Here is a 55729-nt window from a genome sequence, read left to right on the forward strand (position 1 = left end):
GTGGGCGTGCGACCACTGAGGTACGGGAACGTGAACGGCTCCGATCAGGGCTGATCAAGTGCGCCGGATCTGCAAGGATGAACGGCGTATCCAGAGTGTGAACAGCAGTGAGGAGATGGCCGTGTCGGGTATGTCGGCGGGCCGGTCAGCCATGCGGATGGGACCCGCTGAGCTGGTGCAGGCGGCGGCCATGGCCCGCCGCTTCTACCTCGAGGGCAAGTCCAAGATCCAGATCGCTGAGGAGTTCGGCGTCAGCCGCTTCAAAGTGGCCCGGGTACTGGAGACTGCCCTCGAAAGGGATCTCGTACGCATCGAGATCCGTGTGCCGGCCGAACTGGACGCCGAGCGCTCGGACGCGCTCCGCGCCCGCTACGGCCTGCGGCACGCCGTCGTGGTCGAGTCCCCGGCCGAGGCGGAGGAGACCCCGGACCCCGAGAACCTCGGCGAGGTCGCCGCGGACCTGCTCGGCGAGCTGGTCAACGAGGGGGATGTGCTCGGTCTGGCCTGGGGCCGGTCCACGATCCACATGGCGGCGGCGCTCGACCGGCTGCCGCCGTGCACGGTGGTGCAGCTGACGGGCGTGTACGACGCCGGGACCTCCGAGCGCGGGTCGGTCGAGGCCGTCCGGCGCGCCGCCCAGGTGTCGGGCGGGGACGCGCACCCCATCTACGCGCCGATGCTGCTGCCGGACGCGGCCACCGCGGCCGCGCTGCGCAGCCAGACCGGCATCGCCCGGGCCTTCGAGTACTTCGACAAGGTCACGGTCGCCTGTGTCTCCATCGGCTCCTGGGAGCCCGGCATCTCGACGGTGCACGACATGCTCAGCGACGAGGAGCGGGCGCACTACGCCACGCTCGGTGTCGCCGCCGAGATGGCCGCGCATCTCTTCGACGCCGAGGGCCGCCGGGTCGGGCGGGACCTGGGGGAACGTTGCATCACGGTCAAGGCCGACCAGTTGCGCCGGATCCCCGAGGTCGTCGCGATCGCGGGCGGGCAGCGCAAGGCGGCCGCGATCGACGCGGTGCTGCGGTCGGGGCTGGTCACCAGCCTCGTCACCGACACCTCGGCGGCCGACTATCTGATGACGGTGGGTTCGACGCCCAAGTCGACGCTGAACCGCTCCGACCCGGACGGTTCCTGACGCGGGACGGCGCGGCGCCGCGGCGGCACCGGTGACAACGCTGCCGCGGCGCCCGCCTCCGGACTCTCAGCGGGGGTCCGCCAGGGCCGCGTCGATCAGGGCGCCGGCCGCCTCCCGGGCGACCGCGCCCGCCGACGGGTCGCGGTCCATGCGGGCGGAGACGCCGCCCCCGTCGTACAGCAGGTGGAGCTGGCGGCCCAGGGTCTCGGGATCACGGGCGCCGGCCTCCCGGGCGAGGTCGGTGAGCAGGGCGCGGACCCAGGTGCGGTTGGCGTCGGAGGCCTCTTCGACGGCGCTGCCGGGCTTGGCCTCGGCGCTGGCCGCCACGAAGGCGCACCCGTGGTAGTTCTGCTGGGTGAACAGCTCGGCCTGCGCGTCGAAGACCGCGAGGAGTCGCTCCCGCGGGGTCCCGGCCGCGTCGACCCGGCGCAGCAGCCGCTCGGTCAGCCGGGCGTGCCGGGAGTCGAGGTAGGCGCGGATGAGCTGTTCCTTGCCGCCGAAGGTGTTGTACAGCGAGGCCTTGGCGACCCCGGCGTGCTCGATGATCCGGTCGATCCCGACCGTCTGCACGCCCTCCGCGTAGAACAGCTCGTTTGCCGCCGAGAGCAGCCGCTCCCGGGCCGTGGGGGCCTTGGCACTCACCGTCTTCGTCATGCCACTCACCTTCTCGACTTCCTCAGTCTACGGCTGACCAGACCGGTCTACTCAGTCAGCGGACCGCGTCCGCGTGCTCGGCCCGGCCGGCCGCGACGGGCTGCGAGCCGCCGGAGGCCACCAGCACCCCGGGCGCGCTCTGCGGCCGGCCGCGCACCAGCAGGGCGGCGAGGGCCAGCAGGGCCAGGGCGATGACCACCGCGCCGTACTCCTCGGAGGTCGGCAGCAGCCCGCCGCCGTGCACCACCAGCGCGCCGGCGGCCACGGAGGGGACGCCCATGCCGAGGTAGGCGACGACGAACAGCAGGGACAGCACACCGGAGCTCTCATGCGGCTCGGCCAGCGGCAGCACGGTACGGATGCCGCCCTGGAAGCCGCTGCCGAAGCCGAAGCCGGCGACGGCCGTGCCGACGAAGAACAGCGCCGGTGCGCTCTGCGCGACCGACACCAGGGTGAGGGCGACCCCGGCGACCAGCGCGCCGATGCCGGTGTACATCACGGTCGTCGCGGCGGCCCTGCGCAGGGCGAGCACGGAGCCGGCGGCGACGAACGCGAGGACGAAGAGGCCGAGGCCGCCGTAGACGGCGGAGGTGGAGCCGACCAGGGTGCGGACCAGGGCGGGGCCGAGGGAGCCGTAGAACCCGGCGAGCGCCCAGACGGCGAAGATGACGGGCGAGGCGGCGAGGACGGCACCACGGACCGAGCGCGGGAGCCTGATCTCGGGCACCAGGCTGGCCAGGGCTCCCGGCGCCTTGGTGACGGTCTCGTCGATCAGGACGAGGGCGATCGCCTGGGCCACGAACACGCCCAGCAGGGCGAGGTAGATCGTGTGGGTCGGAGCGGGCAGGTACTGCACGACGAAACCGCTGACCAGGGCGCCCGTCGCGGTGCCGAGACCGGGGGCGAAGGCGTTCGCCAGCGTGCCTCGGGAGCGGTTGACGTCCATCATCGCGGCGCCCACCGCGCCGAGGGCGGCACCCGTGGACAGGCCCTGCACCACGCGGGCGACGAGCAGTTCGCCGACGCCCCCGGCGGTGGCGAACACCAGCATCGCGGCGGCCTGTGCGGCGATCGCGGCGATCAGGACGGGTCGGCGGCCGACGTGGTCGGAGAGCTTGCCGAGGACCAGCAGGCCGGACAGGACGGCGATCGCGTAGACGCCGAAGACCAGGGTGGTGGTGATCGGGGTGAAGCCCCACTCGGCCTGGTAGGTCGCGTACAGCGGGGTGGGCGCGCTGGAGGCGGCGAGGAAGGAGACGACGACGGAGGCGAGCACATAGAACGCCGCGCGGGGCGGGATCGGCTTGTGCGACGCCTTGGTGCGCGCGGTTCGCTCGTGCGGTGCGAGGTGGTTCATCGGAGATCCTTCGCGGGGACGGGGCCGAAGAGCGTCGGTGCTGAGGCCCGTACCGGCCGGTCCTCAGTGAGTAGACCGGTCTGTCTGTCTGCTCGCCCTGGTCAACCCCATAGACAGGTCTGTCTATTCCGTCGGCGGGAAAAATTTCCGAGCACCCCGGCGCCGTCTCCCGTGTTGTGTTCGACTGGACGCCGTCGGCCCCGAGTATGGGTACGACGACAGGCCGAGCGCCGAACCGATCGGGAGGACGCGTTGACCACTGGATCCCAGCCCGGGCCCGGAGCGGAACCACAGTCCGTGCTCAGGCCGTTGACGACCGCCGCGATCTTCCTGGTGGTCGGCGTACGTCCCGGCGGCGAGGAGACCGCGCGGGAGGTGCTGGGCGATCTGAGCGCGCTGCAGCGCAGCTTCGGGTTCGGCGCGCCGGACGCCGCGCTGAGCTGTGTCGCGGGCATCGGCTCCGACGCCTGGGACCGGCTGTTCGACCATCCGCGCCCCGCGGGGCTGCACCCGTTCCGGCCCCTGGAGGGACCCCGGCACAGCGCGGTCGCCACCTCCGGCGACCTCCTCCTCCACATCCGGGCCACCCGGTTCGACCTGTGTTTCGGGCTCGCCACCGAGATCATGCACCGGCTGCGCGACGCGGTGACCGTCGAGGACGAGGTGCAGGGCTTCCGGTACCTCGACGCCCGCGACCTGCTGGGCTTCGTCGACGGCACCGAGAACCCGGTCGGCGCCGCCGCCCGCCGGGCCGTCCTGATCGGCCAGGAGGACCCCGCGCACGCCGGCGGCAGCTATGTGATCGTCCAGAAGTACCTGCACGACCTGGACGGCTGGAACGCGCTGCCGGTCGAGACGCAGGAGCGGATCATCGGCCGTACCAAGCTCACCAACATCGAACTGGAGGAGCCGGCCTCCCATGTGGACCTGAACACGATCACCGGACCGGACGGCGAGGAACAGCAGATCCTGCGCGACAACATGCCGTTCGGCAGCCCCGGCCACGGAGAGTTCGGCACCTACTTCATCGGGTACGCCCGTACGCCGGACGTCATCGAGCAGATGCTGCGCAACATGTTCCTCGGCACCCAGGACGCCACCCACGACCGGATCCTCGACTTCTCCACGGCGGTCACCGGCACGCTCTTCTACGTGCCGTCCGGGGACTTCCTCGACGACCTCCCCCCGGCGCCCAAGGCCGCCGAGGCCGCCGGGAACGGGTGACGGGGTGTCCGCGCGGGTGATCGCCGCGTTGTCACCCGGCCCGCCGGTGGGATCTACTACACCGGGTCCCACCGGTCCCACCGGTCCCACCGATCCCCCCCCAACTCCCCCCGGACGGTACTGAGATGACGTCGCATCCGAGTCCCCACCTGGTCACGCTCGATCTCGCCGGGGTCGCCGACAAGGCGGCCCTGATGGACCGGGCCGTCGCCGCGCTGAGCCTGCCCGACTGGTTCGGCCGCAACTGGGACGCCCTCGCCGACAGCCTCCGCGACCCCTCGGTCTGGCCGCCGCAGGCCGTGGACCACGGGCTGCTGGTCGTCGTCACCGGCTGGCAGGAGTACGCGCGGACCCGGCCCGACGAGTGGAAGGTCGCCCAGGACGTCTTCGGCCAGGCGGTCGCGGGGGAACCGGCCCTGACGGTCGCCCTGGCTCTCGGCTGACGTCTTGGACGTTCCTCCCAAGCGCCGCTGACCTGCCTGGACGTTCGTCCCGGGCATCACATACCGGCCCCCATGGGACAATGAAGTACGTGCTCTTCCCCTTGGCCGGCCGGTCCGGGGGTCACCTCTGATCGACTGGGATGTGCGGCACGTGCGTTTCCTCAATGACCTCCAGCCCCCGTACGACCTGACGTACGACGACGTCTTCATGGTGCCGAGCCGCTCCGCGGTCGGCTCGCGTCAGGGGGTGGACCTCAGCTCGCCGGACGGCACGGGCACCACCATCCCGCTGGTCGTCGCCAACATGACCGCGATCGCGGGCCGGCGGATGGCCGAGACGATGGCCCGGCGCGGCGGGCTCGTCGTGATCCCGCAGGACATCCCGATCGACGTGGTCACCGACGTCATCACCTGGGTGAAGAGCCGCCACCTGGTGCTGGACACCCCCATCGTGCTCGCCCCGCACCAGACCGTCGCCGACGCGCTGGCCCTGCTGCCCAAGCGCGCGCACAACGCCGGTGTCGTCGTCGACGAGGACGGCCGCCCGGTCGGTGTCGTCACCGACCGCGACCTCTCCGGTGTCGACCGCTTCACCCAGCTCGCCGAGGTCATGTCCCGTGACCTGCTGCTGATCGACGCGGACATCGACCCGCGCGAGGCGTTCAACAAGCTCGACGGGGCCAACCGCCGCTACGCCCCGGCCGTGGACCGCGACGGCAAGCTCGCCGGCATCCTCACCCGCAAGGGCGCCTTGCGCGCCACCCTGTACACCCCGGCGACCGACGCCGACGGCCGGCTGCGCATCGCCGCCGCCGTCGGCATCAACGGCGACTTCGTGGACAAGGCCAAGCAGCTCCTCGACGCGGGCGTCGACACGCTCGTCATCGACACCGCGCACGGCCACCAGGAATCGATGATCAACGCGATCAAGCTGGTCCGCGACCTCGACCCGCGAGTCCCGATCGTGGCCGGCAACATCGTCTCCGCCGAGGGCGTCAAGGACCTCGTCGACGCGGGCGCGGACATCATCAAGGTCGGCGTGGGCCCCGGCGCCATGTGCACCACCCGCATGATGACCGGCGTCGGCCGCCCGCAGTTCTCGGCGGTCCTGGAGTGCGCGGCCGAGGCGAGGAAGTACGGCAAGCACGTATGGGCCGACGGCGGTGTCCGCCACCCGCGCGACGTGGCGATGGCGCTCGCCGCCGGCGCGTCCAACGTGATGATCGGATCCTGGTTCGCGGGGACCTACGAATCGCCGGGCGACCTCCAGCAGGACGCCGACGGGCAGCTGTACAAGGAGTCCTTCGGCATGGCCTCCGCGCGTGCGGTGCGCAACCGCACGTCCGAGGAGTCGGCCTACGACCGGGCCCGCAAGGCGCTGTTCGAGGAGGGCATCTCGACCTCCCGGATGTACCTCGACCCGGCCCGGCCGGGGGTGGAGGACCTGATCGACTCGATCATCGCGGGCGTGCGGTCGTCGTGCACCTACGCGGGCGCCGGATCCCTGGAGGAGTTCGCCGACAAGGCGATCGTCGGCATCCAGAGCGCGGCCGGCTACGCCGAGGGCAAGCCGCTGCACGCCAGCTGGAGCTAAAGGCTCCGCCGGGGGCGCCGTGCAATGAAAGTTCGCGTCGCCGCCGTGGACGCAACGATCTTGCGTATATGGGCAAGGTTGCTGCATTACGTCCGTGAAGTGTCGGCTCATAGGGTCGTGCGCTGTACGTGGCGTGGCCGGGACCCCGCTCGGTGGGGCCCTGCGGGAGGGGCGCCGCCGGTTCCGGCCGCCCTCACCCGCAGCGACGAAGGAGCCGCGCGTGCTCGACCAAGGCCAAGGCGCACCCCCACGAACCGACGTCCCCCCGTCCCTCGGCGCCCGGCTCATGCGCCGGAAACCGGTGGAACGGCTGGTCGCGGAGGGCGGACAGGGCGAGGGCGGATCGCTTCGGCGTTCGCTCGGGCTCTGGCAGCTGACCATGATCAGCATCGGGGCCACCCTCGGCACCGGCATCTTCGTGGTGCTCGGCGAGGCCGTCCCCAAGGCCGGCCCGGCCGTCACGCTCTCCTTCGTGATCGCCGGGCTGACCGCGCTCTTCTCCGCGTTCTCCTACGCCGAGCTGGCCGGCACCATCCCGGTCGCCGGCTCCTCGTACTCGTACGCGTACGCGACCATGGGCGAGCTGGTCGCCTGGGTCTGCGGCTGGTGCCTGCTCCTGGAGTACGGCGTCTCGGTGGCCGCGGTCGCCGTCGGCTGGGGCGAGTACCTCAACGAGCTGCTCGACGGCACGATCGGCGTCACCATCCCGCAGGCCCTGTCGGCCCCGCCCGGCGACGGCGGCGTCTTCAACCTGCCCGCGCTGATCGTCGTCCTGCTCGCGATGGTGTTCCTGCTCGGCGGGGCCAAGGAGTCGGCGCGCGCCAACACGGTCATGGTGTGCGTGAAGATCGCCGCGCTGGTGCTGTTCTGCGCCATCGGCTTCATGGGCTTCAGGTCCGGCAACTACGCCCACTTCATGCCGCTGGGCATGGCCGGGGTCAGCGCGGCCGGGGCGACGCTCTTCTTCTCGTACATCGGCTTCGACGCCGCCTCCACGGCCGGCGAGGAGGCGAAGGACGCGCAGCGCGACCTGCCCCGGGCCATCATGCTGTCGCTGGTCATCGTGACCGCGCTGTACGTCCTCGTCGCGGCAGTCGCCGTCGGCGCGCGGCCGTGGCGCACGTTCGCCGGCTCCGAGGCCACCCTCGCCCAGATCATGCGGGACGTGACCGGCCAGAGCTTCTGGGGGACGCTGCTGGCCGCTTGCGCGGTCGTCGCCATCGCCAGCGTCGTACTGACCGTGCTCTACGGCCAGACCCGCATCCTCTTCGCGATGTCCCGGGACGGGCTCGTGCCGAAGGTGTTCGCCCGCATCCACCCGAAGACGGGCGCGCCGCGGGCCAACACCGTGATCGTCTCCGTGTTCTGCGGGGTGCTGGCCGCCGCGATCCCGCTGGGCCAGCTGGCGGACGCCACCAGCATCGGCACCCTGTTCGCCTTCGGCCTGGTGAACATCGCGGTGGTCGTGCTGCGCCGGACCCGCCCCGAGATGCCCCGCACCTTCCGCGTCCCGCTGTCCCCGCTGCTGCCCGCGCTGGGCCTCGGTTTCTGCGTCTGGATGATGGGCAGCCTCTCGGCCGTCACCTGGGTCGTCTTCGGTGTCTGGATGGCGGCCGGGCTCGTGTTCTACTTCGTATACGGCTATCGCCGGTCCCGTCTTGCAACACCTGAGAGCTGAACGACCCCTTGCTGAACGATCTCGACGAACGCATCGTGCACGCCCTCGCCGAGGACGCCCGCCGCTCCTACGCGGACATCGGGCAACTGGTCGGCCTGTCCGCGCCTGCCGTCAAACGGCGCGTGGACCGGCTCCGCGCCACCGGAGCGATCACGGGTTTCACCGTGCGGGTCGATCCGGCGGCCCTCGGCTGGGAGACGGAGGGGTTCGTCGAGATCTACTGCCGGCGCAACACCTCTCCGGAGACGATCCAGCGGGGGCTGGAGCGGTACCAGGAGGTGGTGGCCGCGTCGACGGTCACCGGCGAGGCCGACGCGGTCGTGCAGGTCTTCGCGTCCGACATGCGTCACTTCGAGCGGGTGCTGGAGCGGATCGCCGGCGAGCCGTTCGTGGAACGGACCAAGTCGGTACTGGTGCTGTCGCCGTTGCTGCGCCGGTTCTCTTCGGGGGCGCCGGGGTGAGAACGGGGTAGGGGGCGGGGGTGCCGGTCCGGTGCCGGGTGCGGGTGCGTGGGGGCTGGCCGCGCAGTTCCCCGCGCCCCTAAAAGCGGCTCAGCCGGTCCCGCTTGAGCCCACCCCCACCCCCTACTCCGCGGTCTTCCGCGACAGCGCGTTGCTGCCGATGGAGTTGTGCACGCTGAAGCTGACCGCGTCGGACCGGTACCGGTCGTCCGACCACTCCACCGGGCGGCCCTCGCGCGTCGTCGTCACCCGGCGCACCCGCAGCAGCGGACTCGTCCGGCGTACCCGCAGCAGCTCGGCGTCCTGCGCGCCCGCGGCCACCGCGTCGATGACGTGCTCGCCGTAGGCGAAGACCAACCCCTTGTCCTCGTAAAGGCGTTGGGTCACCGAGGGGCACTCGGGCTCTATCGACTCGACCGCCGGGGAGATCCAGTCCGCGTACACCGTGCGCTCCAGCAACACCGGCTCGCCGTCCAGGCCGCGGACCCGGAGGACATGCAGCACCGGCGTGCCGGCGACCAGTTGGAGGCGGACGGCGTCCTCCTGCGCGGCGGGCCGGTACTCCTGGGCCACCACGTGGCCCGTCGCCTCGCGGCCCATCGCCTTCGCCCACTGCGCGAAACTGCGCAGCTCCGCGAAGCTCTGGCTGCGGCGGCTGGCCAGCACCACCCGGCGGGCGCCCTGGCGGGAGCCGATCAACCCCTCGGCGGTGAGCGCGGCGACGGCCTGGCGGACCGTGCCGCGGGACACGCCGTACTGCGCGGCGAGCTCCGTCTCCGAGGGCAGTCGACTGCCGACGGTGTACTCCTCGCGGTCGATGGCCTGCCGCAGCTCGTCGGCGATCTCCTCGTGTCGCGCCGTCATACTTCCCCTCTGAGTCGGCGACTGTGCACAGCGTGACCAGCCTAATCGACGTTCCCAGGTGATTCGTGTCAGCCCATACCCGGCCTGGATTGTGCAGGGAATCAGGGGCTGGAGTTTCGTCGCCGTTCATGAAGGGGAAACCCACGGCGGGCGTACTAGGGCCAACTTGTTCAGACAAGTTCGCTCGGCGCCACCCCAAGCGCCACCCACCCTCGTGCGTACTCCCTGGAGAGACCGTGACCGTGTCCCTGCCGAGAACCGCCCTCCTCGGCGGTTCCCTCGCCACCGTTGCCGCGCTCGCCCTGAGCGCCTGCGGCGCCGCTCCCGACAACGCGTCGTCCACCACGTCCGGTGGCAAGAGCGCCGCCACCGCCACCTCCGCCGCCGACCTCGGCGGGATGGACAAGCTGATCGCCGCCGCCAAGAAGGAGGGCACGCTGCACATCATCGCCGTGCCCCGCGACTGGGCGAACTACGGTGCCATCATCGACGGCTTCAAGGCGAAGTACGGCATCAAGATCGAGGACGAGAGCCCCGACGGCTCCAGCCAGGACGAGATCAACGCCGTGACCTCGCGCAAGGGCCAGGACCGGGCGCCGGACGTCCTGGACCTCGGTTCCTCGTTCGCGCTCAGCGCCGCCCAGCAGGGGCTGCTCGCGCCGTACAAGGTCACCTCCTACGACGACATCGCCGAGGGTCAGAAGGACCCGAAGGCCCAGTGGTACAACGACTACGGCGGCTACATCTCCATCGGCTGCGACGCGAAGCGGGTGAAGACCTGCCCGACGACCTTCGCCGACCTGCTGAAGCCGCAGTACAAGGGACAGGTCGCCCTCAACGGCAACCCGACCAAGTCCGGCTCGGCCTTCGGCGGCGTGTACGCGGCGGCGCTCGCCAACAAGGGCTCCTTCGACGACATCCAGCCCGGCCTGGACTTCTTCGCCGAGCTGAAGAAGAACGGCAACTACACGCCCGTCGAGTCCACCCCGGCCACCGTCGAGAAGGGCGAGACGCCCATCTCCATCGACTGGGACTACCTCAACGCCGGTTACGCCGACGAGTTCAAGTCCAAGGGCGTGGACTGGAAGGTGTCGATCCCGAGCGACGGCCAGTACGCCCAGTACTACTCCCAGGCCATCAACAAGGACGCCCCGCACCCGGCGGCCGCCCGCCTGTGGCAGGAGTACCTGTACAGCGCCGAGGGCCAGAACCTGTGGCTCAAGGGCTACGCCCGCCCGGTCCTGATGTCCTCGATGGAGAAGGCCGGCACGCTCGACAAGACCGCCGCCGCCAAGCTCCCCGCGGTCACCGGCACCCCGTCCTTCCCGACCGAGGCCCAGCAGGACAAGGCCAAGACGGTCCTCTCGTCCGGTTGGTCGAAGGCCGTCTCCGGATGACGACCACGCTCACGCGGGCCGACACGGCGTCCGCCGCTTCCCAGAAGCGGCGGCGCCGTGTCCCCGGCTGGCTCGCCGTCGTCCCGCTGCTCGCCTTCACGGCCGTCGCCTTCGGGCTGCCGGCCGTGGCCATGCTGAACGGCGCCTTCACGGTCAAGGACCCGACCAGCGGCGCGAGTTCGTACACCGCGAGCAATCTCAGCGACTCGCTGCAGGGGCCGTACCTCACCGCCCTCGTCGGCAGTGTGAAGCTGTCCGCGCTCTCCGCCGTCATCGCTGCCGTCCTCGGGCTGCCGCTGGCGCAGGCCGTGGTCAGCTCGCGCTCCCGGGCGCTGCGCGAGGCCGTGCTCACCGCCTCCGGTGTGCTCGCCAACTTCGGCGGTGTGCCGCTGGCGTTCGCGTTCGTCGCGACCCTCGGCAACGCCGGTGTGCTGACCGTGCATCTGCACCTCGCGGACCACGGCTGGGACCTCTACAGCTTCTGGGGTCTGGTCCTCGTCTACCTGTACTTCCTGATCCCGCTGATGGTCCTCACCATCACCCCGGCCCTGGACGGCCTGCGGGTGCAGTGGCGGGAGGCCGCGCGGAACAACGGCGCGACCGGCGTGCAGTACTGGCGGTTCGTGGCCCTGCCGGTCCTCGCGCCCTCGCTGCTCGGCGGGTTCGTGCTGCTCTTCGGCAGCGCCTTCGCCGCCTACGCCACCGCCGCCGCGATGGTCGGCAGCGCGGTCCCGCTGGTCACCTTGCAGATCGCCGACGCCCTCTCCGGCAACGTCCTGGTCGGCCAGGAGAACGTGGCCCTCGCCCTGAGCCTGGACATGGTGCTGGTGGCGGGACTGGTGATGGCGGTGTACCTGCCCCTGCAACGACGGAGCGCCCGATGGCTCGACGCCTGACCCCCTGGCGCTGGGCCGTCCTCGGCCTGGCCGCCCTCTACTTCCTCGTCCCGCTGGGCGCCTCGGTCCTCTTCACGGTGGACGTGCCCGGCCAGGGCATCACCTTCGACGCCTACACCCAGATCGTCTCCGCCGACGGATTCGTCTCCAGCCTGCTGCTCTCCCTTGAGCTGGCCGTCGCCACCATCGCCGTCGTACTGCTGCTGATGGTGCCGGCCGTGGTCGCCCTGCGGCTCAGCGCGCCCAGGCTGCGTCCGGTCGTCGAGATCGTCTGCTCGCTGCCGCTGGTGGTGCCGCCGATCGCGTTCGTGGCCGGCATCGTGACCGTGCTGAAGTGGGGACCGGACCATCTGTCCAGGACCCCGCTGTTCGAGACGTTCGTCGCCGTCCAGAACCCGACCTTCCCGGTCGTGCTGGTCCTCGCCTACGTCGTGATGGCGCTGCCCTTCGTCTACCGGGCGCTGGACGCCGGGCTGCGCGCGATCGACGTGCGCACCCTGGTCGAGGCCGCGCGGAGCTGCGGTGCCTCCTGGCCGCAGGCGCTCGTCCGGGCCGTCCTGCCCAACCTGCGCGGCGCGCTGCTCAACGCGTCCTTCCTCACCCTGGCCCTGGTGCTCGGCGAGTTCACCGTCGCCCGGCTGCTGGGCTACCAGCCCTTCGCGGTGTGGATCTACAACGTCGGCGGCTCGCAGGCCCAGATGTCCGTCGCCGTCTCCGTGCTCAGTCTCCTGGTGACCTGGGCCCTCCTCCTCGCGCTCGCCGGTGCCGGCGGCCGTGACCGAACCGCTTCCTCCCGGGGATGAACCATGAGTGTCAGCACGCTTGAGAAGGCGTCCACCAAGGCAGCCACCGTCGAATTCCGCGGCCTGCGGCGGGAGTTCGGTGCCACCGTCGCCCTCGACGGACTCGACCTGACCGTGCGGCCGGGGGAGTTCCTGGCCCTGCTCGGCCCGTCCGGCTGCGGCAAGACCACCGCCCTGCGCATGCTCGCCGGGTTCGAACACCCCGACTCCGGCGCCGTGCTGGTGGACGGCGAGGACGTCACCCGGGTCCCGGCCCACCGCCGGGACGCCGGGATGGTTTTCCAGTCGTACAGCCTCTTCCCGCATCTGAACGCCGTCGACAACGTGGCGTTCGGACTGCGCATGCGCAAGGTGGGGTCGGCCGAACGCCGGTCCCGGGCCGCCGAGTTGCTGGAGCTGGTCGGGCTCGGAGACAAGGGGGAGCGGTTCCCGCACCAGCTCTCCGGCGGCCAGCAGCAGCGCATCGCGCTCGCCCGTGCCCTGGCGCTGCGGCCCCGGGTGCTGCTGCTCGACGAGCCGCTGTCGGCGCTCGACGCCAAGGTGCGGCTCTCGCTCCGCGAGGAGATCCGCCGGCTCCAGCAGGAACTCGGCATCACCACCCTGTTCGTGACGCACGATCAGGAGGAGGCGCTGTCCATCGCCGACCGGGTCGCCGTGATGCGCGCCGGGCGGCTCGAACAGTGCGCGGAACCCGCCGAGTTGTACGGCCGTCCGGCCACCGCGTTCGTCGCCGAGTTCGTCGGCACGATGAGCCGGATCCCGGGGACGGTCCAGGACGGCTCGGTCGAGGTGCTCGGGCAGCGGCTGCCGGTCGACGGAGAGGTGCCGGCCGCGAGCGAGGTCGACGTGCTCGTACGGCCCGAGGCGGTCCAGGTGCGCGGGGACGGGTCCGGTACGGCCACCGTCGTCGCCACCGCCTTCCTGGGCGCGGTCGTCCGGGTCACCGTACGGCTCGCCGACGGCACCGAGGCCAAGGCCGACCTGCCCGCCCACGAGGCCGCCGAACTGGGCGCCGGATCCGCCGTGAGCGTGTCGCTGCCCGAGCGGCCGGTGCTCGTGGCGGAACGTGCCCAGAAGTAACGCGTGCAGAAGTAACGCGTGCAGAAGTTACGCGTGCGGAAGTACGCGTCCAGAAGTCCCGAAGCGTCCGGAAGCCGTGCCCCCAGGCGACGCAGTGTCCGGAAGCCCAGCAGTGAGGAATGACAACAACGTGACCCCCCACCTCCGGCTCCCGCTCCAGGCCGTCCTGTTCGACATGGACGGAACGCTCGTCGACACCGAGCGGCTGTGGTGGGAGGCGGTGGAACAGGTCGCCGGGCGGCCGCTCACCGAGGCCGACGAGCCGGAGGTGCTGGGCCGCCCGGTGGAGCACACCGCCGACTGGCTCGCCGCCGCCACGGACCGGCCGGCCGCCGGTCTCGCGGCCGAGCTGCACCGGGAGTTCGCGGACCGCGTCCGCACCGGAATCGTGCCCCGCCCCGGCGCCCTCGACCTGCTGGACGCGCTCGCCGCGGCCGGCGTCCCCACCGCCCTGGTCACCGCGTCCCCACGCGCGGTCGCCGCCCTCGTGCTCGACGCCCTCGGCGCCGGCCGGTTCGCCGTCTCGGTCACCGCCGACGACACCGGCCGCACCAAGCCCGCCCCCGACCCGTACCTCGCCGCCTGCCGCGCGCTCGGCGTCGACCCGGCGGCCTGTGTGGCCGTCGAGGACACCGAGACCGGGGTCGCCTCCGCCGAGGCGGCCGGCTGCGCGGTCCTCGCCGTGCCCTCGCTCGCGCCGATAGGCGGCGCACCCGGCCGGACCGTCCGGGACACCCTCGTCGGGGTCACCCCGAAGGAGCTGAGCGGGATGGTCGCACCGGAACTGCGGGTCATGTCCTGGAACCTGTGGCTCGGCGGCAGCCGGATCGACGACCACCGCGCCAAGCAGGTCAAGGTGATCCTCGACGCGGGCGTGGACGTCGTCGGCCTCCAGGAGACCGCCGGGACCAGCGCCCGGGAACTCGCCGAGGCGCTCGGCTGGCACCACCACACGGCGGGGGAGAACCTCGGGATCATCAGCCGGTATCCGGTCACCGCCCGGCTCGGCGACCCCGGCGTCGGTTTCTACGGGGCCGCCGGGGTGCGGATCGCCGTCCGGCCGGGCCGCGAGGTGGAGATCTGGACGGCGCATCTGCACTACACGCCGTACGGGCCCTACGAGTTCCACTTCGACGGGCTCGGCGCGGACGAGCTGGCCGCCCACGAGGACGTACGGCTCGGACAGATGCGGGAGACCCTGCGCCGGATCGGGACGACCGGCGTACCCGTGGTCCTCACGGGCGACTTCAACTGCCCGTCCCATCTGGACTGGGCGGCGGTCGAGTGGCCGGTGACCAGGGCCGCCGAGGAGGCCGGGTTCCGCGATTCCTACCGGGAGGCGCACCCCGACCCGGCCGCCGCGCCCGGGCACACCTGGTCGCCGATCCACCCCGTGCACGAGGACGGCAGCGGGCGGACGGAGCCGCAGGACCGGATCGACTACGTGCTGCACAGGGGGCTGCGCGTGGTCGACTCCCGGACCTGGGTGAGCGGAGACCCGGCGCCCTGGCCCGACGTGGCGGACAACGACTGGCCCTCCGACCACGCGGCCGTCGTCACCACGTTCGCCGTCGAGCCGTAGCCCGGGGTTACTCGGGGTTACCTGGGGCAACCATTGCGGTCGTGGTGGGGATCCCGTAGGTTGTGCCAGCCCTCCTTACTGACTGGTAACACCGGCAGGTAACCCATGCGCTGGCCAGTAGGCCGACCCACCACCGTCCGCGCGCGGATCGTGGCGCTCGCCCTCGCCCCGGCCGTCGCGCTGACGGCACTGTGGAGCTTCGCCATGGTGTCCGTCACCGCCGAACTGCGCGCGCTGATCCGGATCCAGGGGGTGTACGACGACTTCGGCACCCCCGTCGACACCGCCGTGGGGCAGATCCAGATCGAACGGCGGCTGTCGGCGGCCTACCTGGGCGCCCGCCCCGACACGGCGACCGCCACCGGCCTGCTCGCCCAGCAGCGGCGCACCGACCGGGCGGTGGACGCCATGCGGGACGCGGTCCGGGACGGCGACCGGGGCCGCCTGACGGACCGCCAGCGCCAGTCCCTGGACGCGATGGTGACCGCCACCGACGGGCTGGAGCGCCTGCGCGCGCGGGTGCTGTCCCGGACGATCTCCTGGGACACCGCCGTCGCCGACTACAGCGCCCTCGTGGAGCCCGGCTTCGACGTCGAGTCCACCCTCACCGCCCTCCAGGCCGGACAGCTGGCCCGGGAGTCGCAGGTCGTCGTCGAGCTGGTGCGGGTACGGGAGTTCGTCTCCCGCGAGGACGCGCTGGTCGCCGGGGCGCGGGCCGCCGGACGGCTCACCGACCGGCAGTACGACACCCTCACCGCGACGATCGAGGACCGCCGCGTCTTCGAACGGACCTACGTCCCCGACCTGCCGTCGGACTCCCGGACGCTGTTCGAGACCTTCCAGGGCGGCGAGCTGCACCGCTCGCTGGTGCGCGGTGAGGACGCCCTGCTGCGGGCGGGCGCCGACCGGGCCGGGGCGGCCGTCGCCGCGGACACCTGGCGGTCGACCACCGACCGAGCCGTCAAGCGGTACATGCTGCTGTGCACCCGGTCGGCCGAGAACTCCGCCGCACGCGGCCGGGCCTTCGCCTATCGCGAGCTGGCCAAGGCGGCCGTCGTCGGCGTGGCCGGGCTGGCGGCCGTGGGCCTCTCGCTCTGGTTCGCGGTGCGCGGGGCCCGGCGCATCTCACGCCGGCTGGAGCTCCTGCGGGACGCGGCCGATGTGCTGACGGCCCGCCAACTGCCCGCGCTGATGGAGCGGTTGAGCGCCGGCGAGGACGTGGACGCGGTCACCGAGGCACCGCCGCTGGCCGCCGGGGAGGCCGGGGACGACGAGATCGGCGACGTCGGCCGGTCGTTCAACCGGGCCCGGCTGGCCGCCGTCGAGGCCGCCGTCCGGCAGGCCACGCTGCGCCGGGGCCTGTTCGCGGTCCTCCTCAACATCGCCCGGCGCAACCAGGCCCTCGTCCACCGCCAGCTGAAACTCGTCGACACGCTGGAACGGCGCACCGACGACCCGGCCGTGCTCGGCGAGCTGTTCCACATCGACCACCTGACCACCCGGATGCGCCGGCACGCGGAGAGCCTGATCATCCTCTCCGGCGCCACCCCCGGACGGCGCTGGCGGCGGCCGGTGCCGATCGCCGACGTGGTCTCCTCTGCGGTCGGCGAGATCGAGGACTACACCCGGGTCGTGGTGCCGCCGATGCCCGAGGTGGGTGTGGCCGCGGACGCCGTCGCCGACGTCGTGCACCTGGTCGCCGAGCTGCTGGAGAACGCCACGGTGTTCTCGCCGCCGCACACCCGGGTCACCCTGCGCACGGCCCGGGTGGGCCACGGCTTCACCCTGGAGATCGACGACCGGGGACTCGGCCTCGATCCCGAGCAGCTCACCGAGGCCCACCGCACCCTCACCGCCCCCGACGCCTTCGACCCCACCCGCCACGACCGCCTCGGCCTCTACGTCGTCGGCCGCCTCGCCGCCCGGCACGGCATCGAGGTGACCCTGCGGGACTCCCCGTACGGGGGAACGACGGCCGTGGTGCTGCTGCCGGAGGCGGTGCTGGCGGATGTCGAACCGGAGAGCGGCCGACGGGACGGCTCGGCGGCCGGCGCGCTGTCGTCGTACGGCGGGGCGCCGGCCGCCGAGCCGTCCCGTGACAGCGGGTTCGGGCACAGGCCGGTGCCGGGTCCGTCGGCGGACCGCGCCCCCGGCGCGACCCCGCCCCTGCCCACCCGCACCCGCCAGGCCTCCCTCGCCCCCGAGCTGCGCACGGAGCGGGCCGCGGGCGAGACGCGCGACCTGGACGCCGACGAGATGCGGGCGGTGTTCGGGGCCTTCCAGCGCGGCCTGGACCGGGGGCGCAGAGGACTGCCGGCCGGACCCGAGGAGCCGGACCACACCGAGGAGAGGACGCGCGCCGACCATGACCAGTGACGACCGACCCCAACCCGCCGAAACCGCGTCAGCGCCCGGCGTCCAGCCCGGTACCGGCCTCGGCTGGCTGCTCGACGATCTCGTCGCCCGGACCGACCACGTCCGGCAGGCCGTGCTGCTCACCGCCGACGGGCTGCCGCTCAGCCACACCGACGGCATGCGGCGCCGGGACATCGAACATCTCGCGGCCGTGTGCTCGGGCTTCCACAGTCTGGCCCGGTCGGCGGGGGAGCGGTTCGGCGCCGGAGAGGTGCGGCAGACCATGGTGATGCTCGACGACGCCTACCTCTTCGTCACCCCGGCCGGGCACGGCAGCCGGCTCGCCGTCCTCAGCGACGTCCGCACCGACGTCGGCCAGCTGGCCCACGAGATGGCCCTGCTCGTCCGCCGCCTCGGCCGCCACCTGGACGCGGCCGTCCGCTCGGCCCCCTGACACCGCGGTGAGCGACGAGCACTGGTACGAGGACGAGACCGGCTCGCTCGTCCGCCCCTACACCGTCACCCGGGGCCGTACCGAACCCTCCGGCCGACAGGCCATCGACCTGATGTCGCAGGTCACGGCGGTGGAGGCGGACGCGACCCAGCCGGACCTCGACCACGCCCGGGCCGCCCTGCTCGCCCTGGTGCGGCGCGGGGCCCGCCCGGTCGTCGAGCTCGCCGCGGACGCCGACCTGCCGCTCACCGTCGTCCGCGTACTGCTCGGCGATCTCGCCGAAGCCGGCCTGGTCCGGATCGACGAGCCCCGCCGGCTGGAACCGGCGGGCCCCGCCGCCGACCCCGAGCTGCTGAAGGTGATCGTGGAGCGGCTGCGGGAGCTCTGACCCCGCGCAACGAATCGCCGCCGGACGGCCGCATCACGCAATGAACCGCTCGCCGACGCGCAACAGGTCCTTCTTGTCCGGTCCGGCCCGCCGACCGTACCGTCTAACTGGCCCCCAGACCCCCTTCCGTACCCGGTGAGGACCAGCATGCGCACCGCCCTGCTCCAGAGCTCCGGCCGCCCCGGCTCCACCGTCGAGAACCTCAAGGTGCTCGACGAGGCCGCCGGCCGGGCCGCCGCCGCGGGCGCCGCGCTGCTCGTCGCCCCGGAGATGTTCCTGACCGGCTACGCGATCGGCGACGACATCGCCCACCTCGCCGAGCCCGCCGACGGCGACAGCGCGGACGCGGTCGCCGAGCTGGCCCACCGGCACGGTCTGGCGGTCGTCTACGGATACCCGGAGCGCGACGGCGAGGCCGTGCACAACTCCGCCCAGCTGATCTCCGCCGACGGCACCCGGCTCGCGAACTACCGCAAGTCCCACCTCTTCGGCGGCTTCGAGCGGGACCACTACACCCCCGGCGACCAGCCGGTCGTCCAGGCCGAACTCGGCGGCCTCACCGTCGGGATCATGATCTGCTACGACGTCGAGTTCCCGGAGCTGGTCCGCGCCCACGCCCTGGCCGGCACCGACCTGCTCCTCGTGCCGACCGCGAACATGCACCCGTTCCAGCTGGTCGCCGAGTCCCTGGTCCCGGTGCGGGCCTGGGAGAACCAGATGTACGTCGCCTACGCCAACCGGGTCGGCCACGAAGGGGAGTTCGAGTTCTTCGGGCTGTCCACGCTGGCCGGACCGGACGGGGTCGCCCGGGTCCGCGCCGGCCGCGGCGAGGAACTCGTCGTCGCCGACGTCGACCCCGCCCTCCTCGCCGCCTCCCGCGAGGCGAACCCGTATCTGAAGGACCGCCGCCCCGGCCTCTACGGGTCCCTGTCCTGACCTTCCCCCGCTCTTCCCCGCCGCTCTTCTTCCCGTCGTCTTCCCGCGTTCTTTTCGCATGTCGCAAGGAGTCCGTACCCCATGACGTCCACCGTGCCCAACGCCGTCGAGCACGCAGACGAGCAGCAGCCGCCGATCACCATGTTCGGCCCGGACTTCCCTTACGCGTACGACGACTTCCTCGCCCACCCGGCGGGCCTCGGCCAGATCCCGGCGACGGGGCACGGCACGGAGGTCGCGGTCATCGGCGGCGGCCTGTCCGGCATCGTGGCCGCCTACGAGCTGATGAAGATGGGCCTGAAGCCGGTCGTCTACGAGGCCGACGAGATCGGCGGGCGGCTGCGGACCGTCGGCTTCGAGGGCTGCGACCCCGAACTGACCGCCGAGATGGGCGCGATGCGCTTCCCGCCCTCCTCCACCGCCCTCCAGCACTACATCGACCTGGTGGGACTTCAGACCCGGCCGTTCCCCAACCCGCTCGCGGAGACCACCCCTTCGACGGTGGTCGACCTCAAGGGGGAGTCGCACTACGCCGAGACCGTCGACGACCTGCCGCAGGTCTACCGTGATGTCGCCGCCGCCTGGAACAAGTGCCTCGACGAGGGCGCCGACTTCTCCGACATGAACCGCGCCATGCGCGAGCGGGACGTGCCGCGCATCCGCGAGATCTGGGCGAAGCTCGTCGAGAAGCTCGACAACCAGACCTTCTACGGCTTCCTCTGCGACTCCGAGGCGTTCAGGTCCTTCCGGCACCGGGAGATCTTCGGCCAGGTCGGCTTCGGCACCGGCGGCTGGGACACCGACTTCCCCAACTCCATCCTGGAGATCCTGCGAGTCGTCTACACCGAGGCCGACGACCACCACCGCGGCATCGTCGGCGGCAGCCAGCAGCTCCCGGTCCGGCTCTGGGAGCGCGAGCCGGAGAAGATCGTGCACTGGGCGTACGGGACGTCGCTCGCGAAGCTGCACGAGAACGGCGAGCCGAAGCCCGCCGTGACCCGGCTGCACCGCACCACCGGCAACCGGATCACCGTGACCGACGCGGACGGCGACATCCGCACCTACCAGGCCGCGATCTTCACCGCGCAGTCCTGGATGCTGCTCTCCAAGATCGCCTGCGACGACTCGCTCTTCCCGATCGACCACTGGACCGCGATCGAGCGCACCCACTACATGGAGTCCTCGAAGCTGTTCGTGCCGGTCGACCGGCCGTTCTGGCTGGACAAGGACGAGGACACCGGACGGGACGTCATGTCGATGACGCTCACCGACCGGATGACCCGCGGTACTTACCTCCTCGACGACGGCCCCGACAGGCCCGCCGTCATCTGCCTCTCCTACACCTGGTGCGACGACAGCCTGAAGTGGCTCCCGCTCTCCGCGCACGAGCGGATGGAGGTCATGCTCAAGTCGCTCGGCGAGATCTATCCGAAGGTCGACATCAGGAAGCACATCATCGGCAACCCGGTGACCGTGTCCTGGGAGAACGAGCCCTACTTCATGGGCGCGTTCAAAGCCAACCTGCCCGGCCACTACCGCTACCAGCGGCGCCTGTTCACCCACTTCATGCAGGACCGGCTGCCCGCCGACAAGCGCGGCATCTTCCTCGCCGGCGACGACATCTCCTGGACGGCCGGCTGGGCCGAGGGCGCCGTCCAGACCGCGCTGAACGCGGTCTGGGGCGTCATGCACCACTTCGGCGGAGCGACCGACACGACCAACCCGGGCCCGGGCGACGTCTACGACGCCATCGCACCGGTCGAACTCCCCGAGGACTAGACCCCGGCGGCCCGCGCCTTCTCGTACACCTCGGCGGCGACGTCCTTGAGCTCCTGGGCGTCGCGCGGGGTGGTGGTGAGGTCGATCAGGATCTCCTCCAGGCCGACGGCCGCGTGCGCGACGAGGTCCTCGACGATCTGCTCGACGCTGCCCTGGAAGGGGCGGCGGTCCGCGCCGTCGTAGGCCTTCGGCGTGTACGTGGTGTTGACCCGCAGGACCGTCTGGATCGGTTCCGTGCGGCCCCGCTCGGCCGCCAGCTCCTGCAACTGCGCCCACTGGGCGGCGAGCTGCTCGACACCCATGCCCACCGGCAGCCAGCCGTCCGCGTGGTCGACGAGCCGGCGCTGCGCCCTCCTGTTGTTCGCGGCCAGCATGATCGGGATCGGCCGGGCGGGCTTGGGACCGACCACGGCGGAGGCGATCTTCGTGATCCGCCCGTCGTAGCGCACCGGATCAGGGCCCCACACCGCGCGGCACACCTCGATGAGTTCGTCGAGCACCTGCCCGCGCTCCTCGAACGGCCGGATCGCGCTGGCCGCGTACTCGTCCAGGGACCAGCCGGTACCCAGTCCCGCGATCACCCGGCCGCCGCTCGCCGCGTCCAGCGTGGCCAGGGCCTTGGCCAGGTGGAAGGGGATGTGCAGCGGCGCCACCAGGACGCTGCTGCCCAGCCGGACCCGCTCGGTGACCGCGGCGGCGAGGCTCAGCGTGACCAGCGGGTCGGCCACACTCCGGTACTGCTCGGGCCAGGGCACCCCCTCCATGCCGTACAGGCCCTGGGTGGCGGGCTCCGGGAACAGGGCCCGCTCGAAGACCCAGAGGCTGTCGTAGCCGATCTGTTCGGCGGTGCGCGCCACGTCGGTGACGTCGGTGGCGAGGGAGTACTGCTGCATCTGGGGAAGGCTGAGGCCGAGTCGGGTCGTCATACCGGTGCTCCTCTGCGGTCGGGTGCGTGCCGTCAACGTAGAACGATCACGACGGATTCCGGGGTGGCCCGGGCGCCGATCGGATCAGGCCAACTCAGTCGCGCAGCGGCGTGAGCAGCATCCGGCCCGCCAACCCGACCGCCGCGTCCAGCCGTTCGGCGAACTCCTCGACCAGGTCGTCGAACCGGCGCAGCGCCCACAGCGCCCGCGCGGCCGACCAGGTCGCGTCCCGCGCCCGCTCCAGGCTCCAGGAACCGAGCAGATGGGTCAGTGGATCCGCGATCTGGAGCAGGTCGGGGCCCGGCATCAGATCCTCGCGGATGCGCTCCTCCAGCGAGACGAGGAGTTCGCCCACGCGGTCGAACTCGTCCTCCAGGTCCGCCGGTTCGCAGCCGAGCGTACGACAGGCGTCCACCACGGCGAGCGCCAGGTCGTGCCCGATGTGCGCGTTGATGCCCGCCAGCGCGAACTGCAGTGGTCGTACCCCGGGATGGCGGCGGAACTGGAACAGCGGCCGCCAGCAGGCGGGCGGACGGCGGTCGCCCTCCGCCGCGTCCACGGCGGCCAGGTAGCGCTCCGCGAACCGCACGTCCAGCGTCTCGGCGGCTCTCGGATCACCGAACCGGCCCGCGTCCAGGCGCCGTTCGACCTCCTCCGTGACGGCGAGGTAGACACGGTTGAAGACCGCGATCCCGTCCCGCTCGGGCAGGGTCGCGTCCAGGGCGCGCATCCGGGAGACGACGGTGCCGACCGGAGCGGTGAGGTGTTCCGACTGCGCCATGGGGGAAGGGTCCCAGCCCTGGGCTGACGCGCGTGCCGACGGGCCCGGCGCTTCCCCGGAACGGGGGAACGGACCCGTCGCGCGGGAGGGGGAGCACAGCGTGCCTGGCTCACACGCCCGGCGCCGGGACGGGCGGAAGCGGGCGGTCATGCTCGCCGTCGCCTCGGCCGTGGTCGCCGTCGGTACCGCGACCGGGATGCTCTCGGCGCTCGGCGAGGAGCGCGGTGGCGCGGCCGGCGGATCGGCCGTGGGACAGGACCGGCCCGCGGTGACGTACGCGACGACGTCGGCCCCGCCGGCCCCCGCACCGTCCGCCTCCGCGACACCTTCCGTCCGGCCCGCACCGTCCGCGTCCCCGCGGCGGACCACGGCGAGCCCCGCCCCCACCGTGGCGGAGCGGCGGACGCCCCGGCTCTACCGCCACCCCGACTCCCAGGTCGCCGACTGGGTCCGGGCCCACCCGGACGATCCCCGCGCCGCCGTCATCGGGAACCGCATCGCCGACCGGCCGGCCGCCGTGTGGTTCGCCGACTTCGCCCCGGCGGCCATCGCCTCCCGGGTCCGCGCCGTCACCTCGGCGGCCTCCGCGCAGGGCCTGGTGCCGGTGCTGGTGCCGTACGCGATCCCGGACCGGGACTGCGGCGGGGCCTCGCGGGGCGGGGCGCCGGACCTCGCCGCGTACGACGGCTGGATCGACGCCTTCGCCCGGGGGCTGGGCTCCGGAGAGGTGATCGTGATCCTGGAGCCGGACTCGGTCGCCCAGGCGGACTGCCTCTCCGCCGCCGACCGCGCCGCGCGGTTCGCCTCGCTGGCCCGCGCCGGCCGGGTGCTGAAGGCGGCCGACCCCGGGGCGCTGGTCTACTACGACGCCGGTCACTCCGGCTGGCACCGGCCCGGCCGGCAGGCGGCCCTGCTGCGGCAGGCGGGCGCCACGGCCGCCGCCGGGATCTTCAGCAACGTCGCCAACTTCCAGACCACCGAGGACGAGATCGCCTACGACCGTCAGGTCCTCGACGCCCTCGGCGGACCGGCCTCGCTCGGCGCGGTGATCGACACCAGCCGCAACGGCAACGGCGCCCCGGCGAACGGCGCCTGGTGCGATCCGGCGGGGCGGCGGATCGGCCGGGCGCCCACCCTCGACACCGGTCAGGCGCGGATCGACGCCTATCTGTGGGTGAAGCTGCCGGGGGAGTCGGACGGCTGCAAGGGCGCCGCCGGGAGCTTCACCCCGTCGTACGCCTACGACTTGGCGTCGTCGTCGTAGGAACTGGTGCCCTCGTCCAGCAGCGGCTGTGTGGACTTGAGGTGGGCCGGGGCCAGGGCGCGCAGCGCGTGGTAGCCGATGACGACGACCAGGGTGCCGAGCGCGATGCCGCTCAGCGAGAAGGTGTCGGTGAACTTCAGGCTGACGTTGCCGACGCCGATGATGATGCCCGCGGCGGCCGGGACCAGGTTCAGCGGGTTGCGCAGGTCGACCTTGGCGTGCAGCCAGATCTGGGCGCCGAGCAGGCCGATCATGCCGTACAGGATGACGGTGATGCCGCCGAGGACCCCGCCCGGGATCGCCGCCACCACCGCGCCGAACTTGGGGCAGACGCCGAAGAGCAGCGCGAAGCCGGCGGCGGCCCAGTAGGCGGCGGTGGAGTAGACGCGGGTCGCGGCCATCACGCCGATGTTCTCGGAGTAGGTGGTGTTGGGCGGGCCGCCCACGGCGGTGGAGAGCATCGAGGCGACCCCGTCGGCCGAGATGGCGGTGCCGAGCTTGTCGTCCAGCGGGTCGCCGGTCATCTCGCCGACGGCCTTGACGTGCCCGGTGTTCTCGGCGACCAGGGCGATGACGACGGGGAGGGCGACCAGGATCGCCGACCACTGGAAGGACGGGCCGTGGAAGGTCGGCAGCCCGATCCAGTCCGCCTTGCCGACGCCGGAGAGGTCGAGCCGCCAGTGGTCGGTGACCTGGCCGCTCGGGCTCATGGAGTGGATCTTTCCGAAGATCCGGTCGAGGGCCCAGGACAGGACGTACCCGAAGACCAGGCCCAGGAAGATCGCGATGCGTGACCAGAAACCACGCAGACAGACGACGGCCAGAGCGGTGAACAGCATCACCAGCAGGGCGGTCCACTGGTCCTGCGGCCAGTAGGTGGAGGCGGTGACGGGCGCGAGGTTGAAGCCGATCAGCATCACGACCGCGCCGGTGACGATCGGCGGCATCGTGGCGTGGATGATCCGGGCGCCGAAGCGCTGCACGGCCAGGCCGATCAGGAACAGCACGGCACCGACCACGAAGACCGCGCCGGTCACGGTGGCGCTGCTGCCGCCCTGGGCGCGGATCACGGCGGCCACGCCGACGAAGGAGAGGGAGCAGCCCAGGTAGCTGGGCACCCGGCCGCGGGTCGCGAGCAGGAAGATCACGGTCGCGGCACCCGACATCATGATCGCCAGGTTGGGGTTGAGGCCCATCAGTACCGGGGCGACGAAGGACGCGCCGAACATGGCCACCACGTGCTGGGCGCCGAGCCCGACGGTGCGGGGCCAGGAGAGCCGTTCGTCGGGGCGTACCACCGCTCCGGGCGCGGGCGTGCGCCCGTCGCCGTGCAGTTTCCAGCGGACGCCGAGATCCATGGTGGGGCTTCGCTTTCCTCGTACATGAAGTTGGTCCGCACCATTGTCACGGCTACCTCGCGGTTCTACGCTCGCACGGTCCTACTCATGAACTGAGTTCACGTATCTGATCCACGCCTGATGTCCGATCGGAGTGCTCGATGAGTGGAAGATCCCGCGTGGCCGTCGTCCTGACGGCGCTGGCGGCCGTCGGCGCCGTCCTCGTCCCCTCCGCCCACGCGACCGCGAGGGCGCCCAAGGCCCCGGACACCGCCGTCCTCGACGGCACCCGCCTCCAGCGGACCCGGGCCGGACTCGACCACGGCGACCCGCGACTGAGGCGCGCCGTCAAGGACCTGACCACCCGCGCCGACGCCTGGCTCGGCCAGGGCCCCTGGACGGTCGTCGACAAACCGAAGCCCGCCCCCGGCGGGGACGTCCACGACTACCTGAGCCAGGCCCCCTACTGGTGGCCCACCACCACCCCCACGGCCGACAACCCCTGGGGCTGCCCCTACGTCCAGCGCGACGGGCAGCGCAACCCCGAGGTCGACAGCGGCACCGACCGCCAGGACGTGGAGAAGGTCTTCGACTCGACGTACGACCTCTCCCTGGCCTGGTACTACACGGGCCGCCGCGAGTACGCGGAGAAGGCCGGGCAGGTCCTGCGCACCTGGTTCCTGGACCCCGCGACCCGGATGAACCCCAACCTGAACCACGCCCAGTTCATCCCGTGCAAGTACGACGGCCGGGCCATCGGCATCATCGACTTCTCCCAGTCGTACACCAGCGTGGTCGACGCCCTGGCCATCCTCGGCACGGGCGCCCCCGGCTGGAGCGCAGGGGACCGCGCCGGGATGCGGAGCTGGAACACCGACTTCCTCGGCTGGCTGAAGAGCAGCGCCTTCGGCAAGGAGGAGGGCGCCGCCGCCAACAACCACGGCACCTTCTACGACATGCAGCTCGCCGCCCTCGCCTACGCGACCGGCGACAAGGCGCTGGCGAAGAAGGCCGTGCTGGACGCGCGGGCCAGGCGGATCGACCCGCAGATCGCGGCCGACGGGAGCCAGCCGCAGGAGCTCTCCCGGACCAGGAGCTGGCACTACTCCACCTTCGACCTGGTCGCCTATACCCGGCTCGCGGCCATCGGCCGGCACGTCGGGGTGGACCTCTGGAGCTACCGGGGACCGGACGGGCAGAGCCTGTCCCAGGCCGTGGACTACCTGCTGCCCGCCGCGACCGGGGCCGCCGCCTGGCCCTACCCGGAGCTGGAGTTCCACCGCTACGCGGCGAGCGACGTCGTGCACGCGGCGGCCGACGCCGGCGACCGGGCGGCCCGGCGGGCGGTACGACGGCTGGAGGCACCGCCCGGCGGCGACCTCTGGGCGCTGCGGCCGGCCGCCGAGCAGCTGGACTCGATCGCGGGCTGAGGGTGCCCACGGAGGGGTTCCTGAGCGCTCGCTTAGGATGGGTGCCGTACCCGAAGCTCAGGAGCCCCGCCCGTGACCGCCGAAGCCCTGCCCGCCCCCGCCCTCTCCTACGGCCGACTGCTGCCGGTGAGCGTCCACTTCGACGACCTCGACGCGCTCGGGATGCTGCACAACGCCCGTTACCCGCTGCTGGTCGAGCGGGCCTGGACCGAGCTGTGGCACGAGCACGGCGTCCGCTTCGACGGCGACTGGGCCACCGCCGGGGACGCCTGCAACGTGGTCAGGGAACTGCGGATCGGCTACGAGGCCCCGGTGACCAGGTCGGGTACCTATGCCGTCCACCTGTGGCTGGAACGGCTCGGCACCACCGGCCTCACCTACGGCTTCCGGTTCTGCTCGGCGGACGGCGCGCTCACCTACGCACAGGGCACCCGGGTCCTGGTCCGGCTGGACGCGGCCACGCTCCGCCCCGCCCCCTGGAGCGAGGGCTTCAGGGCCGCGGGTCGGGCACTGCTGCGGCCGCGGGACTGACCTCGGCCCGCCTGCCCCGCTCTCCGGCGCGCAGCACGCCCGCGAACACCACCAGCCCCAGCGCCAGCACCGTGACCAGGCAGAACGACACCACCAGGCTGGTCGCCTGGGCCACCCCGCCGATCAGGCTGGGTGCGATCAGGCCCGAGGTGTAGGTGATCGTCGCCACGCCCGCGATCGCCTGACTGGGGTTCGGCCCGGCGTGCCCGGCCGCCGCGAAGCACAGCGGTACGACGACCGCGATACCGAGCCCCATCAGCCCGAACCCGGTCATCGCCACGGCCGGATTCCCGGCGAGCACCACCAGCAGACCGCCGAACGCGGCCAGCACGCCCCCGGCCCGCACGGTGCGGACCGCGCCGAAGCGGTTCACCACCGCGTCCCCGCTGATCCGGGCCACCGCCATGGCCAGCATGAACCCCGTGGTGGTGGCCGCCGCGAGCCCGGCCGAACTGTCCATCCGGTCCCGCAGGAACACCGCCGACCAGTCCAGGCTCGCGCCCTCCGCGAACACCGCGCAGAAGCCCACCGTGCCGATCAGCAGGGCCGAGCGGGGCGGCAGCGTGAACCGCGGCGGCGGCTCCTCGTCCGCGTCGGGCTGGATGTCGAGGACCCAGCCGGCGGCCAGTACACCGAGCACGGTCAGCACGGCCGCCGCCAGGGCGAAGTGCACCCGCGCGTCCGTGCCCAGGTGCGCGGCGAGGGTGCCCGCCGCCGAGCCGACCAGGGTGCCCGCGCTCCACATGCCGTGCAGCCCCGACATGATCGACCGGTCCAGCAGCCGCTCGATCTCCACGCCGAGCGCGTTCATCACCACGTCCGCCATGCCGGCGCTCGCGCCGTACACGAACATCGCCAGGCACAGCGTGTAGAGGTTCGTCGCCAGGGACGGCAGGATCAGTGACGCCGTCCACATCGCGATCAGCCCGCGCAGTGCCGCACGGCTGCCGAACCGGTGGCTGATCCGGCCCGCGAGCGGCATCGAGCACGAGGCGCCGAACGCGGTGAACGCGAGCGCGAAGCCGAGCTGCCCCGCGCCCAGCCCGGCATGTTCCTGGATCCAGGGCACCCGGGTCGCGAACGAGCCGGTGACGGCGCCGTGCACGGTGAACACGGCCGCGACGGCGTACCGCGCGCGCTTCACCCCGTGCTGCTCGTAGCCCACGTCTTTCATGGTCCTGCCCCTCCCCGGGTGGGTGCCGCCCCGCTGTCTCCGCCGTACCGCTGTTCGGCCGTAAACTATCAGGGACCCTGCCTGATAGATAGAGAGATATGCGGCCGTCCCGGGCCGCGCGGATCTGGGAGGATGCCCGTCATGCCCGCATCACCGAGCACCGCCCGGGCCATCAACGACCGGCTCGCGCTGAGCCTGCTCCAGCAGGAAGGCCCGCTGACGGCAGGGCAGTTGAAACAGCTCACCGGGCTCTCCCGGCCGACCGTCGCCGACCTCGTCGAACGGCTCACCGCCTCCGGTCTGATCACGGTCGTCGGCGAGTCCGGCGAACAGCGCCGGGGCCCGAACGCCCGGCTCTACGGCATCGTCGCCGGCCGCGCCTGCCTGGCCGCCCTCGACGTCCGCACCGAAAGCGTCTCGGTACTCGTGTCCGACCTGGTGGGACAGGTGCTGGCCGAGGGGGCGGTACCGGTGGGGCCGGAGGCGGGGGAGGCGGCGGCCGTCGAGCAGGCGGTGGGGCTGGTCGAGCGGGCAGTGAAGGAGGCGGAGGGATCGGGCGAGGGGCGGCTGCACACCGTCGGCATCGGCGCGCCCGGCCTCATCGACCCGGCCACGGGCGACCTGCGCGACTCGGCGGGGCTGCCCGCCTGGCACCGCCGCCTGGTCGCCACCCTCCAGGAACGCTTCCCGCACACCCGGGTCACCGTCGAGAACGAGACCAACCTGGCCGCCCTCGCCGAACAGCGCGAGGGCGTCGCCCGGGACCGGGACACCTTCGTCCTGCTCTGGCTGGGCCACAGCTGCGGCGCCGCCGTCGTCCTCGACGGCCGCCTGCGCCGCGGCGCCTCCGGCGGCGCCGGCGAGATCGGCTTCCTCCCGGTACCGGGCACCACCGCACTCCCCTCCGCCACGGACTGCTCCGGCGGCTACCACTCACTGGTAGGGGCAGCGGCCATCACCCAACTGGCCGCCGAACACGGCCCGGAACTGGACGGGCCGAGCGCGTCGATCGCGGCAGAGGCATCCCGGCTCACCTCTGTAGCGACCCGCAGGGGCGCGGGGCGTATCGATATGCGGCTCCGCCGTGTGGGCGCGACCAGCCCCCACGCACCCGCAGACAACCGACGACCCACCAAGCCGAACCCCGACTTCCTGGACACCCTCGCCGACCGCATCGCCCTCGGTGTGGCCGCCCTCGTCGCGGTCCTCGACCCCGGCTGCGTAGTCCTCGGCGGCGAGATCGGCGCGGCCGGCGGCGCGTCGCTCGCCGCCCGCGTAGAGGACCGCCTGCGCGGGATGTCCCCGCTCGCCACCGAGGTGCGGGCGAGCGCGCTCGGCGGTGCGGCCGTGCTGCGCGGCGCTCTGCTGACCGCCCGGGAGCGCGCCCAGGACGAGCTGTTCGCGCCCCCGGACCGCGGATGAGAGACCCGGCGGCGGGCAAGGGCCGTCGTCACCGCCACCGGGCCCGATCGCACCCTAAAAGGACTAGACCATTAGGGTCAATAGGTTTGGATCAAAGTCAAGATCCCTGGTCCGAGGCCCAGTTGGGCACATGACGAGCTGTCAGGGAAGTCCAGCGACATGGGTTGTGAGGCACCCCACACAGTTCCCCTGTATGGACCACCACCCGGCGTGGCACACTGGCGGTGTACCAGAAGCAGCGCACTCCGGGGTCGGTGAAAGTCCGAACCGGCGGTTATAGTCCGCGACCCGTCCGCTTCCAGCGGCCGGTTGACCAGGTGAAATTCCTGGACCGACGGTTAAAGTCCGGATGGGAGGCAGTGCGCGGCGGGCGAGCATGTACCTGTGCGCGCCGCCGTATCTGGTCCCGTCCGTGACGGACGGGGCCTTGTCGGCGTCGCCCCGGTGTGTTCACCCGTACATTCTGTCGTCCGTCGACAGGCCCCGGAGTCCGTGCCCCGTTGAGGCAGGAGGACCCGGGAAGTGTTCACCGGAATCGTCGAAGAGCTGGGTGAGATCACCGCCGTCGAGAATCTCGGCGACGCCTCCCGTTTCCGGCTCCGTGGCCCCGTAGTGACCGAGGGCGCACAGCACGGCGACTCCATCGCCGTGAACGGGGTCTGTCTGACCGTCGTGGAGCACGAGGGCGACGAGTTCACCGCCGACGTCATGCAGGAGACCCTCCGGCGCTCCTCCCTCGGCGCGCTCGGCGTCGGCTCCCGCGTCAACCTGGAGCGCCCCACCGCCGTGGGCTCGCGCCTCGGCGGCCACATCGTGCAGGGCCACGTGGACGGCACCGGTCAGGTGCTGGCCCGCACCCCCTCCGAGCACTGGGAGATCGTCAAGGTCTCCCTCCCCGCCGACCTCGCCCGCTACGTCGTCGAGAAGGGCTCCATCACCGTCGACGGCATCAGCCTCACGGTCGTGGAGGCGGGCCCGGACTACTTCACCGTCAGCCTCATCCCCACCACCCTCGACCTGACCACGCTCGGCCACAAGCAGCCCGGCGACCCGGTCAACCTCGAGGTCGACGTCGTCGCCAAGTACGTGGAGCGGCTGCTCGCGAACTCGCAGGGAGCGGGCAAGTGAACTGGCTCAACTCCGAGGCCTTCGTCCTGTTCGGCCAGCACATCCTCTGGTCGGACATGATCGGCAACATCCTTGGCCTGATCGCCCTGGCCCTCGGCTGGCGCCGCGACCTGTGGAGCTGGCCGGTCCAGTTCGCCTCCGGCCTCATCCTCTTCGGAGCCTTCTTCGGGCACCTCACCGGCAGCGCGGGCAAGCAGGCCGTCGTCATGGTCGTCGCGCTGTACGGCTGGTGGCAGTGGAACCGCAACAAGGGCCAGGGCACCGATGGTCATATCGCGCCCCGCTTCGCCACCTGGCGCGAGCGCGGCGCGATGGTCGCCGCGGCCGCCGTCGGCACGGTCGCCGTCGCCCTGCTCTTCAAGGCCTACCCGTCCCTGTCCTGGGACCCCTGGCCCGACGCCTACATCTTCGTCGGCACGATCGTCGCCATGTACGCCCAGGCCCGCGGCATGGTCGAGTTCTGGTTCGCCTGGCTCCTGGTCGACCTGGTCGGCGTCCCGCTGAACTTCGCCAACGGCTACGCCTTCTCCGGCTTCGTCTACGTCATCTACGGCGCGCTCGTCCTGTGGGGCATGCGCGACTGGTGGCTGCGCTCCCGCCAGGGCACGCGGCCCGCTCTGGAAGGAGCACCCGCATGACCGCGGCACCCATCCTCTACCGCACCGACGGCGCCGAAGACCTCACCCTCGACCCCGTCGAGCAGGCCATCGCCGACATCGCGGCCGGCCGCCCGATCGTGGTCGTCGACGACGAGGACCGCGAGAACGAGGGCGACCTCGTCATCGCCGCCGAGAAGGCCACCCCCGAGATCATCGCCTTCATGATGAGCGAGTGCCGCGGCCTGATCTGCGCCCCCATGGAGGGCGAGGAGCTGGACCGGCTCCGGCTGCCGCAGATGGTCGACGACAACACCGAGTCGATGAAGACCGCGTTCACCGTCTCCGTGGACGCCTCCGCCGCGCACGGCGTCAGCACCGGCATCTCGGCCGCCGACCGCGCGACCACCCTCCAGCTGCTGGCGAGCGGTACCGCCGAGCCCTCCGACTTCGTCCGCCCCGGCCATGTCTTCCCGCTGCGCGCCCGGCCCGGCGGCGTCCTGACCCGCAACGGCCACACCGAGGCCGCCGTCGACCTCGCCCGGCTCGCGGGCCTGCGCCCGGCCGGCACGATCGTCGAGATCGCCGGCGAGGACGGCCGGATGCTCCGGCTGCCCGAGCTGATCCCGTTCGCCCGCAAGCACGGCCTGACGATCATCTCCATCGCGGACCTGGTCACCTACCGCCGGGCCGCCGAGCCCACCGTCCGCCGCGAGGCCGAGGTCAGCCTCCCCACCCGGCACGGCGCCTTCACGGCGTACGGCTACCGCTCCACCCTCGACGGCGTCGAGCACGTCGCCCTCGCCCACGGCGAGATCGGCGACGGCGAGGACGTCCTGGTCCGGATCCACTCCGAGTGCCTCACCGGGGACGTCTTCGGCTCGGCCCGCTGCGACTGCGGCCCCCAGCTCGACTCCGCCCTGGACCGGATCCAGGAGGAGGGCCGGGGAGTCGTCGTCTACCTGCGCGGACACGAGGGCCGGGGCATCGGACTGCTGTCCAAGCTGCGCGCCTACGAACTCCAGGAGCGCGGCCGCGACACCCTCGACGCCAACCTCGAACTCGGCCTGCCCGCCGACGCCCGCGACTACGGCGCCGGCGCGCAGATCCTGGCCGACCTGGGCGTGCGCAGCGTCCGCCTGATGACCAACAACCCGGACAAGAGCGACGCGCTGCTCAGCCACGGCCTCAGGATCAGCGGCCGGGAGCCGATGCCCGTGCAGGCGGGCGAGCACAACCTCCGCTACCTGCGCACCAAGCGGGACCGGATGGGCCACGACCTGCCGTGGCTGGACACGCCCGCCGTGGCCGGCTGCGCGAACCAGTAAGAAACAGCACTTCAGCAGAGCAACAGCACCGAGGAGAGACGTGAGCGGCAAGGGCGCACCGGAACTGTCCGTACGCAATGTCAGCGACCTGCGGGTCGCCGTCATCGCGGCCCAGTGGCACGAGAAGGTGATGGACGGACTGGTGGACGGCGCGCTGCGCGCCCTCGGCGACCTGGGGATCGACGAGCCGACCCTGATCAGGGTCCCCGGCACCTGGGAGCTCTCGGTCGCCGCCAAGGCCCTCGCCGGCCGCGGCTACGACGCGGTGGTCGCCCTCGGTGTCGTCATCCGCGGCGGCACCCCGCACTTCGAGTACGTGTGCCAGGGCGTCACCGCGGGCCTCACCCAGGTCTCCGTCGAGACCGGCGTCCCCGTCGGCTTCGGCGTGCTCACCTGCGACAACGAGGAGCAGGCCCTGGACCGCGCGGGTCTTGAGGGCTCCCACGAGGACAAGGGCCACGAGGCGGTGACGGCGGCGGTGGCGACCGCGGCCACCCTCCGCTCAGTATCTGAACCCTGGCACTGAGCGACGCGGCGATTGGCGTAGTCTGGCGCTCACCATGTCCAACAAGACTTTCGAGGAGCTCTTCACCGAGCTCCAGCACAAGGCCGCCCACGGCGACCCCGCCACCTCCCGCACCGCAGAACTGGTCGGCAAGGGGGTCCATGCCATCGGCAAGAAGGTCGTCGAGGAGGCCGCCGAGGTCTGGATGGCCGCCGAGTACGAGGGCAAGGAAGCCGCCGCCGAGGAGATCTCGCAGCTGCTCTACCACGTCCAGGTGATGATGGTCGCCCGCGGCATCTCGCTGGACGACGTCTACGCCCACCTGTAAGCCACCCAGTTCCAGCACCCACCCCATCACGCAAAGGAAGCCGACCTCATGCTGCGCATCGCCGTCCCCAACAAGGGTTCCCTCTCAGGCCCTGCGGCGGACATGCTGCATGAGGCCGGCTACCGGCAGCGCCGGGAGTCCAAGGAACTGCGCATCGTCGACCCGGTCAACGACGTCGAGTTCTTCTACCTCCGCCCGCGCGACATCGCGATCTACGTCTCCTCCGGCCGCCTCGACATCGGCATCACCGGACGGGACCTGCTCGTGGACTCCGCCGCCAACGCCGAGGAGATCCTGCCGCTCGGCTTCGCCCGCTCCACCTTCCGCTTCGCCTCCAAGCCCGGCGCGGCGAGCACCCTCGCGGACCTCAAGGGCAGGACGGTCGCCACCTCCTACGAGGGGATCGTCGCCAAGCACCTCACCGACAGCGGTGTCGACGCCTCCGTGGTCCACCTGGACGGCGCCGTCGAGACCGCCATCGAGCTGGGCGTCGCCGAGGTCATCGCCGACGTCGTCGAGACCGGCACCAGCCTGCGCAACGCGGGTCTGGAGGTCTTCGGCGAGCCGATCATGAAGTCCGAGGCGATCGTGATCCGCCGCACCGGAGCGGACGCCGAGGAGCCCAAGGTCCAGCAGTTCCTCCGCCGCCTCCAGGGCGTCCTGGTCGCCCGGACGTACGTGATGATGGACTACGACTGCCGGGTCGAGCAGCTGGAGAAGGCCGTCGCCCTCACCCCCGGCCTGGAGTCGCCCACCGTCTCCCCGCTGCACAACGAGGGCTGGGTCGCCGTCCGTGCCATGGTCCCCACCAAGGAGGCCCAGGGCATCATGGACGACCTGTACGACCTCGGTGCCCGCGCCATCCTGACCACGGCCATCCACGCCTGCCGCCTCTGAGGGACACGCACGAGATGTCCGAGCTTCCCGCTCTGCCCGTCACCTTCCGGCCGGGCCGCACCCGCGCGATCCTGCTCACCGCCGGGGTCGCGATATTCGCCACCATCACCGCGGTCGCGCTGCTCCTGGAGCAGCTCGGCCCGGGGGAGCAGCTCAGCTTCGTCGTCACCGGCGCGCTGATCTTCTGGGTGCTGGCCCAGCTGGCCCGGGTGAAGGTCGTCGCCGACGAGACCGGGGTCACCGTGGTGAACATCGCCAGCAGGCGGCGTCTGGAATGGGCGGAGATCCTCCAGGTGAACCTCCGCCCGGGTGACCCGTGGGTGTTCCTCAACCTCAGCGACGGCACCAGCCTGCCCGCGCTCGGCATCCAGCCGGGCGTCGCCAAGGAGCGCGCCATCAGCGACGCCAAGGCCCTGCGGGCCCTCGCCGAGGCCCACGCGCCGCACGACCCCGAGCAGCATCAGGGCTGAGATCACGCAACTTCGGGGCCGCCTCCGGGTCGTCGCCCCTGCCGCTGCGGCCCATGTCTTGATTAATCTGTTGGCGGAGGCTTTTCACGTCCCGCCTCCGCCCCTGTCGCGCGCCCCGCGCACAGGGGTTCCTGCTACCCGAGGAGTGACCCTCTCCGGCGATGGACGGATCGTCCTGTAGTACCTGCGCCGCCCCCTCCCGACATACCGCGGACCTCCGATTCGAGGTCCGCGACGATGCGGAGGCGGCGGCATCATGACCACCCCCCTGCTGCTCCTGGCAGCCGCGTTCCTGCTCATCCTGGCCAACGGCTTCTTCGTCGCCGCCGAGTTCGGCCTGGTGACCGTGGAGCGACCGGAAGCCGAGAAGGCCGCCGCCGACGGCGACCGGCGCGCCCGTACGGTCGTCGAGTCGCTGAAGGAGCTGTCCTTCCAGCTCTCCGGCACCCAGCTCGGCATCACCATCACCTCGCTGGTCGTCGGCATGCTCGCCGAACCGGCACTGGCCGAGCTGCTGCGCGGCCCGCTCACCGCGACCGGCCTGCCCGAGGGCGCGGTCTCCGGTATCGCGGTCGTCATCGGCATGCTGCTCGCCTCGGCGATCCAGATGGTGATCGGCGAACTCGTCCCCAAGAACTGGGCGGTCTCCAAGCCCCTCCAGGTCGCGCGCGTCGTGGCCGGCCCGCAGGCCCGCTTCTCCCGCCTGTTCCGCCCGGTGATCGCGGCGCTGAACACGGTCGCCAACCGGCTCGTCCGCGCCCTGGGCGTCGAACCCGCCGAGGAGCTGGCCTCCGCCCGCACCCCCGGCGAGCTGGTCTCGCTGGCCCGGCACTCCGCCCAGGCGGGCGCCCTGGAGCAGGACACGGCCGACCTGTTCGTCCGCACCCTGTCCCTGGGCGAGCTGACCGCACAGCACGTCATGACCCCCCGGGTGAAGGTCGGCGCGCTCCAGGACTCGGCGACCGCCGAGGACGTCGTCAACCTCACCCGGGCCACCGGCCTGTCCCGCTTCCCGGTCTACCGGGAGAAGATCGACGAGATCGTCGGCATGGCCCACCTCAAGGACGCGCTGGCGATCCCCGTGCACGAACGCCTGCACACCCCCGTCGGCCGCATCGCCCGCCAGGCCCTGCTCGTCCCGGAGACCCTCCCGGTCCAGCCCCTGCTGGCCCGGCTGCGCTCCGAGCAGCCCATCGCGGTCGTCGTCGACGAGTACGGCGGCACGGCCGGCGTCGTCACCCTGGAGGACATCGTCGAGGAACTCGTCGGCGAGGTCCGTGACGAGCACGACAGCCCGGACGCGCCGGAACTCGCGGCGGCCCCGCCGCAGGACGGCAGGCCGGCCTGGGACGTCGACGGCAGTGTCCGCGTCGACATCCTCCAGCGGATAGGCCTCGACGTGCCCGAGGGCCCGTACGAGACGGTCGCCGGCCTGGTCGCCGACCTGCTCGGCCGGATCCCGGCGCCGGGCGACCGCGCGGAGCTGCCCGGCTGGCGGCTGTCGGTCCGCCGGGTCGGCCACTACCGCGCCGAGCGGGTCCGTCTGGTCCGCACCGCCCCCGTCGTCGCGGAGGCCGTCCGATGAGCGTTCTCCAACTGGTCTTCGCCGGGCTGCTGGTCCTGGCCAACGGCTTCTTCGTCGGCGCCGAGTTCGCCCTCGTCTCCGTCCGCCGCAGCCAGATCGAACCCCTCGGCACGGCACGGGCCCGCCAGGTCCTGTACGGCCTGGAGCGCCTGCCGCAGATGATGGCCGCGGCCCAGTTCGGCATCACGGTCTGCTCCCTCACGCTCGGCGCGGTCGCCGAGCCGACGGTGGCGCACCTGCTGGAGCCGGTGTTCGAGGCGGTGCGTCTGCCGGAGGGCGTGATCCACCCCCTGGGCTATGTGATCGCGCTGGCCGGAGTGGTCTTCTTCCACCTGGTCATCGGCGAGATGGTGCCGAAGAACCTGGCGATGGCGGCGCCCGAGAAGGCGGCGCTGTGGCTGAGCCCCGGTCTGGTGGCGTTCGCCCGGGTCTGCCGGCCGATCACGGTCGCCCTCGGCGCCTGCGCCCAGGGCATCCTGAAGCTGTTCCGGGTCGAGCCGAAGGACGAGGTCGAGGCCGTCGTCACCAGCGAGCAGCTCAACCGTCTCCTGGAGGACTCCGGCCAGGCCGGACTTCTCGACCCGGAGGAGCGGGAGCGGCTGGAGGACGCGCTGGAGCTGGGCTCCCGCCCGGTGACGGACGTCCTGCTGCGCCGTGAGTCGCTGATCACGGTGCCGCCCTCGGTCACCCCGGGCCAGATCGTCGAGCTCACCGCCCGCACCGGTTACTCCCGCTTCCCGGTCGCGACCGAGTCCGGTGCCTTCATGGGCTATGTGCACGTGAAGGACGTACTCGACCTGGAGGACTCCGACCGGGCGGTCCCCCAGCAGGTCTGGCGCCCCATGACGACCCTCCGGGCCGAGCTCCCGCTGGACGACGCCCTCACGGTGATGCGCCGAGCCGCGACCCACCTGGCCCAGGTGGCCGACGGCAAGGGCCGGGTCCTCGGCCTGGTCGCCCTGGAGGACGTACTGGAGTTGCTCGTCGGCGAGGTGACGGACCCGGCACACCGGGCACAGCCGACACCGCCGCTCAGGACACCGGAGCCGCGCTCCAGCGGCGAGCCGGAGGAAGTCCCGGTGGGCTGAGGTGGCGGGGAGCTGCGGGCCGGTGAGGGCCGGTCGCGCAGTTCCCCGCGCCCCTGACGGGGCGCTACATCCCGGCCGACGGATCCTGTGGCCCCCGTCCCGACAGCACCTCTCCGTACGCCTGCATGAGGTCCGGCAGGCGGAGGGTCGCGAGGTCGTCCCGGGACAGTGCGCCGGGGTAGCCGGACAGCCGGAGATCCCGGTAGGCGCAGCTCTTCTCGTACAGGGTGCGCAGGAAGCGGCCGTTGCCGAGTTCGTCGATCCAGCCCTGGTCGACGACGTGCCCGGCGATCGACCGGAGCTCGTCCAGGGCCTCCTCGTCCCAGGCGTCGCCGTTCTCGGCGGCGAGCACCTCGCCGATGGAGGTGAGTTCGAGGGGGCGGTAGGAGGGGAAGTCCACGCGGGTCGTGAAACGGGAGGAGAGGCCCGGGTTGGCGGCCAGCAGGCGGTCCATGCCCTCGGGGTAGCCCGCGAGGATCACGACCAGGTGGTCGCGGTTGTCCTCGGCCCGCTTCAGCAGCACCTGCAGCGCCTCGTCGCCGTAGGCGTCGCCCTTGCCGTAGCCGGAGTTGGAGAGGGAGTAGGCCTCGTCGACGAAGAGCACCCCGCCGATCGCGGAGTCGATGAGTTCGTTCGCCTTCACGGCGGTCTGGCCGAGGTACTCGCCGACGAGGTCGGCCCGCTGCGCCTCCACCAGGTGGTCCCCGCCGAGCAGTCCCAGGGCGTAGAACACCCGGCCGAGAATCCGCGCGACCGTGGTCTTCCCGGTCCCGGACGGTCCGGAGAAGACGAAGTGGCGTTTCGGCGGCTGCACCGGCAGCCCCTGCCCGGCCCGCAGCCGGGCCATGTTCAACTGCGCGGACAACGCCTTGACCTGCCGCTTCACCGGTTCCAGGCCGACCATGCGCTCCAACTCCGCGAGCGCCTCCTCAAGTAACGCGGGGTCGGTCGGCCCGGCGGGCAGCGGCGGCGACGGTACGACCTTCTCGCGCACCGACGGGTCGATCACCGACGGCATCGCCCCGGCCGGCGGCTCCGGTTCGCCGAGCCGCAGATCGCGCCCCTCGGTGCCGAAGAGCGGGTCGAGCAGGTCCGGCCCGTCCACGACGTCCCCGGCGCCGGTGAGGGTGATCGCCGCGAGGTCGGCCGTGTCGTCGTACCCGTCGCCCTCGGCGATCGCGGCCAGCCGCGCCGAGGTGTCCATGAAGGCGGGGTCGACCCGGTGCACGGCCCGGTAGAGGGGGAGCGCGGCGGCGCTGCGGCCGGTGCCCTCGTGGGCCCGCGCCAGCCAGTACCGCAGCTCCTTGCGCTGCGGCTGCTCGCTGCGGCAGCGCATCAGCGCGGCGGAGAGCAGTGGTTCCGCCTGGCCGTACATCTCCAGGCGGACCCGGGCCATGCCGCCGAACAGGCCCGCCTCGATGCCGAGCATGGGATCGTCGAGGAGCGGGTCGGTGTGCCGTACCAGCTGCTCCCAGTCCTTGACGAGGTAGGACCGGCAGGCGTGCAGGAAGCGGACCTGGGGGTCGGCGTCCACCGGCGGGAGCCCGGCGAGGGCCCGGTCGAGTTCCGGGACGTGCCGGCCGTCCAGCCAGTGCGAGGCGTGCGCGAGCAGCAGGTCGCGCGGGCTCTCCAGGACCGGCTGCACCCACCAGCCGAGCCAGTACCAGGAGTTGAGCGTGCGCCGGTGCCGGCCGCGCTGTTCGCCGAAGCGGTCCCGGTGCCGGAACATGCGCAGCAGCGCGGTCGTCGTGTCCACGCGCAGCGCGTGCAGCCCGAGCCAGGCGTCGGCCATCCCGGGATCCATCCGTACCGCGGCGCGGAACTCCTCCTCCGCCTGCGGATAGGCGCCCATCGTGTAGGCGTCCACGCCTCGCAGCCAGGCGAGGTCGGCCGGGGCCTCAAGGCCCTGCGTGCCGAATTCCATCACGTCCCCCACAAACCGTGCCCCCGTGGTTGGCCCCCGGGCTCCCCCCGATGGCCGCCGTTGGTCGAACCGCTGTGCCGCGGACCGGAGTTGCAGGTGCGCGAAGCAGCCGTTCGAAGGTCGCACCGAGGGCATCGTACCTGCGCTTCCACCACCCTTCGAAGGGTGCCGCACAGGCCGTTTGACGAGGTGGGAGCAGACAGGGCGCACAGCACTCGGTGACCGAGGGTGAGCGGGGAAGTGCGCGCGGCACACACAAAAGGGGTAAAGGGCAGAACGAAGCCCCCGATCACGGGGGAACAACCGGGGGCTTCGCGACTGCGGGGCGGCTCCCAGGGGCCGCTCATTCAGAACGTAAGACCTGTACGGCCCCCGGGTCAAGCCGAGTTGAGGTACTCGGGCAACTTCTTGGAGGCGCGTCTTCACAAGTTCAGCACACTGCGGACGGTCCATCACGGTGGGTGACCGTCTGGTCCGGTCCAACGGTTCTCGCAGGCCCCGGCAGCACCTCGTACCCCTCCTGTGACTGTGTCACCAGAAGGTGGGCGTACGGCCGGGAGGGATCCTCGGCGAAATGTGTGCGCTCCGCCCTGACCCACTCGCCCCAGAAGTCCCGTTGCTCCGCACCGTCCCGCGTCCTGCCCCGCGTCCAGGACTCCTCGTCCGGCAGCTCCATCCACAGCAGCCGCGCCAGGAACGGGCGCAGTGCCCGGCGGCCGGCGCCGACGCCCTCGACGAGGACCACGGGGGCGGGCGGCAGCGGGCGGGGCGGGCCGAAGCGGCGGGCGCGCCAGTCGTAGGGGGAGTAGTGCGCGGTCGTGCCGTGGCCGAATGGCTCGATCACCTGGGTCAGCAGCCGGGCGGTCCAGGTGAACAGCTCCTCGTGGCTGGCGATGTCGTCGAGATGGAGCACCGGCGCCCCGCCCAGGGCGGTGGCCAGCCGCCCGGCGAAGGTGGTCTTCCCGGAGCCGGCGTGCCCGTCGACGCCGACGAGACGGACCGGGCCGCAGGACGGCGGCAGGTCCCGGAGGGCGGAGGCGAGGCGGTGAATGGCGATTCCCGAGGTGTGCTGCGGTGTGGGGCGTTTTCCGGAAACATTCTAGTAGTGCGGCGCATAGCGGGCGTTTGCGCCCCCGGAAAGTCGCGGCTTGAACTAAATTCGAGCCGTTCTCCACCGCCCTCGCCAATATTTCCGACCGGCTGACCGATATGTCGATATCGGGCGTTCCCGGTGTGCTGTCCGCTGAGTAGGGTGCGTGCTGCGCGACTGCGACGCGTCGAAACGGGGACGGACAGGGGAAAGATGGCCGCGGAGTTATTCGAAGGGCAGTACGTATGGCATCCGGCGGCCGATGACCGCTTGCTCGCGAGCGTATGCGTGGACGTACGCGCCGGGAGATATCGCAGTGCCCGCGAGGCCCTCGCCGAGACCCGTTCCGACTTCGCGCTGCGCGCCCACCGCTCCCTGGTCCTGGCCTCCGAGGCGGCCGGCACCGATCTGGTCGAGCGCTGGCTGGCGGAGGAGCCCGGCCCCGAGTCCACGCTGATGTGGGCGCGGGTGGCCGTGCAGCGGGCCATCCGGGCGGCCGACGCCCGGGACGAGCGGGCCGAGGCGCTGGAGCGGATCGCCCTCGCGGCCTGCGACCGGGCCAGTGCCATGAGCCCCGCCGACCCCACGCCCTGGGCGGCCAAGCTGGCCATGGCCCGGCTGCACCGCCCGCACGACCCCGCCCCCGGCGGCCTGCTCACCTCCCCGCCCGGCCCCTGGCGGCTGTTCGCGCACACCCTCGCCCTCGACCCCTGGCACCGCGAGGCCCACCACCGCTTCCTGTCCTTCTTCTTCACCCGGTACGGCGGCTCGGTCAACGCGGCCTGGGACGTCGCCGCCTTCCTCGGCCAGCGCGCCCCCGCCGACTCCGTGCTGCGGCTGCTGCCCCTGGTCGCGCTGGTGGAGAGCCACAACCCCACCCAGCTGCTCGCCGAACGGGTCTGGGAGCAGCCCCAGTGGCGTTCCACCGCGTTGTCGATCTACCACAACTGGCTGCCCGCGGTGGCCGGATACCGCTTCACCCCGGTGCTGGACCTGGCCTACGTCGCGCACGCGCTGGTCATGGCCCAGCGCGAGTTCGAGGCCCGGGCGGTGTTCGCGGCCATGGGGCCGTACGCCTCGCGGATGCCCTGGAGCGTCTTCGGGGAGCCCGCCGAGCAGCTCTCCCGGGCCCGCCGCGCCTGCGGCCTGTCCGTCCCCTCCTAGTCCCTCTGGCGAAAGGCCGGCAAGTGTCAGAACGCACAGCGGATCCGGTCGTGCTCGACGACGACGCGACCCTGCACGCCATGGGTTATCCGCGAAAACTCACCCGCCGATTCCAGGCGTTCGACAATTTCGCGATCTCCTTCACCATCATCAATATCCTCTCGGGAATCTTCTCCTCTTTCGGATTCGGTATGAACGCGGGCGGCCCCCGCATTCTCGTGTTCGGCTGGATCGGCGTCTGTTTGATGGTGCTGTGCATCGGGGCCGCCATGGCGGAGGTGGCCTCCGCCTATCCGACGAGCGGCGCGCTGTATTTCTCCGCCGGTAAACTCGCCAAACGCCACAAGGGCGCCTGGTCCTGGTACACGGGCTGGCTGAACTTCGTGGGCCAGATCGGCGGGACGGCGGCCACCGGCTACGCGGCCGCCACCTTCATCCAGGCCTTCATCGCCCTGCAGTGGACCTCGTACGTGCCGACCGCCCACCAGACGGTCCTGATCACGGCGCTGATCATCGTGGTTCAGGGGCTCGCCAACACGTACACCGTCCAGCTCGTCGCCGTACTGAACCGGATTTCCGTGTGGTGGCTGCTGATCGGACTCGTGGTGATCGTGAGCACACTGATCGTGATGCCCGATCACCACCAGTCGGCGTCCTTCGTGACGCATTTCGTGAACAACACCGGTTTCACCAACGGCCTTTACGGCGGCATGCTCGGCCTGCTGGTCACCAGCTGGACCTTCACCGGCTTCGACGGCAGCTTCCACATGTCCGAGGAAACCGTCCAGGCGACCGTGAACGCGCCCCGGGGGATCATCCGGTCGATCGGCTATTCGGCGATCACCGGGCTCGTCCTGATGCTCGCGCTGGTGTACAGCATCGGCGACTACGCCAAGGTGGCGGGCTCCTCCGCGCCGCCCGTCCAGATCCTCATCGACGGACTCGGCATGGGCTGGGCCAAGGCGATGCTGCTCGTCGTCATCGGCGCCATGCTCTTCTGCGGCCTCGCCAACCTCACCAGCAACACCCGGCAGATCTTCGCCTTCTCCCGGGACGGCGCCATGCCCGGCTCCCGCCTCTGGCACTCGGTCTCGCCCCGCACCCGGACGCCCGTCAAGGCCGTCTGGCTCGCGGTGGCCTGCTCGCTCGCGCTGGTGGTCCCGGGCTGGTGGTCGCACACGGCGTTCACCGCGATCGTCAGCGTCAATGTCGTCGGCCTGTTCCTCGCCTACGCCGTGCCGGTCTTCCTGCGGCTGCGTCTCGGTGCCGCGTTCCAGCCGGGGCCCTGGAACCTCGGCCGCTGGAGCAGGCCCGTCGGCTGGCTGGCGGTGGTCTGGATCTTGCTCAGCAGTGTCCTGTTCATGCTGCCGCAGGCCTCGCCGATCACCGTCGACACCTTCAACTACGCGCCGATCGCCCTGGCCGCCGTCCTGATCGTGGCCACCGTCTGGTGGTTCGCCACCGCCCGCCGCCGCTTCCAGGGCCCGGTCAGCTACGGCCGTCCCGACGAGGTCGCCGCGATGGACCTCATCTGACGCCCCGACACCTGACCCTCGAAAGGGCTCCGGCGGAGGGCGCCGGAGCCCTTTCAGCGGACAGGATCCACATTGGTGGGCGTGGCATGGGCGGAAGTGCTGGCAGGGGCATGGCGCCTGTTCCATAGTGGGCGCACAGTCTTGCTCCGGACCAGTCGCGTCGCGCACCCCTGGGGGTCTCCCACGCATGAGCAGATCCGAAAAGCCGTCCCGCAGAACCGTTCTGGCAGCCGCCGCCTCCGTCGCGGCGGCGGCCGTGGCCCAGGGAGTGGTCCCGGCGGTCCCCGCCGCCGCGGCGCCGGAGACCGAAGCCGAGGAGTCCGGCCGGGCCGACACCCGGCCGATCGAGTACCGCTCCTGGACGACCTACAGCGACTGGAAGACCGGCACCGCCAAGGGCGCCGGAGCCGTCGCGGGGGACCGCCCCGGCGTGGTGATCGGCACCCCGGCCGGCACCACCACCTACACCGACCCGCACACCGGCACCAAGGCCTCCTGGGAGTACGCCACCTGGACCGGCCCGGTGCAGCAGCTCGCCGTCCCCGCGACCGAGACGATCGCCTCCTGGAACGCGGACACCCCGGCCGGCACCTGGATCCAGGTCGAACTGCACGGCACCTACTCCGACGGCACCCAGACCCCCTGGTACGTGATGGGCCGCTGGGCGGCCGGTGACCAGGACATCAAGCGCACCTCGGTGGACGGTCAGAGCGACGGCAAGAGCACCGTCTGGACGGACACCTTCGCCATCGACGACGCCACGACCGGCCTGCGCCTCACCTCGTACCAGCTGCGGCTGACCCTCTACCGCAAGCCCGGCACCAAGCTCACCCCGACCGTCTGGCGGCTCGGCGCGATGGGCTCGGACATCCCGGACCGCTTCACGGTCCCCGCCTCGACGCCGGGCCTGGCCCAGGAACTGAAGGTCCCGCGCTACTCGCAGGAGATCCACAAGGGCCAGTACCCCGAGTACGACAACGGCGGCGAGGCCTGGTGCAGCCCCACCTCCTCGCAGATGATCGTCGAGTACTGGGGCGCCCGTCCCACCGCCGCCCAACTGGCCTGGGTCGACCCCTCGTACGCCGACCCCCAGGTCTGCTACGCGGCCCGCTACACCTACGACTACCAGTACGGCGGCTGCGGCAACTGGCCCTTCAACGCGGCCTACGCCTCCACCTACAAGGACCTCCAGGGCGTGATAACGCGACTGGCCTCCCTCACCGACCTGGAGACCCTGATCGCGGCGGGCATCCCGGCCATAACGTCACAGTCGTTCCTGTCCTCGGAGCTGACCGGCGCAGGCTACGGCACCTCGGGGCACCTGATGACCGTGATCGGCTTCACCGCGGACGGCGACGTGATCGCCAACGACCCGTTCTCGGCCAGTGACGACGCGGTCCGACGGGTCTATCTGCGGCGGGAGTTCGAGAACATCTGGCTGCGCACCAAGCGGTACAACGCCAGCGGCAAGGTCGTCTCCGGCACCGGGGGCGTCTGCTATCTGTACTTCCCGGCCTGCCCGAGCCCGAGCCAGCTCAAGGCGCTGGACGCGGTGGGCGTGCGCTGACCGGGCACGACGGCGGCCCTCGCAGACCTGTGGGGGCCGCCGCCTGTGACCAAGCTCTCCGCCGCAAAAGCCGCAAGCGGTGGCATGGTGGACGGTATGACCACGCACTCCGCCACCGCCGCCCGCACCCGCACCGGCGGCCCCGAGTCCGACGGCCCGAAGGTCCTGGAACACATCGTGGGCTGGACCCTTGTCGTGGTCATCGCCATGCTGGTCACTCAACTCGGTCTGCTGTGACCTGACCCACGACCCGACCTGACATACTGCGGATGTCCCGCAGCCCGTTGAGACCAGGGTCCGAATTGAATATTAGTCAACAACGTGCCGCCGCCCGTCCCCGGGCGCGCGGCACCGAGCGCTCGGTGGCGCGTCGTGCCGAACTCATCGCCATCGGGCGGAAGTTGTTCGCCGACACGTCCTATGACGCGCTCTCCATGGACGACATCGCCAGGCAGGCGCATGTCGCCAAAGGGCTGATCTACTACTACTTCCAGTCCAAGCGCGGCTACTACCTGGCGATCATCCAGGACTCCGTCGCCGACCTGGTCACCTATGCCGCCAGCGGCCTTGAGCTGCCCCAGGTGGACCGCGTCCACCGCACCATCGACAGCTATCTGCGCTACGCCGAGCACCACCAGGCCGCGTACCGCACGATCGTCAGCGGCGGGGTCGGCTTCGACGCCGAGGTGCACGCCATCCGGGACGGGGTGCGCGAGGCGATGATCGGGACCATCGCCGAGGGCGCCTACGGCCGCGCCGACATCGCCCCGCTCGCCAGGATGGGCCTGCTGTCCTGGCTGTGCAGCGTGGAGGGCGCCACCCTGGAGTGGATCGACCGCCCCGGACTCTCCCGCGAGACCATGTGCGAGCTGCTGGTCAAGACGCTCGGCGGCACCCTGCGCGCCATCGAGGAACTCGACCCGACCCACCGTGCCCCGGCCCCGGCCCGCCGGGACGGCTGACCCGACGAGGGGCGGAGGTCTCGTGGAACCCCCGCCCCAAGCCCCGCGTGACCGGGGTCAGTTGATGGCCTTGATCAGCTCACCGCCCGTGGTGTCACCGCTCAGCTCCCAGAAGAAGGTGCCGCCCAGGCCCTGCTGGTTCTTGTAGGTCATCTTGGTCGCGATGGTCGACGGGGTGTCGTAACTCCACCAGTCGCTCCCGCACTTGGCGTACGCCGTGCCGGCCACGGTGCCGGTCGCCGGGCACTTGGTCTTGAGTACCTTGTAGTCGTCGATGCCCGCCTCGTACGTCCCCGCCGCCGGCCCGGTCGCCGTGCCGCCGGGGGCCGCCTGGGTCACGCCGGTCCAGCCGCGGCCGTAGAAGCCGATGCCGAGCAGCAGCTTGGCCGCCGGGATGCCGAGTCCCCTGAGCTTGGCGATGGTCGCCGAGGTGTAGTAGTTCGCCGTCGGGATGCCCGAGTAGGAGTTCAGCGGCGAGTGCGGCGCGGTCGGGCCGGTGGACGCCCAGGCGCCGAAGTAGTCGTACGTCATCGGGTTGTACCAGTCGACGTACTGTGCGGCGCCCGCGTAGTCGGCCGCGTCGATCTTGCCGCCGCTGGTGGCGTCGGCGGTGATCGCGGCGGTGACCAGCGAACCGCTGCCGAACTTCGCGCGCAGCGCCGCCATCACCTTCTTGAAGGCGTCCCGGCCGCTGGTGTCGCAGGTGTTGCCGCAGGCGTTCGGGTACTCCCAGTCGATGTCGATGCCGTCGAAGACACCCGCCCACTTGGAGTTCTTCACCAGGTCGTAGCAGGACTGGGCGAAGGCCGTCGGGTTCTTCGCGGCCTCGCCGAAGCCGCTGGACCAGGTCCAGCCGCCGAAGGACCAGAGGATCTTGAGGTTCGGGTGCTTCTTCTTCAGCTTCAGCAGCTGGTTGAAGTTGCCGCGCAGCGGCTGGTCCCAGGTGTCCGCCACGCCGTCCACGGACTCGGCGGCGGTGTAGGTCCGGTCGGTGGCCGCGTAGGAGTCGCCCATCGCGCACTTGCCGCCGGTGACATTGCCGAAGGCGTAGTTGATGTGGGTGAGCTTCGCGGCCGAGCCGGAGGTCTCGACGTTCTTGACCAGGTACTTGCGGTCGTAGGTACCCCATTCCGTGAAGTAGCCGACGACCTTGGAGCCGGCTTTCACCTGGGGAGCGGACGGGGCGGCCGCGGACGCGGTGCCCGCGCCGGCCAGCAGCCCGGCGCCGAGGACGGCACAACAGGCCGCGGAGAGCAGCGCCCGGAACCGGGAGCGGAGAGGGAGGTGCATCGGGTGTCTCCTCCTGGGGGAGAGGGGAACGCGCGCCGATTGGCATGAACGCGGTAAAGCGTTGGTCATGAACCCTAGGAGGACTAGACCAGTCAGGTCAATGGTTCGGACCAATTTCGGGGTGAGTGAATGTTGGCCTGGAATTCCTGAAGTAAGCGGTCGTTAACTGGTGACGGGAGGTCCCGGATCGGGCATACTCACTGCGCAGCCGCAGGTCAGCAGCTTCCGAGACCCGGAAGCGGGCCGCGGCCGGACCCGAACGAAAGACGGCGTGGCCCCTACCCGAAGGCCCCTGCCGCCCGTGCCCGACAGGGAGGAGACGGACGCCATGTCCGACCGCGACCCGCAGCCGGTGGAGCGTCAACTGCCCACGGAAGAGGCGAGGGACCTGCTCTCGCTGGTCCGCGAGATCGCCCAGCGCGAGATCGCGCCGAAGGCGGCCGAGGAGGAGGACGCCGGACGCTTCCCGCGCGAGATCTTCACCCTGCTCTCGGAATCAGGCCTGCTCGGCCTGGTCTACGACGCCGAGTACGGCGGCGGCGACCAGCCCTACGAGGTCTACCTCCAGGTCCTGGAGGAGCTGGCGACGGCCCGCCTCACCGTCGGCCTCGGTGTCAGCGTGCACACCCTCGCCAGCTACGCGCTCGCCGCCTACGGCACCAAGCAGCAGCAGGTCGAGCACCTGCCCGCGATACTCGGCGGCGGCCTGCTCGGCGCCTACTGCCTCTCCGAGCCCGCCTCCGGCTCCGACGCCGCCTCCCTGCGCACCAGGGCCGTCCGGGACGGCGACTCCTGGGTGATCAACGGCACCAAGGCCTGGATCACGCACGGCGGCATCGCCGACTTCTACACGGTCATGGCCCGCACCGGCGGCGAGGGCTCGCACGGCATCACCGCCTTCCTGGTCCCCGGCGACGCCGAGGGCCTGAGCGGCGCGATGCCCGAGAAGAAGATGGGCATGAAGGGCTCGCCCACCGCCCAGGTCCACTTCGACGACGTCCGGGTCCCCGACGAGCGCCGGCTCGGCGAGGAGGGGCAGGGTTTCGCCATCGCCCTCTCCGCGCTGGACTCCGGCCGGCTCGGCATCGCGGCCTGCGCGATCGGCCTGGCCCAGGCCGCCCTGGACGAGGCGGTCGCCTACGCCACCGGGCGCCGGCAGTTCGGCCACCCCATCGCCGACTTCCAGGGCCTGCGGTTCATGATCGCCGACATGGCCACCCAGATCGAGGCCGGCCGGGCCCTGTACCTCGCGGCGGCCCGGCTGCGGGACGTGGGCCGGCCCTTCGCCAAGCAGGCCGCCATGGCCAAGCTGCACTGCACCGACACCGCGATGAAGGTGACCACCGACGCCGTCCAGATCCTCGGCGGCTACGGCTACACCGCGGACTTCCCGGTGGAGCGCTACATGCGCGAGGCCAAGGTCCTGCAGATCGTCGAGGGGACCAACCAGATCCAGCGGATGGTCATCGCCCGTCAGGTGGCGGGGCCGGAAAGCCGCTGAACTGCCCGCGGGAGACCGTCGGGGCCGCCAGCCTGATCCACTCCGGGTCGTGGCGGCCCGGCAGGGTGCGGCCCCGGTCGGCCCAGGTCCGCATGAGATCGCGGTAGATGGGCGGATCCTGCGGCACGGGCGGCGGAAGCGATTCCGCGGGCGGCGGCACGAAGATCCGGCGCTGACGGCCGAGGGCGGCGTAGGTGGTCGTCATGCCCGGCCAACGCGGCGGGCGCCGCGCTGGTCACCGATCGCCCGAATCGCGCGTGAGTTCGTGGACGTCCGCTCCCGGATCTGGCCACTCCCCGCTTTCTGACGTACCGTCACCCGGACCGTCTCCAGCCTCCGGGGAGGCCCGCCATGGCCGACGACCGTCCCGTACCGCTCGACGAGTACCCCGTGCACCAGGTCCCGCTCTCCATGAAGCACGTCGCCACCGGGGACCGGAACGCCTACGACCGCTGCATCTTCCACGTCCTCGACCACAGCGGCCACGCCCTGCTCATCCTGGGCCTCGGCGTCTACCCGAACGTCGGTGTCACCGACGCCTACGCCACCCTGCGCACCGGCGACACCCTGCACGCGGTACGCGCCTCGGACGCCCTGGGCGAGGACCGGACGCGGCTCGCGGTCGGCCCGCTGCGCATCGAGGTCGAGGAGCCGCTCCGCCGCTTCCGCCTGACCTGCGAGGACGACGCGCTCTCCTACGACCTCACCTGGACCGCCGACTTCCCGGCCCTGTGGGAACCCCACCACCTCCAGCGCCGGGGCGACCGGCTGACCCTGGAGGGGCGCAGGTTCGTGCAGGCCGGGGGAGTCTCCGGGGTGATCCGGGCCGGCGGCGAGGAGTTCCGTGCCGACCCCGCGGGCTGGACCGGCACCCGGGACCGCAGCTGGGGGGTCCGGCCGGTACCGGGGGAGGAGGGCGGGCGGCTCGCCGAGGCACACCCGACCGAGGGCTTCCACTGGATCTGGTGCCCGGTCCGCTTCGAGGACCGCTTCCTGATGGTCGTCACCCAGGAGGACGCCGACGGCTACCGCACCCTGAACGACGCCACCCTGGTCCGCCCCGGCCGCCGCGACCGCCAACTCGGCTGGCCCCGGACCGAGATCGGCTACCGCTCCGGCACCCGGCACCCCGAGCACGCCGTCGTCCACCTCGGCGACCCGCGCAAACCCCAGGAGCTGGAGGTGGAGATCCTCGCCTCCTCACCGCTCGCGGTCGGCGCCGGCTACCCACCGGCCGACGACTGGCAGCACGGCACCTGGCAGGGCCCCGGCTGGGTCGACCGCCGTACCTACGACATGACCGCACCGCACCCCCGCGCGGCCTACGGCGTCACCGACCACTCCGCCCGCTTCCGCCTGGACGGACGCGTCGGACATGGCATCTTCGAGCACGGCTCGTTCGGCAGACACGATCCGAGCGGCTTCACCGGCTTCGACTCGGTGGCGCCCTGAGGGAGGAGGCCGGCATGACGACGAAACCGCGCCCGCGCACCACCACCCGCGACCCGGAGGACCTCACCCGGCGGCTGACCGCCTGGCTGGGCACCCGGCTCCCCGGCGCCCGGGCCGTCGGCGTCACGGTCCCCGCCTCCAACGGCATGTCCAGCGAGACCCTGCTCTTCGAGATCGCACACCCCGAACCGCCGCTGCGCCACTGCGCGTTGCGGCTCGCCGCCGACCCCTCGGCGTACACGGTCTTCCCCTCGTACGACATGACCCGCCAGTACCGCACCCTGCGGCTGGTCGCCACGCACACGGACCTCCCCGTGCCCCGCGTGCTGTGGCTGGAGGAGGACCCGGAACCCCTCGGCGCGCCCTTCTTCGTCATGGAGCGGGTCGAGGGACGGGTGCCGCCGGACGTCATGCCCTACACGTACGAGGGCAATTGGCTGCACGCGGCGAGCGACGCCGACCGCGAGCACCTGGAGGCGCGCTCCGTGGGCCTGTTGGCCCGGCTCCACGACCAGGTCCCCCCGGCGCAGGCCGAGTTCCTCGCCCTGCCCGGCGACGGCGACGCCCTGCGCCGGCACGTCGAGTCCCAACGCGCCTACTACGCCTGGGTGGTGGACGGAGTGGCCCGCTCACCCCTGATCGAGGCCGCGTTCGACCGGCTGACGGAGCTGTGGCCGGACGACACCGGCACGCCCGTCCTCAACTGGGGCGACGCACGCATCGGGAACGTCGTCTACGACGGCTTCGACCCCGTCGCCGTCCTCGACTGGGAGATGGCGGCACCGGCCCCGCGCGAGGTGGACCTCGGCTGGACCGTCTACCTGCACCGCTTCTTCCAGGACCTCACGGCCGCCTCGGGACAGCGGGGGCTGCCCGGCTTCCTGCGCCGGGACCGGGTCGAGGCCCGCTACGCCCGGCTGACCGGCCACACTCCGCGGGACATGGACTTCTACACCCTGTACGCCGCCCTGCGGCACGCCATCGTCATGCTGCGCGTCGCCTATCGGCAGGTGCACTTCGGCGAGGTCGCCGTCCCGGCGGATCCGGACACACTGATCCTGCACCACGGCAGTCTGCGCGCCATGGTGCAGGGCAGCTACTGGGATGCGGTGCGGTGACTCAGGCAGCCTGGCGGCCGACGGCGTAGCCGCCGAGGCGCATCGCCGGTACCCGCATCGGGCGCGAGCCCGCGCCGCCGACGTGCGAGAAGGGCTGCGTCCGCCAGTCCAGACCCTGCGGAAGGGTGAGCAGGAGGGCGGTGTCCTGCTCCTGCGACTCGACCGAGTCGTCGGCGGACGGCACGTCGTCCGCCGCGCGGCCCGTACCGGCACAGACCGTGAGCCCGAACGGGTTCCACGGCGAGGCGCACAGCGCGTGCTCCGGCAGGAACTCCTCGTCCGCCAGCAGCGCGATGGACTGCGCGCAGTCCGGGCAGATCACCCGGAACATCTCGAAGGTGTCGTAGGTGTCCGGCTCGCCGACCTCGTAGAGGTCGGGTTCGACGCCCTCCGGCTCGGGCTCGACGACCAGCTGCGGGCGCTTGGGCGTGGTGCGACCAGGGCGCTTGAGACTCTGCATGGGTAACTCCCCCTCGGGCTGGGCCGTAAGGCGCTGCGGCCTCGACCACAGCAAGCACTTCCCGTCCGCTCTCGGAGGTAATCACGAGAGCATCACGGAGCCCGTTCGGGGGCTGTGGCGTTCGTCACATGCCGCCCGCAGGTGCCCGGTGCGGTGGTTTTGTCCCTCAGGCGGCTCACAGCATCCCCCGCGTCACATCACGAACCGGCCATGACCTGCGCCGCTGAGGTATCCCAGGAGATCAGGCGCAATGTAGTTTTTGCGCCATGGAGGAGCTGGACCGTCAAATTGTGCAGCTGCTCGTCAAGGACGGGCGGATGAGCTACACAGACCTGGGCAAGGCCACGGGTCTTTCCACGTCGGCCGTGCACCAGCGGGTGCGTCGGCTGGAACAGCGTGGCGTGATCCGCGGCTATGCCGCGGTCGTCGACCCGGAGGCCGTCGGGCTGCCCATGACGGCGTTCATCTCGGTGAAACCGTTCGATCCCAGCGCCCCCGACGACATCGCGGACCGGCTGGCCGGCGTTCCCGAGATCGAGGCGTGCCACAGCGTGGCGGGCGACGAGAACTACATCCTCAAGGTACGGGTGGCCACGCCGCACGAACTGGAGGAGCTGCTGGCGCGGCTGCGGGGCCTGGCGGGGGTGTCCACGCGGACGACGGTGGTGCTGTCGACGCCTTATGAGGCGCGGCCGCCGAGGATTTGAGCGCCGTGGGTCCAACGGTCGGCGGAGCCGCATATTTGATACAGCCCCGCGCCCCTGACGGGGCGCGTTTCGGGTGCCCCTCGTCAAAGGTGATCGGTGTGAGGGGTGAGACTGGTCCTCATGAGTGAGCCTGCCGCCGAGTCCAAGACCGTTCTTCTCCGTCGTGGAGAGGTGCACAGTCCCGCCGATCCGTTCGCGACCGCGATGGTGGTGGAGCGGGGGCAGGTGGCCTGGGTCGGGTCCGAGGGGGCCGCGGACGCCTTCGCGGACGGGGTCGACGAGGTGGTCGACCTGGACGGTGCGCTGGTCACCCCCGCCTTCACGGACGCCCATGTGCACACCACGTCCACCGGGCTCGCGCTGACCGGCCTCGACCTGTCCGGGGCGGGCTCTCTGGACGCGGCGCTCGCACTGGTGCGGGACTTCGCCGCCGGTCGCCCGGGGGACCGGGTACTGCTCGGGCACGGCTGGGACGCCTCGCGCTGGGCCGAGGGCCGTCCGCCGAGCTGCGCCGAGCTGGACGCGGTCACCGGTGGACGCCCGCTGTATCTCTCCCGGATCGACGTCCACTCGGCGGTCGTCACCACGGCGCTGCTGGACCTGGTCCCGGGCGTGGCACCCCGGGAGGACGCCCCGCTGACGAGCGACGCCCACCACGCCGTACGCGCGGCGGCGTTCGCGGCCGTGACGCCCGTACAGCGCGCCGAGGCGCAGCGCACCGCGCTGGCGCACGCGGCCTCCCTCGGTATCGGCACCGTGCACGAGTGCGGCGGGCCGAAGATCTCCTCCGAGGACGACTTCACCGGCCTGCTGCGGCTCGCGGCCGAGGTGCCCGGACCCCGGGTGGTCGGCTACTGGGCCGAGGAGAATCCGGACAAGGCGCGTGAGCTGGGCGCGGCCGGTGCGGCCGGTGACCTGTTCGTCGACGGGGCCCTCGGCTCGCACACCGCCTGTCTGCACGAGCCGTACGCCGACGAGACCCACACCGGCTCCGCCTACCTGGACACGGCCGCCGTCGCCGCCCATGTCATCGCCTGCACCGAGGCCGGCCTCCAGGCGGGCTTCCACGCCATCGGCGACGCCGCCGTGACCTCCGTGGTCGAGGGGGTGCGCGCCGCCGCCGAGAAGGTCGGCCCGGCCCGCGTGCGCGCCGCCCGGCACCGGGTCGAGCACGCCGAGATGCTCACGCCCGAGCACATCGCCGCCTTCGCCGAGCTCGGCCTGATCGCCTCGGTGCAGCCCGCCTTCGACGCGCTGTGGGGCGGGGCGGCGGGGATGTACGCGCAGCGGCTCGGCACCGAGCGGGCCCGCACCCTCAATCCCTTCGCGGCCCTTCTCAAGGCCGGGGTCCCGCTCGCCTTCGGCTCCGACAGCCCGGTGACGCCCCTCGACCCCTGGGGGACCGTCCGCGCCGCCGCCTTCCACCACACGCCCGAGCACCGGGTCTCGGTCCGCGCCGCGTTCACCGCGCACACGCGCGGCGGCTGGCGGGCGATCGGCCGCGACGACGCGGGCGTCCTCGTGCCCGGCGCGCCCGCCGACTACGCGGTCTGGCGCACCGACGAACTCGTGGTGCAGGCCCCCGACGACCGGGTCGCCCGCTGGTCCACCGACCCGCGCTCCGGCACCCCCGGCCTGCCCGACCTGACCCCCGGCCGCGACCTGCCGGTCTGCCTGCGCACGGTGGTGGGCGGCCGGACCGTGTTCGTACGACCGGGCGAGTGACCCGGCGCATTCGTACGGCCGGGCGAGTGATCTCCCGGGGTGGCGTGATCGTGATCGTCGGCCACCGGCCCGTCGCGCGACCTGCGCATCCTCCGCGCTGACCAGGGGTTTGAGGTTGTCTGCGCAGGTCAAACGGCTGTTGACAGCCAGCGGCAGCGGGCCGGTAGGTTCGGCCGAGTCCACCACCGGACGCCCGACCGGGGAGCAGTTCGCGCACTCGTCGCAGCGCCGCTGGGTCAGGGACGGTGTGCCGCACCGGGGCACCGTCACTGGGAGCCAGGCTCAGCGCCCGCGCCGACGAGGGAACGTTCCGGCCGGTCGGGAGGTGTGACCCGGGTGGGGCCCGGAGCTCAGTAGACAACGGCTTTCGGTCGACCCGCAGCCAGCGGGTCCCAGGTCGGCCCGAAGGGCGCCGGGCCCCCATCCGTAGGGGAACAGAGTGGCTCCGCGGGCGAACAGGATGGCGAAAGAACGGATGACCGCCACCCGAAACGGGCATCCTTACCCCGCTCTTGCGGAATCGACACCACCATACGAATGAGCTGTCACGTCAGCGCAGGCAGCGGCCACTATGGTGGACCCCTGCGTACGACATGAAGGGGCAGCAGTGAACGACGGCGACGGGACCCTCGCGGCACAGGCCCAGGGGAGGCGGTTCGGCCCGCTCGGCACGGCCTTGGTGATCATTCCGACGTACAACGAGGCGGAGAACATCAAGTCCATCGTCGGCCGGGTGCGCCAGGCCGTCCCCGAGGCACATGTGCTGGTGGCGGACGACAACAGCCCCGACGGCACAGGCAAGCTCGCCGACGAACTGGCCGCGGAGGACGACCACGTCCAGGTGCTCCACCGCAAGGGCAAGGAGGGCCTCGGCGCCGCCTATCTCGCGGGCTTCCGCTGGGGCATGGACAACGGCTACGGCGTGCTCATCGAGATGGACGCCGACGGCTCCCACCAGCCGGAGGAGCTGCCCCGTCTGCTGACCGCGCTGAAGGGCGCCGACCTGGTGCTCGGCTCCCGCTGGGTGCCCGGCGGCCGGGTCGTCAACTGGCCGAAGTCCCGCGAGTTCATCTCCCGGGGCGGCTCCCTGTACTCCCGCCTCGCCCTGGATCTCCCGATCCGGGACATCACCGGCGGCTACCGCGCCTTCCGCCGGGAGACCCTGGAAGGGCTGGGGCTCGGCGAGGTCGCCTCGCAGGGCTACTGCTTCCAGGTCGACCTGGCCCGCCGTGCCATCAAGGCCGGGTTCCATGTCGTCGAGGTGCCCATCACCTTCGTCGAGCGTGAGCTGGGCGACTCCAAGATGAGCCGCGACATCCTGGTGGAGGCCCTGTGGCGGGTCACCTCGTGGGGCGTCA

At 71.8% G+C, this 55729-nt stretch carries 53 protein-coding genes and 1 riboswitch (2 of these 54 cut by a window edge); of the genes, 41 read left to right on the top strand and 12 right to left on the bottom strand.

All coding sequences use genetic code 11. The features are described 5' to 3' along the window. Both rpe and ACGFZS_RS29685 read left to right on the top strand, forming a co-directional pair. On the top strand, window positions 1-19 hold the 3' end of the coding sequence (gene rpe, locus ACGFZS_RS29680; protein ID WP_393797665.1) for a ribulose-phosphate 3-epimerase. Its footprint begins 668 nt before the window's first position; 19 of the gene's 687 nt are visible here — the last part of the coding sequence; its start codon lies off the left edge, out of view; it ends in the stop codon at window positions 17-19. A 78-nt stretch (window positions 20-97) separates the two neighbouring features. Continuing rightward, window positions 98-1141, top strand: coding sequence for a sugar-binding transcriptional regulator (locus ACGFZS_RS29685; protein ID WP_393661830.1), 1044 nt, complete (start codon window positions 98-100; stop codon window positions 1139-1141). A 66-nt stretch (window positions 1142-1207) separates the two neighbouring features. On the opposite strand, the gene ACGFZS_RS29690 is transcribed toward ACGFZS_RS29685, so the two are convergent. Together ACGFZS_RS29690 and ACGFZS_RS29695 are read right to left on the bottom strand one after the other, a co-directional pair. Then, the gene (locus tag ACGFZS_RS29690; protein ID WP_393797666.1) at window positions 1208-1795 is read right to left on the bottom strand and encodes a TetR/AcrR family transcriptional regulator; all 588 of its coding nucleotides are present in this window, start codon (window positions 1793-1795) and stop codon (window positions 1208-1210) included. Window positions 1796-1850: 55 nt separating this feature from the next. Continuing rightward, entirely contained in the window at window positions 1851-3152 is a 1302-nt protein-coding gene (locus ACGFZS_RS29695; RefSeq protein WP_393797667.1) for an MFS transporter, read from the bottom strand. Between the two features lie 252 nt (window positions 3153-3404). Between ACGFZS_RS29695 and ACGFZS_RS29700 the strand changes: the two genes are divergently transcribed. From ACGFZS_RS29700 to ACGFZS_RS29720, 5 genes are all read left to right on the top strand, one after another. Continuing rightward, window positions 3405-4376, top strand: a complete 972-nt coding sequence (locus ACGFZS_RS29700; protein ID WP_393797668.1) for a Dyp-type peroxidase — start codon at window positions 3405-3407, stop codon at window positions 4374-4376. Between the two features lie 125 nt (window positions 4377-4501). Beyond that, the gene (locus ACGFZS_RS29705; protein ID WP_393797669.1) at window positions 4502-4819 is read left to right on the top strand and encodes a barstar family protein; all 318 of its coding nucleotides are present in this window, start codon (window positions 4502-4504) and stop codon (window positions 4817-4819) included. Between the two features lie 151 nt (window positions 4820-4970). Continuing rightward, a complete protein-coding gene (locus tag ACGFZS_RS29710; protein WP_393797670.1) occupies window positions 4971-6413 on the top strand; it encodes a GuaB1 family IMP dehydrogenase-related protein in 1443 nt (480 codons plus the stop codon). Window positions 6414-6633: 220 nt separating this feature from the next. Beyond that, entirely contained in the window at window positions 6634-8091 is a 1458-nt protein-coding gene (locus ACGFZS_RS29715; RefSeq protein ID WP_393797671.1) for an amino acid permease, read from the top strand. 8 nt (window positions 8092-8099) lie between these two features. After that, a complete protein-coding gene (locus ACGFZS_RS29720) occupies window positions 8100-8552 on the top strand; it encodes an Lrp/AsnC family transcriptional regulator (protein ID WP_046726552.1) in 453 nt (150 codons plus the stop codon). A 123-nt stretch (window positions 8553-8675) separates the two neighbouring features. Here ACGFZS_RS29720 and ACGFZS_RS29725 read toward each other — a convergent pair whose 3' ends face one another. Next, window positions 8676-9416 carry a GntR family transcriptional regulator gene (locus tag ACGFZS_RS29725; protein WP_393797672.1) on the bottom strand — a complete coding sequence of 247 codons (741 nt, stop codon included), beginning with the start codon at window positions 9414-9416 and terminating at the stop codon, window positions 8676-8678. A 236-nt stretch (window positions 9417-9652) separates the two neighbouring features. On the opposite strand from ACGFZS_RS29725, the gene ACGFZS_RS29730 reads away from it, so the two are divergent. The 10 genes from ACGFZS_RS29730 (at window position 9653) to ACGFZS_RS29775 (ending at window position 21086) form a co-directional block, all read left to right on the top strand. Next, window positions 9653-10813, top strand: a complete 1161-nt coding sequence (locus ACGFZS_RS29730) for an ABC transporter substrate-binding protein (protein WP_393797673.1) — start codon at window positions 9653-9655, stop codon at window positions 10811-10813. Then, window positions 10810-11709, top strand: a complete 900-nt coding sequence (locus tag ACGFZS_RS29735; RefSeq protein WP_393797674.1) for an ABC transporter permease — start codon at window positions 10810-10812, stop codon at window positions 11707-11709. Before ACGFZS_RS29730 ends, ACGFZS_RS29735 begins: the two co-directional genes overlap by 4 nt. Further along, entirely contained in the window at window positions 11694-12512 is an 819-nt protein-coding gene (locus tag ACGFZS_RS29740) for an ABC transporter permease (protein ID WP_393797675.1), read from the top strand. Before ACGFZS_RS29735 ends, ACGFZS_RS29740 begins: the two co-directional genes overlap by 16 nt. Before the next feature lie 3 nt (window positions 12513-12515). After that, complete coding sequence (locus ACGFZS_RS29745) at window positions 12516-13592, top strand: ABC transporter ATP-binding protein (protein WP_393797676.1); 1077 nt, start codon at window positions 12516-12518, stop codon at window positions 13590-13592. Window positions 13593-13722: 130 nt separating this feature from the next. After that, on the top strand, window positions 13723-15174 hold the full coding sequence (locus tag ACGFZS_RS29750) for an HAD-IA family hydrolase (RefSeq protein ID WP_393797677.1): 1452 nt from the start codon (window positions 13723-13725) through the stop codon (window positions 15172-15174). A 105-nt stretch (window positions 15175-15279) separates the two neighbouring features. Continuing rightward, window positions 15280-17550: a nitrate- and nitrite sensing domain-containing protein gene (locus tag ACGFZS_RS29755; RefSeq protein WP_393797678.1), complete on the top strand. Its 2271-nt coding sequence runs from the start codon at window positions 15280-15282 to the stop codon at window positions 17548-17550. Beyond that, window positions 17540-17983: a roadblock/LC7 domain-containing protein gene (locus ACGFZS_RS29760; RefSeq protein ID WP_393797679.1), complete on the top strand. Its 444-nt coding sequence runs from the start codon at window positions 17540-17542 to the stop codon at window positions 17981-17983. The genes ACGFZS_RS29755 and ACGFZS_RS29760 overlap by 11 nt, the downstream gene beginning before the upstream one ends. 7 nt (window positions 17984-17990) lie before the next feature. Further along, a complete protein-coding gene (locus ACGFZS_RS29765) occupies window positions 17991-18371 on the top strand; it encodes a DUF742 domain-containing protein (RefSeq protein WP_393797680.1) in 381 nt (126 codons plus the stop codon). A gap of 147 nt (window positions 18372-18518) precedes the next feature. Then, window positions 18519-19307 (top strand): carbon-nitrogen hydrolase family protein, encoded by a 789-nt coding sequence (locus ACGFZS_RS29770; RefSeq protein ID WP_393797681.1) that lies wholly within the window; start codon window positions 18519-18521, stop codon window positions 19305-19307. Between the two features lie 81 nt (window positions 19308-19388). Next, a complete protein-coding gene (locus ACGFZS_RS29775; protein ID WP_393797682.1) occupies window positions 19389-21086 on the top strand; it encodes a flavin monoamine oxidase family protein in 1698 nt (565 codons plus the stop codon). Here ACGFZS_RS29775 and ACGFZS_RS29780 read toward each other — a convergent pair. Then, complete coding sequence (locus ACGFZS_RS29780) at window positions 21083-22012, bottom strand: LLM class F420-dependent oxidoreductase (RefSeq protein WP_393797683.1); 930 nt, start codon at window positions 22010-22012, stop codon at window positions 21083-21085. The genes ACGFZS_RS29775 and ACGFZS_RS29780 overlap by 4 nt on opposite strands. A gap of 94 nt (window positions 22013-22106) precedes the next feature. Next, entirely contained in the window at window positions 22107-22793 is a 687-nt protein-coding gene (locus tag ACGFZS_RS29785) for a DUF5995 family protein (RefSeq protein ID WP_393797684.1), read from the bottom strand. A 148-nt stretch (window positions 22794-22941) separates the two neighbouring features. On the opposite strand from ACGFZS_RS29785, the gene ACGFZS_RS29790 reads away from it, so the two are divergent. Further along, entirely contained in the window at window positions 22942-24057 is a 1116-nt protein-coding gene (locus ACGFZS_RS29790; RefSeq protein WP_393797737.1) for a glycoside hydrolase family 6 protein, read from the top strand. On the opposite strand, the gene ACGFZS_RS29795 is transcribed toward ACGFZS_RS29790, so the two are convergent. Then, window positions 24033-25415 carry a uracil-xanthine permease family protein gene (locus ACGFZS_RS29795; protein ID WP_393797685.1) on the bottom strand — a complete coding sequence of 461 codons (1383 nt, stop codon included), beginning with the start codon at window positions 25413-25415 and terminating at the stop codon, window positions 24033-24035. The two genes, ACGFZS_RS29790 and ACGFZS_RS29795, sit on opposite strands and share 25 nt — an antisense overlap. A 140-nt stretch (window positions 25416-25555) precedes the next feature. On the opposite strand from ACGFZS_RS29795, the gene ACGFZS_RS29800 reads away from it, so the two are divergent. Beyond that, a complete protein-coding gene (locus ACGFZS_RS29800; RefSeq protein WP_393797686.1) occupies window positions 25556-26824 on the top strand; it encodes an alginate lyase family protein in 1269 nt (422 codons plus the stop codon). 72 nt (window positions 26825-26896) lie between these two features. Next, the gene (locus ACGFZS_RS29805) at window positions 26897-27355 is read left to right on the top strand and encodes an acyl-CoA thioesterase (RefSeq protein ID WP_393797687.1); all 459 of its coding nucleotides are present in this window, start codon (window positions 26897-26899) and stop codon (window positions 27353-27355) included. Here the strand turns inward: ACGFZS_RS29805 and ACGFZS_RS29810 are convergent. Then, complete coding sequence (locus ACGFZS_RS29810; RefSeq protein ID WP_393797688.1) at window positions 27315-28529, bottom strand: MFS transporter; 1215 nt, start codon at window positions 28527-28529, stop codon at window positions 27315-27317. The two genes, ACGFZS_RS29805 and ACGFZS_RS29810, sit on opposite strands and share 41 nt — an antisense overlap. A 141-nt stretch (window positions 28530-28670) precedes the next feature. Here ACGFZS_RS29810 and ACGFZS_RS29815 point away from each other — a divergent pair, with 141 nt between their 5' ends. The 10 genes from ACGFZS_RS29815 (at window position 28671) to ACGFZS_RS29860 (ending at window position 37876) form a co-directional block, all read left to right on the top strand. Next, window positions 28671-29951 (top strand): ROK family transcriptional regulator, encoded by a 1281-nt coding sequence (locus ACGFZS_RS29815; protein ID WP_393797689.1) that lies wholly within the window; start codon window positions 28671-28673, stop codon window positions 29949-29951. A gap of 236 nt (window positions 29952-30187) precedes the next feature. Continuing rightward, window positions 30188-30318: riboswitch (FMN riboswitch) on the top strand. A 155-nt stretch (window positions 30319-30473) separates the two neighbouring features. After that, a complete protein-coding gene (locus ACGFZS_RS29820) occupies window positions 30474-31079 on the top strand; it encodes a riboflavin synthase (RefSeq protein ID WP_355720894.1) in 606 nt (201 codons plus the stop codon). Then, window positions 31076-31717, top strand: coding sequence for a nicotinamide riboside transporter PnuC (locus tag ACGFZS_RS29825; protein WP_393797690.1), 642 nt, complete (start codon window positions 31076-31078; stop codon window positions 31715-31717). Before ACGFZS_RS29820 ends, ACGFZS_RS29825 begins: the two co-directional genes overlap by 4 nt. Then, the gene (locus ACGFZS_RS29830) at window positions 31714-33003 is read left to right on the top strand and encodes a bifunctional 3,4-dihydroxy-2-butanone-4-phosphate synthase/GTP cyclohydrolase II (protein WP_393797691.1); all 1290 of its coding nucleotides are present in this window, start codon (window positions 31714-31716) and stop codon (window positions 33001-33003) included. Before ACGFZS_RS29825 ends, ACGFZS_RS29830 begins: the two co-directional genes overlap by 4 nt. Window positions 33004-33043: 40 nt before the next feature. Next, window positions 33044-33529: a 6,7-dimethyl-8-ribityllumazine synthase gene (gene ribH, locus ACGFZS_RS29835; RefSeq protein WP_393797692.1), complete on the top strand. Its 486-nt coding sequence runs from the start codon at window positions 33044-33046 to the stop codon at window positions 33527-33529. A 34-nt stretch (window positions 33530-33563) separates the two neighbouring features. Beyond that, window positions 33564-33836, top strand: coding sequence for a phosphoribosyl-ATP diphosphatase (locus ACGFZS_RS29840; RefSeq protein ID WP_030946750.1), 273 nt, complete (start codon window positions 33564-33566; stop codon window positions 33834-33836). A 48-nt stretch (window positions 33837-33884) separates the two neighbouring features. After that, window positions 33885-34733, top strand: a complete 849-nt coding sequence (hisG, locus tag ACGFZS_RS29845) for an ATP phosphoribosyltransferase (RefSeq protein WP_393797693.1) — start codon at window positions 33885-33887, stop codon at window positions 34731-34733. 14 nt (window positions 34734-34747) lie between these two features. Then, window positions 34748-35203: a PH domain-containing protein gene (locus ACGFZS_RS29850; RefSeq protein ID WP_359220285.1), complete on the top strand. Its 456-nt coding sequence runs from the start codon at window positions 34748-34750 to the stop codon at window positions 35201-35203. Between the two features lie 256 nt (window positions 35204-35459). Then, a complete protein-coding gene (locus ACGFZS_RS29855) occupies window positions 35460-36788 on the top strand; it encodes a hemolysin family protein (protein ID WP_393797694.1) in 1329 nt (442 codons plus the stop codon). After that, on the top strand, window positions 36785-37876 hold the full coding sequence (locus ACGFZS_RS29860; protein ID WP_393797695.1) for a hemolysin family protein: 1092 nt from the start codon (window positions 36785-36787) through the stop codon (window positions 37874-37876). Before ACGFZS_RS29855 ends, ACGFZS_RS29860 begins: the two co-directional genes overlap by 4 nt. A 64-nt stretch (window positions 37877-37940) precedes the next feature. Here the strand turns inward: ACGFZS_RS29860 and ACGFZS_RS29865 are convergent, their stop codons facing one another. After that, entirely contained in the window at window positions 37941-39800 is a 1860-nt protein-coding gene (locus ACGFZS_RS29865) for an AAA family ATPase (protein ID WP_393667596.1), read from the bottom strand. Between the two features lie 430 nt (window positions 39801-40230). After that, window positions 40231-40851 carry a uridine kinase gene (locus ACGFZS_RS29870; RefSeq protein WP_393797738.1) on the bottom strand — a complete coding sequence of 207 codons (621 nt, stop codon included), beginning with the start codon at window positions 40849-40851 and terminating at the stop codon, window positions 40231-40233. Window positions 40852-41103: 252 nt separating this feature from the next. On the opposite strand from ACGFZS_RS29870, the gene ACGFZS_RS29875 reads away from it, so the two are divergent. The 5 genes from ACGFZS_RS29875 to ACGFZS_RS29895 all read left to right on the top strand — a co-directional run bounded on the left by ACGFZS_RS29875 (window position 41104) and on the right by ACGFZS_RS29895 (window position 46118). Beyond that, entirely contained in the window at window positions 41104-42054 is a 951-nt protein-coding gene (locus ACGFZS_RS29875; protein ID WP_393797696.1) for a hypothetical protein, read from the top strand. 80 nt (window positions 42055-42134) lie between these two features. Next, entirely contained in the window at window positions 42135-43589 is a 1455-nt protein-coding gene (locus ACGFZS_RS29880) for an amino acid permease (RefSeq protein ID WP_393797739.1), read from the top strand. A gap of 187 nt (window positions 43590-43776) precedes the next feature. After that, window positions 43777-45156, top strand: coding sequence for a peptidase C39 family protein (locus tag ACGFZS_RS29885; RefSeq protein ID WP_393797697.1), 1380 nt, complete (start codon window positions 43777-43779; stop codon window positions 45154-45156). A 96-nt stretch (window positions 45157-45252) separates the two neighbouring features. Continuing rightward, window positions 45253-45393, top strand: a complete 141-nt coding sequence (locus tag ACGFZS_RS29890) for an SCO1431 family membrane protein (protein WP_393667589.1) — start codon at window positions 45253-45255, stop codon at window positions 45391-45393. Between the two features lie 65 nt (window positions 45394-45458). Beyond that, on the top strand, window positions 45459-46118 hold the full coding sequence (locus tag ACGFZS_RS29895; RefSeq protein WP_393797698.1) for a TetR/AcrR family transcriptional regulator: 660 nt from the start codon (window positions 45459-45461) through the stop codon (window positions 46116-46118). A gap of 57 nt (window positions 46119-46175) precedes the next feature. On the opposite strand, the gene ACGFZS_RS29900 is transcribed toward ACGFZS_RS29895, so the two are convergent. After that, complete coding sequence (locus ACGFZS_RS29900) at window positions 46176-47408, bottom strand: glycoside hydrolase family 18 protein (RefSeq protein ID WP_365685050.1); 1233 nt, start codon at window positions 47406-47408, stop codon at window positions 46176-46178. 328 nt (window positions 47409-47736) lie between these two features. Between ACGFZS_RS29900 and ACGFZS_RS29905 the strand changes: the two genes are divergently transcribed. Continuing rightward, window positions 47737-48909, top strand: a complete 1173-nt coding sequence (locus ACGFZS_RS29905; RefSeq protein WP_393797699.1) for an acyl-CoA dehydrogenase family protein — start codon at window positions 47737-47739, stop codon at window positions 48907-48909. Here ACGFZS_RS29905 and ACGFZS_RS29910 read toward each other — a convergent pair. Further along, window positions 48872-49114: a hypothetical protein gene (locus ACGFZS_RS29910; RefSeq protein WP_393797700.1), complete on the bottom strand. Its 243-nt coding sequence runs from the start codon at window positions 49112-49114 to the stop codon at window positions 48872-48874. The two genes, ACGFZS_RS29905 and ACGFZS_RS29910, sit on opposite strands and share 38 nt — an antisense overlap. A 146-nt stretch (window positions 49115-49260) precedes the next feature. Between ACGFZS_RS29910 and ACGFZS_RS29915 the strand changes: the two genes are divergently transcribed. Then, window positions 49261-50361 carry a hypothetical protein gene (locus ACGFZS_RS29915; RefSeq protein ID WP_355720850.1) on the top strand — a complete coding sequence of 367 codons (1101 nt, stop codon included), beginning with the start codon at window positions 49261-49263 and terminating at the stop codon, window positions 50359-50361. A 14-nt stretch (window positions 50362-50375) separates the two neighbouring features. Next, window positions 50376-51479, top strand: a complete 1104-nt coding sequence (locus ACGFZS_RS29920) for a phosphotransferase family protein (protein WP_393797701.1) — start codon at window positions 50376-50378, stop codon at window positions 51477-51479. Window position 51480: 1 nt separating this feature from the next. Here ACGFZS_RS29920 and ACGFZS_RS29925 read toward each other — a convergent pair whose 3' ends face one another. Beyond that, window positions 51481-51939, bottom strand: coding sequence for a hypothetical protein (locus tag ACGFZS_RS29925; RefSeq protein WP_393797702.1), 459 nt, complete (start codon window positions 51937-51939; stop codon window positions 51481-51483). 266 nt (window positions 51940-52205) lie between these two features. Between ACGFZS_RS29925 and ACGFZS_RS29930 the strand changes: the two genes are divergently transcribed. From ACGFZS_RS29930 to ACGFZS_RS29940, 3 genes are all read left to right on the top strand, one after another. Further along, window positions 52206-52646, top strand: a complete 441-nt coding sequence (locus ACGFZS_RS29930; RefSeq protein WP_053759891.1) for an Lrp/AsnC family transcriptional regulator — start codon at window positions 52206-52208, stop codon at window positions 52644-52646. A gap of 120 nt (window positions 52647-52766) precedes the next feature. Next, a complete protein-coding gene (locus tag ACGFZS_RS29935) occupies window positions 52767-54371 on the top strand; it encodes an amidohydrolase (RefSeq protein WP_393797703.1) in 1605 nt (534 codons plus the stop codon). Between the two features lie 607 nt (window positions 54372-54978). Further along, window positions 54979-55729 carry the 5' portion of a polyprenol monophosphomannose synthase gene (locus tag ACGFZS_RS29940; protein ID WP_355720838.1) on the top strand. It continues 44 nt past the right edge of the window, so 751 of the gene's 795 nt are visible here — the first part of the coding sequence; the start codon lies at window positions 54979-54981; its stop codon lies beyond the right edge, outside the window.

The organism is Streptomyces sp. NPDC048288 (assembly GCF_043201555.1).
Lineage (GTDB): Bacteria > Actinomycetota > Actinomycetes > Streptomycetales > Streptomycetaceae > Streptomyces.

What these genes read in the sequence shown, in the direction of transcription:
- ACGFZS_RS29690 (WP_393797666.1), bottom strand. Translation starts at nt 1,795, where the DNA reads ATGACGAAGACGGTGAGTGCCAAGGCCCCCACGGCCCGGGAGCGGCTG.
- ACGFZS_RS29695 (WP_393797667.1), bottom strand. Translation starts at nt 3,152, where the DNA reads ATGAACCACCTCGCACCGCACGAGCGAACCGCGCGCACCAAGGCGTCG.
- ACGFZS_RS29705 (WP_393797669.1), top strand. Translation starts at nt 4,502, where the DNA reads ATGACGTCGCATCCGAGTCCCCACCTGGTCACGCTCGATCTCGCCGGG.
- ACGFZS_RS29725 (WP_393797672.1), bottom strand. Translation starts at nt 9,416, where the DNA reads ATGACGGCGCGACACGAGGAGATCGCCGACGAGCTGCGGCAGGCCATC.
- ACGFZS_RS29735 (WP_393797674.1), top strand. Translation starts at nt 10,810, where the DNA reads ATGACGACCACGCTCACGCGGGCCGACACGGCGTCCGCCGCTTCCCAG.
- ACGFZS_RS29740 (WP_393797675.1), top strand. Translation starts at nt 11,694, where the DNA reads ATGGCTCGACGCCTGACCCCCTGGCGCTGGGCCGTCCTCGGCCTGGCC.
- ACGFZS_RS29745 (WP_393797676.1), top strand. Translation starts at nt 12,516, where the DNA reads ATGAGTGTCAGCACGCTTGAGAAGGCGTCCACCAAGGCAGCCACCGTC.
- ACGFZS_RS29755 (WP_393797678.1), top strand. Translation starts at nt 15,280, where the DNA reads ATGCGCTGGCCAGTAGGCCGACCCACCACCGTCCGCGCGCGGATCGTG.
- ACGFZS_RS29760 (WP_393797679.1), top strand. Translation starts at nt 17,540, where the DNA reads ATGACCAGTGACGACCGACCCCAACCCGCCGAAACCGCGTCAGCGCCC.
- ACGFZS_RS29770 (WP_393797681.1), top strand. Translation starts at nt 18,519, where the DNA reads ATGCGCACCGCCCTGCTCCAGAGCTCCGGCCGCCCCGGCTCCACCGTC.
- ACGFZS_RS29775 (WP_393797682.1), top strand. Translation starts at nt 19,389, where the DNA reads ATGACGTCCACCGTGCCCAACGCCGTCGAGCACGCAGACGAGCAGCAG.
- ACGFZS_RS29780 (WP_393797683.1), bottom strand. Translation starts at nt 22,012, where the DNA reads ATGACGACCCGACTCGGCCTCAGCCTTCCCCAGATGCAGCAGTACTCC.
- ACGFZS_RS29785 (WP_393797684.1), bottom strand. Translation starts at nt 22,793, where the DNA reads ATGGCGCAGTCGGAACACCTCACCGCTCCGGTCGGCACCGTCGTCTCC.
- ACGFZS_RS29790 (WP_393797737.1), top strand. Translation starts at nt 22,942, where the DNA reads ATGCTCGCCGTCGCCTCGGCCGTGGTCGCCGTCGGTACCGCGACCGGG.
- ACGFZS_RS29795 (WP_393797685.1), bottom strand. Translation starts at nt 25,415, where the DNA reads ATGGATCTCGGCGTCCGCTGGAAACTGCACGGCGACGGGCGCACGCCC.
- ACGFZS_RS29800 (WP_393797686.1), top strand. Translation starts at nt 25,556, where the DNA reads ATGAGTGGAAGATCCCGCGTGGCCGTCGTCCTGACGGCGCTGGCGGCC.
- ACGFZS_RS29810 (WP_393797688.1), bottom strand. Translation starts at nt 28,529, where the DNA reads ATGAAAGACGTGGGCTACGAGCAGCACGGGGTGAAGCGCGCGCGGTAC.
- ACGFZS_RS29815 (WP_393797689.1), top strand. Translation starts at nt 28,671, where the DNA reads ATGCCCGCATCACCGAGCACCGCCCGGGCCATCAACGACCGGCTCGCG.
- ACGFZS_RS29830 (WP_393797691.1), top strand. Translation starts at nt 31,714, where the DNA reads ATGACCGCGGCACCCATCCTCTACCGCACCGACGGCGCCGAAGACCTC.
- ACGFZS_RS29840 (WP_030946750.1), top strand. Translation starts at nt 33,564, where the DNA reads ATGTCCAACAAGACTTTCGAGGAGCTCTTCACCGAGCTCCAGCACAAG.
- hisG (WP_393797693.1), top strand. Translation starts at nt 33,885, where the DNA reads ATGCTGCGCATCGCCGTCCCCAACAAGGGTTCCCTCTCAGGCCCTGCG.
- ACGFZS_RS29850 (WP_359220285.1), top strand. Translation starts at nt 34,748, where the DNA reads ATGTCCGAGCTTCCCGCTCTGCCCGTCACCTTCCGGCCGGGCCGCACC.
- ACGFZS_RS29855 (WP_393797694.1), top strand. Translation starts at nt 35,460, where the DNA reads ATGACCACCCCCCTGCTGCTCCTGGCAGCCGCGTTCCTGCTCATCCTG.
- ACGFZS_RS29860 (WP_393797695.1), top strand. Translation starts at nt 36,785, where the DNA reads ATGAGCGTTCTCCAACTGGTCTTCGCCGGGCTGCTGGTCCTGGCCAAC.
- ACGFZS_RS29865 (WP_393667596.1), bottom strand. Translation starts at nt 39,800, where the DNA reads ATGGAATTCGGCACGCAGGGCCTTGAGGCCCCGGCCGACCTCGCCTGG.
- ACGFZS_RS29875 (WP_393797696.1), top strand. Translation starts at nt 41,104, where the DNA reads ATGGCCGCGGAGTTATTCGAAGGGCAGTACGTATGGCATCCGGCGGCC.
- ACGFZS_RS29880 (WP_393797739.1), top strand. Translation starts at nt 42,135, where the DNA reads ATGGGTTATCCGCGAAAACTCACCCGCCGATTCCAGGCGTTCGACAAT.
- ACGFZS_RS29885 (WP_393797697.1), top strand. Translation starts at nt 43,777, where the DNA reads ATGAGCAGATCCGAAAAGCCGTCCCGCAGAACCGTTCTGGCAGCCGCC.
- ACGFZS_RS29890 (WP_393667589.1), top strand. Translation starts at nt 45,253, where the DNA reads ATGACCACGCACTCCGCCACCGCCGCCCGCACCCGCACCGGCGGCCCC.
- ACGFZS_RS29900 (WP_365685050.1), bottom strand. Translation starts at nt 47,408, where the DNA reads ATGCACCTCCCTCTCCGCTCCCGGTTCCGGGCGCTGCTCTCCGCGGCC.
- ACGFZS_RS29905 (WP_393797699.1), top strand. Translation starts at nt 47,737, where the DNA reads ATGTCCGACCGCGACCCGCAGCCGGTGGAGCGTCAACTGCCCACGGAA.
- ACGFZS_RS29910 (WP_393797700.1), bottom strand. Translation starts at nt 49,114, where the DNA reads ATGACGACCACCTACGCCGCCCTCGGCCGTCAGCGCCGGATCTTCGTG.
- ACGFZS_RS29915 (WP_355720850.1), top strand. Translation starts at nt 49,261, where the DNA reads ATGGCCGACGACCGTCCCGTACCGCTCGACGAGTACCCCGTGCACCAG.
- ACGFZS_RS29920 (WP_393797701.1), top strand. Translation starts at nt 50,376, where the DNA reads ATGACGACGAAACCGCGCCCGCGCACCACCACCCGCGACCCGGAGGAC.
- ACGFZS_RS29925 (WP_393797702.1), bottom strand. Translation starts at nt 51,939, where the DNA reads ATGCAGAGTCTCAAGCGCCCTGGTCGCACCACGCCCAAGCGCCCGCAG.
- ACGFZS_RS29930 (WP_053759891.1), top strand. Translation starts at nt 52,206, where the DNA reads ATGGAGGAGCTGGACCGTCAAATTGTGCAGCTGCTCGTCAAGGACGGG.
- ACGFZS_RS29935 (WP_393797703.1), top strand. Translation starts at nt 52,767, where the DNA reads ATGAGTGAGCCTGCCGCCGAGTCCAAGACCGTTCTTCTCCGTCGTGGA.